At 37.0% G+C, this 53,562-nt stretch carries 34 protein-coding genes and 1 pseudogene; 13 read left to right on the top strand and 22 right to left on the bottom strand.

Going from position 1 to position 53,562, the window contains the following annotated elements; all coding sequences use genetic code 11:
- The 3 genes from C0512_RS02305 to C0512_RS02295 all read right to left on the bottom strand — a co-directional run.
- A partial coding sequence (locus tag C0512_RS02305) for a lamin tail domain-containing protein (protein ID WP_290858570.1) occupies window positions 1-2,765 on the bottom strand: 2,765 nt, incomplete at its 3' end.
- 179 nt (window positions 2,766-2,944) lie between these two features.
- A complete protein-coding gene (locus C0512_RS02300) occupies window positions 2,945-7,591 on the bottom strand; it encodes a reprolysin-like metallopeptidase (RefSeq protein WP_290858569.1) in 4,647 nt (1,548 codons plus the stop codon).
- Between the two features lie 164 nt (window positions 7,592-7,755).
- The gene (locus C0512_RS02295) at window positions 7,756-12,669 is read right to left on the bottom strand and encodes a choice-of-anchor D domain-containing protein (protein WP_290858568.1); all 4,914 of its coding nucleotides are present in this window, start codon (window positions 12,667-12,669) and stop codon (window positions 7,756-7,758) included.
- A 138-nt stretch (window positions 12,670-12,807) separates the two neighbouring features.
- On the opposite strand from C0512_RS02295, the gene C0512_RS02290 reads away from it, so the two are divergent.
- Window positions 12,808-13,287 carry a regulatory protein RecX gene (locus C0512_RS02290; RefSeq protein ID WP_290858567.1) on the top strand — a complete coding sequence of 160 codons (480 nt, stop codon included), beginning with the start codon at window positions 12,808-12,810 and terminating at the stop codon, window positions 13,285-13,287.
- A gap of 186 nt (window positions 13,288-13,473) precedes the next feature.
- The gene (locus C0512_RS02285; protein WP_290858566.1) at window positions 13,474-15,912 is read left to right on the top strand and encodes a T9SS sorting signal type C domain-containing protein; all 2,439 of its coding nucleotides are present in this window, start codon (window positions 13,474-13,476) and stop codon (window positions 15,910-15,912) included.
- Window positions 15,913-16,379: 467 nt separating this feature from the next.
- Here C0512_RS02285 and C0512_RS02280 read toward each other — a convergent pair whose 3' ends face one another.
- Window positions 16,380-18,200 carry a TonB-dependent siderophore receptor gene (locus C0512_RS02280; RefSeq protein WP_290858564.1) on the bottom strand — a complete coding sequence of 607 codons (1,821 nt, stop codon included), beginning with the start codon at window positions 18,198-18,200 and terminating at the stop codon, window positions 16,380-16,382.
- 77 nt (window positions 18,201-18,277) lie between these two features.
- Here C0512_RS02280 and C0512_RS02275 point away from each other — a divergent pair, with 77 nt between their 5' ends.
- The gene (locus C0512_RS02275) at window positions 18,278-19,801 is read left to right on the top strand and encodes a PLP-dependent aminotransferase family protein (protein ID WP_290858563.1); all 1,524 of its coding nucleotides are present in this window, start codon (window positions 18,278-18,280) and stop codon (window positions 19,799-19,801) included.
- A 27-nt stretch (window positions 19,802-19,828) separates the two neighbouring features.
- On the opposite strand, the gene C0512_RS02270 is transcribed toward C0512_RS02275, so the two are convergent.
- From C0512_RS02270 to C0512_RS02240, 7 genes are all read right to left on the bottom strand, one after another.
- On the bottom strand, window positions 19,829-20,110 hold the full coding sequence (locus tag C0512_RS02270) for a F0F1 ATP synthase subunit epsilon (RefSeq protein ID WP_290858561.1): 282 nt from the start codon (window positions 20,108-20,110) through the stop codon (window positions 19,829-19,831).
- 61 nt (window positions 20,111-20,171) lie between these two features.
- The gene (atpD, locus tag C0512_RS02265) at window positions 20,172-21,683 is read right to left on the bottom strand and encodes a F0F1 ATP synthase subunit beta (protein WP_290858559.1); all 1,512 of its coding nucleotides are present in this window, start codon (window positions 21,681-21,683) and stop codon (window positions 20,172-20,174) included.
- Window positions 21,684-21,906: 223 nt separating this feature from the next.
- Window positions 21,907-23,394 (bottom strand): G-D-S-L family lipolytic protein, encoded by a 1,488-nt coding sequence (locus C0512_RS02260; RefSeq protein ID WP_290858558.1) that lies wholly within the window; start codon window positions 23,392-23,394, stop codon window positions 21,907-21,909.
- A 24-nt stretch (window positions 23,395-23,418) separates the two neighbouring features.
- Window positions 23,419-26,298, bottom strand: coding sequence for a TonB-dependent receptor (locus C0512_RS02255; protein ID WP_290858556.1), 2,880 nt, complete (start codon window positions 26,296-26,298; stop codon window positions 23,419-23,421).
- A gap of 109 nt (window positions 26,299-26,407) precedes the next feature.
- Window positions 26,408-28,258: a glutamine--fructose-6-phosphate transaminase (isomerizing) gene (glmS, locus tag C0512_RS02250; protein WP_290858554.1), complete on the bottom strand. Its 1,851-nt coding sequence runs from the start codon at window positions 28,256-28,258 to the stop codon at window positions 26,408-26,410.
- An 11-nt stretch (window positions 28,259-28,269) separates the two neighbouring features.
- On the bottom strand, window positions 28,270-29,907 hold the full coding sequence (locus C0512_RS02245; RefSeq protein WP_290858552.1) for a DUF4270 domain-containing protein: 1,638 nt from the start codon (window positions 29,905-29,907) through the stop codon (window positions 28,270-28,272).
- A gap of 14 nt (window positions 29,908-29,921) precedes the next feature.
- Window positions 29,922-30,728 (bottom strand): glycogen/starch synthase, encoded by an 807-nt coding sequence (locus C0512_RS02240; RefSeq protein WP_290858550.1) that lies wholly within the window; start codon window positions 30,726-30,728, stop codon window positions 29,922-29,924.
- Window positions 30,729-30,836: 108 nt separating this feature from the next.
- Here C0512_RS02240 and panC point away from each other — a divergent pair, with 108 nt between their 5' ends.
- From panC to C0512_RS02210, 6 genes are read left to right on the top strand one after another with little or no spacing between them, the layout of a single operon-like run.
- Complete coding sequence (gene panC, locus C0512_RS02235; protein ID WP_290858548.1) at window positions 30,837-31,685, top strand: pantoate--beta-alanine ligase; 849 nt, start codon at window positions 30,837-30,839, stop codon at window positions 31,683-31,685.
- A 13-nt stretch (window positions 31,686-31,698) separates the two neighbouring features.
- Window positions 31,699-32,049 carry an aspartate 1-decarboxylase gene (panD, locus tag C0512_RS02230; RefSeq protein WP_290858546.1) on the top strand — a complete coding sequence of 117 codons (351 nt, stop codon included), beginning with the start codon at window positions 31,699-31,701 and terminating at the stop codon, window positions 32,047-32,049.
- A 4-nt stretch (window positions 32,050-32,053) separates the two neighbouring features.
- Complete coding sequence (locus tag C0512_RS02225) at window positions 32,054-33,016, top strand: lysylphosphatidylglycerol synthase transmembrane domain-containing protein (protein WP_290858544.1); 963 nt, start codon at window positions 32,054-32,056, stop codon at window positions 33,014-33,016.
- A gap of 59 nt (window positions 33,017-33,075) precedes the next feature.
- The gene (locus C0512_RS02220; protein WP_290858542.1) at window positions 33,076-34,224 is read left to right on the top strand and encodes an alpha/beta hydrolase-fold protein; all 1,149 of its coding nucleotides are present in this window, start codon (window positions 33,076-33,078) and stop codon (window positions 34,222-34,224) included.
- Between the two features lie 2 nt (window positions 34,225-34,226).
- The gene (radA, locus tag C0512_RS02215; protein ID WP_290858540.1) at window positions 34,227-35,588 is read left to right on the top strand and encodes a DNA repair protein RadA; all 1,362 of its coding nucleotides are present in this window, start codon (window positions 34,227-34,229) and stop codon (window positions 35,586-35,588) included.
- A 35-nt stretch (window positions 35,589-35,623) separates the two neighbouring features.
- Window positions 35,624-37,585 (top strand): transglycosylase domain-containing protein, encoded by a 1,962-nt coding sequence (locus C0512_RS02210; RefSeq protein ID WP_290858538.1) that lies wholly within the window; start codon window positions 35,624-35,626, stop codon window positions 37,583-37,585.
- Between the two features lie 10 nt (window positions 37,586-37,595).
- On the opposite strand, the gene C0512_RS02205 is transcribed toward C0512_RS02210, so the two are convergent.
- Entirely contained in the window at window positions 37,596-38,351 is a 756-nt protein-coding gene (locus C0512_RS02205; RefSeq protein WP_290858536.1) for a LytTR family DNA-binding domain-containing protein, read from the bottom strand.
- Window positions 38,348-40,147, bottom strand: coding sequence for a histidine kinase (locus C0512_RS02200; protein WP_290858534.1), 1,800 nt, complete (start codon window positions 40,145-40,147; stop codon window positions 38,348-38,350). The genes C0512_RS02205 and C0512_RS02200 overlap by 4 nt, the downstream gene beginning before the upstream one ends.
- Before the next feature lie 147 nt (window positions 40,148-40,294).
- Between C0512_RS02200 and C0512_RS02195 the strand changes: the two genes are divergently transcribed.
- The 3 genes from C0512_RS02195 to C0512_RS02185 all read left to right on the top strand — a co-directional run bounded on the left by C0512_RS02195 (window position 40,295) and on the right by C0512_RS02185 (window position 44,326).
- The gene (locus C0512_RS02195; RefSeq protein WP_290858533.1) at window positions 40,295-41,626 is read left to right on the top strand and encodes a hypothetical protein; all 1,332 of its coding nucleotides are present in this window, start codon (window positions 40,295-40,297) and stop codon (window positions 41,624-41,626) included.
- A gap of 17 nt (window positions 41,627-41,643) precedes the next feature.
- Window positions 41,644-42,819, top strand: a complete 1,176-nt coding sequence (locus tag C0512_RS02190) for a VWA domain-containing protein (RefSeq protein ID WP_290858531.1) — start codon at window positions 41,644-41,646, stop codon at window positions 42,817-42,819.
- Window positions 42,820-42,943: 124 nt separating this feature from the next.
- A complete protein-coding gene (locus C0512_RS02185) occupies window positions 42,944-44,326 on the top strand; it encodes a PQQ-dependent sugar dehydrogenase (protein WP_290858529.1) in 1,383 nt (460 codons plus the stop codon).
- Between the two features lie 38 nt (window positions 44,327-44,364).
- Here C0512_RS02185 and C0512_RS02180 read toward each other — a convergent pair whose 3' ends face one another.
- The 3 genes from C0512_RS02180 to C0512_RS02170 all read right to left on the bottom strand — a co-directional run bounded on the left by C0512_RS02180 (window position 44,365) and on the right by C0512_RS02170 (window position 47,252).
- The gene (locus tag C0512_RS02180; protein ID WP_290858527.1) at window positions 44,365-45,399 is read right to left on the bottom strand and encodes an NADP(H)-dependent aldo-keto reductase; all 1,035 of its coding nucleotides are present in this window, start codon (window positions 45,397-45,399) and stop codon (window positions 44,365-44,367) included.
- Between the two features lie 91 nt (window positions 45,400-45,490).
- A complete protein-coding gene (locus C0512_RS02175; RefSeq protein WP_290858525.1) occupies window positions 45,491-46,456 on the bottom strand; it encodes an OmpA family protein in 966 nt (321 codons plus the stop codon).
- Window positions 46,457-46,490: 34 nt separating this feature from the next.
- A complete protein-coding gene (locus C0512_RS02170; protein WP_290858524.1) occupies window positions 46,491-47,252 on the bottom strand; it encodes an exodeoxyribonuclease III in 762 nt (253 codons plus the stop codon).
- A 176-nt stretch (window positions 47,253-47,428) separates the two neighbouring features.
- On the opposite strand from C0512_RS02170, the gene C0512_RS02165 reads away from it, so the two are divergent.
- Window positions 47,429-49,222: a lysophospholipid acyltransferase family protein gene (locus tag C0512_RS02165; RefSeq protein WP_290858522.1), complete on the top strand. Its 1,794-nt coding sequence runs from the start codon at window positions 47,429-47,431 to the stop codon at window positions 49,220-49,222.
- A 36-nt stretch (window positions 49,223-49,258) separates the two neighbouring features.
- Here the strand turns inward: C0512_RS02165 and C0512_RS02160 are convergent, their stop codons facing one another.
- The 6 genes and pseudogenes from C0512_RS02160 to C0512_RS02140 form a co-directional block, all read right to left on the bottom strand.
- Window positions 49,259-49,582, bottom strand: a complete 324-nt coding sequence (locus tag C0512_RS02160; protein ID WP_290858520.1) for a TM2 domain-containing protein — start codon at window positions 49,580-49,582, stop codon at window positions 49,259-49,261.
- Between the two features lie 44 nt (window positions 49,583-49,626).
- Entirely contained in the window at window positions 49,627-49,992 is a 366-nt protein-coding gene (locus C0512_RS15990) for a VOC family protein (RefSeq protein WP_367160357.1), read from the bottom strand.
- Window positions 49,993-50,034: 42 nt separating this feature from the next.
- Window positions 50,035-50,979, bottom strand: a pseudogene (locus tag C0512_RS02155) (2-hydroxyacid dehydrogenase); the annotation flags it as partial.
- Between the two features lie 31 nt (window positions 50,980-51,010).
- Complete coding sequence (mgtE, locus tag C0512_RS02150; protein ID WP_290858519.1) at window positions 51,011-52,363, bottom strand: magnesium transporter; 1,353 nt, start codon at window positions 52,361-52,363, stop codon at window positions 51,011-51,013.
- Window positions 52,353-53,132 (bottom strand): 16S rRNA (adenine(1518)-N(6)/adenine(1519)-N(6))-dimethyltransferase RsmA, encoded by a 780-nt coding sequence (rsmA, locus tag C0512_RS02145; RefSeq protein ID WP_290858517.1) that lies wholly within the window; start codon window positions 53,130-53,132, stop codon window positions 52,353-52,355. The genes mgtE and rsmA overlap by 11 nt, the downstream gene beginning before the upstream one ends.
- Window positions 53,133-53,172: 40 nt before the next feature.
- Window positions 53,173-53,502 carry a DUF4286 family protein gene (locus C0512_RS02140; RefSeq protein ID WP_290858515.1) on the bottom strand — a complete coding sequence of 110 codons (330 nt, stop codon included), beginning with the start codon at window positions 53,500-53,502 and terminating at the stop codon, window positions 53,173-53,175.
- Between the last annotated feature and the right edge of the window lie 60 nt (window positions 53,503-53,562).

Raw genomic sequence — 53,562 nt, 5'->3', positions numbered from 1 at the left:
CCTGATGGTAATGATTGTGAAAGTAAACTTCCTCTGACCACTTGGTTAAGAGTAGTCAAGGTTGAACCGCAATTCTCAGCTCGCAATTGAGCTGTAATAACAGCACAACTGTTCATCAAGTTGCCATCACAGTTTTGATCGATACCGTCGTAGCAAATTTCTGTCGCTCCCGGGTTGATGGCAATATTATTGTCATCACAGTCGCCGCTTAGTGCAACATAACCAAAAGGAGCCTCACAACTTAAAACAGAATCATCAACTATTCCATAACCATCACCGTCAAAATCAAAATAATATAAAGTAGCAACTAATACATCTAAAATAATTGTGTTTCCTGAAATAGGATTTAATATCGTAGTAGATAAATCCGTACGCTCAACAGCAGTAACAACTAATTCTTGACCATCATTAACAGCATTTAATGTTAAAGCAACCGTAGCATTTCCTGAACCATCAGCAACTACTCCCGTAAACGTTTGTGTAGCTCCGCCACCAATGGTATAACTGATAGTAGAAGTAGAACCCGCTACTAATCCGGAAATAGTAAACATAACTTCTGAACCTTGACACAATACCTCATTTTGTGTAATCGACCCAAATGTAGGTGGTGAAATCAACGTGGTTACGCTAATTACATTAGAGTTAATAGAAGTCGTACCATCAAAAGCTCTTACGCGATAATAATAAGTAGTCCCTTCTGCTAATCCGGTAACAGATTGAGATAATCCGGCAACGGTTAAATCTTGATAACCTGCCACATAAGAAGGCAAAAATGCATCAAAAGCATGAGAACCTAAATTTGAAGCAGTATCTTGATCAAACATTGTCCATTCTGTTCCTAATGTCGGAAATCCAGGAGAAGAAAGTGCTCCTTGATTAACGGAAGAATTACGAACTAAAGTCTTATTAACGGTTGTGTTTCCACTAACTGTCCAAGCTGCCCCCGGATCATTTCCAATTTCTCCAAAGACATCGATTAAAGAGGCTGTACTGATTTTATAAAGAGCGATTGCATCATCACCATTATAATTAACCACAGTATTTGCTGCAATAACAGTCCCTGCATAAATAGTTTGAGCGGTATTTTCATAAACTAATGAAGCACCATTGGCAAGCGTTCCGCTTAAAGTAAGCGAAGTCGGGGTAATACCTCCATTTGAAAATAATTGTAATTGATAATCCGAAAGATCTACAGTAGAACCTGTGCCGTTATAAATTTCAATTAACTTATTGGTTGCACTTCCTTCAATATACTCAGAAATAATCAAATCGGTTGCCAAATTACTCACCTCAAAATCTGGAGTAGTACTCACATCCAAACGATAATTCGTTGCTCCTAAAACGGTTTCCCAATTAGCAGTAAAAGAATTTGTTGTAACATCTCCCGCCGCAATAGCGTTAGGTGCGGCAATAACCGGCGAAGTTCCCGTTCCGCTAACTGAAACTGTTTTAGTAACTGCTCCGGTAGAAGTTAATGAAATATCCCCTGATTTAGCTCCCACAGAACCCGGTGTAAAACGTACATAAACCGTAACCGGTTCGCCGTCTAAGTTACCTCCCGTTTGGCCTAAATTAAAACCACTATTAAATGTAACATCATCTTGACTTACTTCAAAATCAGCTGGGGCCGATATGGCCACAACATCGGTCAACAAGTCTCCCGACACAGTAAAACTTGAACTGGCGGAATTATTTCCAACCAATACATCGCCAAAACTGGCAAGAGAAGTCGTGGAAACAAAAATTTCCGGAGTAGGAACCACTCCCGTACCGGAAACCGTTACCGTTTTAGTAGCTGCACCGGTAGAGGTAAACGTAATCGTACCATTATTCAATCCCCCTGAAGTGGGAGAATAACGCACATAAATAGTCACCGGTTCTCCATCTAAATTTCCTCCGGTTTGACCTAAATTAAATCCACTGGTAAAAGTAACATCATCTGTACTTACTTCAAAATCTGATGAAGCTGCAACCGCAACAACATCGGTTAAATTATCGGCAGAAACAGTAAAACTTTGACTTGTCGAATTTGATCCGGTAGTAACCGAACCAAATGTTGGTAAAGTTGTTAAACTTGTAGAGATAGTAGGGTCAGAAGTGACCACAGCTTGATAAGTTCCACTTATTGTAATAGCCCCTTGTAATCCTCCTGTTCCACCTGTGGATTCACTATTAAATCCATATAATCTAAATACAGCTTCTGAGGATGCGTCAGTATATAAAGAAGTTAATCCTAAAACATTCCCATTCCAAGAAGAGTTTGTGTCAAGATTCGTTAAAACACCGCTAGCATTTGTTAAACCTGATGCCAAGGTAGTGTAGTTATCGATTATCGTTCCAAATGAATCATGAGAACCTCTCCATTGCCATTGTCTTACACCTGTTGCACTTCTTCCAACTCCAAATGTAATGGAATTAACTGTAAAAGTGTAGCCGGCAACATTCTGAACAGATACCTGAATATATTTTGCCAAATCTACTGAACCGGCAAAAACATCTAAACCTGAAGTTGCACCTGTTGGCCAGCCAGAAGCTCTAAAATTTCCTGTTGATGAAGAAGTGGTAATACCCACTTTTAACGCATCCCCTAAGTTAATTCCTGCATAAGTTGTCCCATTATAGACAAAATTAGCCACATTGCCAGTTGTACCGGTAAAGGTATAAGTAGCCGTAAAGGGTGTTTGAGCATGTAGATTAATTGCACAGAAAAAAAATGCAAAAAGCCACAATGTCCGAACAAAATGATTTTGTAAAATTGTTTTCATAAAGTTTTATTATATTAATTTTTGACAGTTACAAATTTACATAGAATGTCAATACAATTCTAAAAATCACATTACGAATATGTTAACATTGCGTAAAACAGTTACAAACAATTGCCTTTAAGCAAAATAAAAAAACCGGACCATAAATGCCCGGTTTCTTAATGTTTATAGTGGTTATATTAAAAAATAACTTTCCGCACCACAGTCTGTCCGTTGTTCATAACTATTTTAACAAAAAGGGCTTGGTTTAAAGGCGTTAAACCCGGAACAATAAATTCCTGATTTTGAAGAGTAGCACTGTGGAATAAGGTTCTTCCCAACACATCATACACCATAATTTTGGACAGCGATTCAACACTCGATTTAATCTTTAACTGACTTCCTCCGGTTGCTACTTGAACGGAATTAGAATAAGTATCCTCACCAACACCAAGGGTTACGTTCTCATAAAGCAAATCGAAACGGTTGTTATAAACACCCGCCTCTGCCGTAAAAGCATACCCGGCTTCTCGTAGATCATGCACAATTCCCAACAAGTTATCACGCAAATAAATCGCTTGATCGCCTTCAAATAAACCATCAAAAGCACCTAAACTAATCATAAAGCTTCCCACATTGCTCGTTTTAAAAACCAACGGAACCACATCAGTCACTTCAAAAGGAAGTACTCTTCCCTGAATCACATATTCTTCTCCGGCTAACAACGAAGATAAGGCCGTGTCTGAATCACCAATATATTTTCCGTCTATAAAAGCATCTACCTCATTGGTGGCACTGCCCATATAACCCACCAGCATTTGACTGAATAAACCCGCATCATTGGTTAGGTTCAACCAAATACGGTGACGTTCCATCGTCGTTTGCGTTAGATACGGTAAGCCGAAATTAGAACGGAAAAACTGGTTATTATTATTATCCACCCGCAAGGCATTCGTAAAGGAAGCGGTTGGATTGGCAACGTTTTTAGCCCCTACGATAAAGCCTTGCCCTACCTGTATCGTTCCATTCGGAATCGGACTCGTGGGCGATGTCGTCGTAGCTCCACCTAACGTATAGGAAGCGTAAGCTGTTCCCGCTGCATTATTGGTTTTTCGCCAGAAATAGATAATTCCTTCTAAATCCGTTTGGTTTGCGTTTAAAAAAGATTCCGCACTAATGGTCGAAGGATACGGATTCCCAATAGCATTATATTTTTGTGTCCCACTCAAATAGGTCAAAGGCACCTCAATCGTACCGTTTTTCGGAACGCCCGTAAATTGTCCACTCCACACAGTGGGTGTAGCAGGATGATTGTCCGGCATACGAATCAAATAACCCGTGCCTTCCGCAAAAGGAGTATTCACCGGATCAGCAACAACAGTATAAACATTTCCGGAAGTACCATAAGTATAAAAACGATTAGTCATCGTTAAATTCGAAAACTGTTTCAACGTTTGACTGCCGGTAACCGGGGTAGACCACATCGCATAATCCAATCGCATCAAAGGACTCGTGTTTCTATGCACCGTGATATTTCCGGTATTGGCCACATCGTCTAACTGTATTAAATTAGCATTATTCTCAACCGTAAAAGCCGCTGTTCCGGCTACAGCAACCGCTCCCGAAACAATTAAATTGTGTCCCGATTGTAACGTAACTTGTGCCGTATTGGTAACCGCCAAAGAACAACATTCTAAATCCCCGTCGGAGGTATAATTACCGGCGATGGTAGCCGCAACATTATTCACCGGACGTCCATTACTCCATGAACTTCCATTCCAAGTGGTCGTAATGGCTCCACAAGGTAAAGGGGCGGTATTGGTTACACAGAAATTCAAACTCCAGCTGTTAATCGATCCACCATCTCCACTAGCAGCATCTTGAACACTTAAAGTCCAAGTGCCTTGTGTATTTTGACCAGTGAAAGCAGAAAATGCCTGGTTTGGAATTATCGTCCCTGAAATTGCGGTGGCTGGTTGTGCAGCACAAACTAATGTTACTCCTGCTGCACTAAAAACAGCATTAGCATTTTGAAAAGTACTGGAATTGCTACAGGGTCTATTCACTAACCTCACTTGGGTCCCGGTAGGGCTGATTAACGTTACAACTAAATCATTTATCCAAGTATGAGTCAAATTCACATTAACGGTTAAATCTTGAATTACTTGATTCTGTCCTGTCGGTATGATCAACGTAGAATTAACGGTTGTAACCGTTGTAGGAATTGCAATGGGCACATTGGTAGACGTAAAACTTGAACAGTTTGTCTGAGCTGTAGTAAATCGATTTACGGCACTCATACTTCCCTGACAACCGGAATTTTTAGGCAATACCCGCCAAAAATAATTAGTGGCATCGGATAAACCGGAAAGAGCATAACTGTTTGTAAGCACATTTGTAGTAACAACTAGGTTAGTAAATGCGGCATCAGTAGCTACTTCTAAATCATAATTTGTGGCAGCAGCATCGGCATCCCAAGTTAACGTTACCGTGGTTAAAACGCCATTAGCTAAATCCAAAGGATTAGTTAAATTCATAGTCGCAAAACTTGAATTGAAAACTTCTACATACAAATTAACCGTTTTTGTGATAGCTCCCGAAGTGCCTGTGACCACCATTTGATAAACCCCCGGAACAGCAGTTCCAGTGTTGCTCAACTGCAACTGCACCACACCATCAGCACTTAGCGTAGTAGGTGTAAGGGTTGCGGTTGTTCCTGCCGGATTTCCCGTTACAGAAAAAGTGGTTGTTCCACTAAACCCACCAAAGGTGGAATATAAAACAGTATACGTAGCTTCTTGTCCTTGACAAACCGACTTGTTTTGTCCATCAGGCTGTCCGTCAAAAGTCAAAGCAAATGTTGGCGTAGTAGTCGTAACCGTAAAATTCGTATTCGATACATCTAAAAAGATAGTATTGTTCCCTTTCACCATAATGCGGTTTTGGGTACCCGTGGTAGCTGGTATGCTAACCGTTTCACTACCGTCATTAGGCACTTTCGAAGCCAATAAAATCGGGAAACTGGTGCCGCCATTTTGCGAAAGATAAATATCTACATTAGCACAATTCACACCATTGGCAGTTGTGCCGGCTACATCCCAAGTAACCGTTTGATTACTTCCGGCTATCCAAGACACGTTTGTATTAGGTATATTTACTAAAAACGGTCCTGCGGTTCCGTTTACAGTAACTTTCATTAAATCTGATTTTGTTTGACCACCTCCGGCAATATTATCACGGGCTACTACCGAAAAATTAAGGTCTCTGGCAACCGAAGGCACTACTTCCCAAGTATTCGAAGTTGCTCCGGTTAAAATAGTAGCCATTGCTGGAAAGTACCGTGAAGGTGATGTCGTTCCGGTTATTGAACGAAACATCGGACCTACCGCTCTATCAGAAGTAGGAGCCGCATTAGAACTCGGATTGCCCGGATCATTTTGTTCCCAGGTATAAGTTAACACATCATTATCCGGGTCAGAACCTACCGCTGTTAATACAAAAGCTGTGCTTTTAGGGATGATATAATTAGGCCCTGCTTCTACAGCCGGAGTCTGATTAGAAATTGGCGTGTTCACCGAACAACTTCCCGTGCCTGATTTTGCATAAGCCATGATATCACGAACATTCACATAGGCAAAATAAGCATCACTGTTACTTTGTACGTTGGCAGCACAAATTCCGGCATAGCCCATAATGGTCGAAGCACTTCCCGGTTCCACTTCGGTTAAACCACTTCCTGAACGGCAAGAGGAATTACTTTGCGTGTGATAGCCTCCAAATTGATGCCCCATTTCATGAGCAACATAATCAATATCAAAGGCATCACCAGTTGGATTAGATCGCCCCGTATACCCTCTCCCTTTATGCGTGCCCGCTTGCGAAACGGATTGACACACACAGGCAATACACCCTGCATTTCCTCCGCCGGTCGTATTAAAGTTATGACCTATGTCATAATTAGCAACACCAATAACACTGTCTAATGTTTGAGCGGTCTTAGTATTCCACTCATTACTCCACGGGTCTGAATTAGTGGCTCCTAAATAAATAATAGCATCATTATTCGCCACAAAAATCATCGTAATCCCCAAATCTATTTCATAAACGCCATTCACACGGGTCATCGTAATGGTCATTTGAGCCTGAATATTCGCTTTTTGTTGAGCTAATGTTCCGGCACCGGCAAAAATATTTCCATATTCTGCCGTACACGATTGGGCTAATCGATAAGTGCGTAAGGTGTTATCATCTGTATTAAAAATATTGTAATCAAAGGCATTACGGTCCAAAGCTGACGAAGGCAAACTCAACGCCTCCTCCGTTAAACATTCAAAATTGGTTACTCCTCCCACCAAATCCGATTTCTGATAGACAATATAATGCAAACGGTCTTCCGTATAAGGATCAATAAATACCGTGCTTTTTCCGGAAGAAAAAGTCATACTGTGCAAACCAAATTGCGTTACCGTAAACCGAGCCACGGCAGTTGGGTCATCCACACCCTGAGCGGCATACGATTTAATCATCGGATAACGGTCAGCCAACTCTTTTTCCATACAAGGGGTTTCCATCACTCGATAACGTTCAATGGTACCACTGGCATTGGGCAACAAAATTTCGTGTTGCGAACGACCATTGAAACTTCCTCGCATCGGAGCACCCACAAGCTGACTTCTGAAAGTGGCTAAATCCAACGTGAACAATTGATAGGCACTGGGCGAACTGCTTCGATTAACTTTGGTTAAAGACTGTACTTGACTTGCTGTTGTAGATTGCCAAGGATTTATTTTTTGTGCGGTGGCTGTTAACGAAAAAACAACCAACACTAAGAGTAGTATTCGTTTCATTTGGGTAATTTGGAATTAATTTGAAAATTTAGTTATACCAAATATGAGAAAAAAAAGTGAGATTGATGATAAAGTTGTTAAATTTTCGATGAAATACCCATAAAAGAAAAAAATCCCGTCCGAATAAACGGAACGGGACTCTTTTTATAACTGATTTAATAAGGTTAGAAGACCATTTTTCGGGTCACTACCTGTCCGTTTTGAAGCGTAATTTTCAACAACAACGCCTCGGTTGATTTCGACGGATTAACAAATGAAACCTCATTCACTGACAAACCGTTTTTAGTCAAAAGCGTTCTGCCTAAGATATCATATACCGTAACGGAAGCAATGCTTTCCTCACTTGATTTTATCGAAATAAGTCCATTTGAACCAAAGGCAACCACTTGACTCGAAATCGCCTCAAAATCAGGGGCTCCTAAGGTAGTGTTCGTATATCGCAACACAAAGCGGTCATTAAATGTTCCAACAGCGGTTTCAAATGTATAAGGACTCATTTTTAAATCATGAAGAATACCCGTTACTTTATCTTCTAAATAAACCGGAATTTCTGCTAACACCCCTTCTTGTTGCGGACTGCTAATAGTGAAAGCTCCTGCTACAGCAGTTGTATAACCCAACGGAACCTCATCCGTTTCAACAAACGCAGTTCGTCCTTGAATGCGGTACATGTCCGAGCCAATCAAAGAATAGAAATTCACATAATTCAACGCGTTGTGGTGTCGTCCGTCATACCCTTTGTCATAGTCATTGGTCGCTGTATTAAAATAACCAATTAACTGCTGACTGAACATCCCGACGGTATTGGAAAAGTTCAACCAAATTCGGTTATAGGTTTCCCCAACAGTTGGCCCTGTCGTAGAAGGAGTACTACTACGGTAAAAATCACTATTAATATACGTATTGCTTCGCATGCTGTTGTTAAACACCACCGAAGTCACATCGTTTTCCGCTTCCACTAAAAAGCCTTGTCCCGAAGGAATATAGCCCGTTGGTGCTGCTCCACAAGTTGAACAAGCGGTAGAAGTTGCAATACTTCCTGTCAAATTATACATCGCATAATCATTCGTGGTGTGATTCAAGCCGCTGTTACCCGGATTTCCACTACTGATGGCTGAATTGTGTGTCCAAAAATAAATGGTTCCCGAAATATTTGGCAAATTCGCATTGATAAAATCATTCGCAAATATCGCCGAAGGATACGGATTCCCTACCAAGTTATAATCATCAGTAGTCACCGTGGCATTAGCACTCAACGCAAGTGGCACCGTAATAATACCGTTATTGAATTTATTCAAATTCCCAACACCTGTAAAGGTTCTGGTTTCCATTCTCGGGAAAGTACCCGTAGTAGGTGCCATAATAGCATACCCTTTTCCGGGAGTCATAACCCCCGTATACGCTTGCCAAGCCCAAGGTGCATAATCATCAAACGTATCCGAAGTGGCAGCAGTCACTACACCTAAATTATTAATTGTCAATAAATCTTCAAAGTTAGGCGTCACAAATTGGAACGCATAATCCAATCGCCATCCGGCAAACGTCGTGGCTAAACTGGCATTGTTCAAAGGAGATGACCAATACACATAATCAAACTTTTTAAACGGCGAGGTTTGACGAATCATTCTCATAGTTCCGTTATTCGTCAACACCCCATAATCATTTTTCATCACTAGCGAAGCATCATCCCGAACCTCTAAAGTACTTCCCGTACCTAACGTTAAATCGGTTTGAACCTCAATGTAATCGCCCGGATTGGCAACTATAACAGTGAATCCGTTTTTAATTTCACAATTACAGGCATTAAAATTACCATGGGTAGCCGTATTAAAATTACCGTTGATAATAGCTGTGGTACTGCTGGTAGGAGCTGCCGGTGTCCAAGCACTCGGTGTCCAAGTGGAAGTAACCGGTTGTTGCCCTTCTAATTTTACATTATCAATAGCCCAAATCTCATTGTCTCTATCCACATAAATCGTTACCCGAATTAACAATCCGGCATAAGCAGGTAAATTTTTAACATAATAAGTAGCATAACCGTTGGCCAATTCCGCATTTCCGGCTCTGGTGTCAACTGTTGCTCCCGTGTTGATTCCGGTATAATATGCATTGAAAACGCCCGATGCGGCAAAATCCCAACGGGAATTACTAAACCCTCGCAATACCGCTTCTGTCGACCAGTTCACACCGCCATCAATACTGGTTTGCACCTGAATAAAATCATTCACATCCAGTCCTTGCGTTCCGGTTCGGAAAGCTCCTACATTCATCGAGAAATTAATATTTTTATAAGCAGCTGTATTCACTGCAGTAAACGTTAACGTGGACGACTGATAGAAACTGTTCGAAGAACTTTCCCCAACATCGGCAAAACCTCTAAACTGATACGAACGGGCTCCGATAAAAGCATTCTTTGCCCCTGAACCGTTGTCATACGTTCCTCCGCCAATGAACTCAATACCATTATTAGCCGTGTCGGAAGTATACGTTTTGGTATACGTCCAAGTAGGAGTCGCCGGTGCTGCTTCAAAATCTTGAATTCTAATCGTTTCAACAGGCCCATTGGCACAGTTCACATAATTGGTTCCCAATCCTGAAACGGCAAACGTAAACACTGGGTCAATGGGTTCCGGAATAGATAAACCGGTATTCGTATAGGTATTAAAAGTAATCGTAGCATTCTTTACCCCAATGGAGGTAGGCGTAAAATTCAATGTAAACGACGTACTGTTTCCATCTCCCAATCCATTAATCGTAGGGTTTGAAACCACACTAAACATCGCAGCATCAGGTCCGCTGATACTCACACTGGATAAATAGCGAGTGCCTCCCGATAAATTAGTTATAATAAACGTGTTTTGTTTCACACCCGTAGTAATTGCAACCGGACCGAAATCGGTTAAGTTCGTCGTACTCGTAGTCACTGCTCCTTTTATCACATCGTTCCCGTTTCCGTAAACATACATATTGTTTGCTCCTTTGGCGTTTCCGCTGATGTTGAAGTTATAGGGGTTTTCATCAGAATCATTGCTGAAAATCGAAATCGTGGCATTTTTGGCTCCCAACGAAGTAGGATTAAACGTCACCTGAAACGTAGTGCTTGCTGAACCCGCAATTGAGGAAGATGGCAAAGCCGTTACTGTAAACATCGAAGCATGTGGCCCTGAAATGTTAACTAACGGAGTTCCTAATATTGTTAACAAACTACTCCCTAAATTTTCAATAGTAAACGTCCGAACCACGGTGGTAACCCCCACGGTTGCCACACCAAAAGCGGTGTGATTTGTTCCGTTAGGATAAATACTGTTGTCAGGTATTGTACTTCCGTTTCCGGTTACATTCATGTCAACTACCGGCGTTACCGTTCCCGTTCCTTGTACAACGAAACTATAGATTTGTTCAGATACAGTGGCATCATCATTAGCTATGTATAACGTAGAAGCTTTCACTCCCCCTGATTGCGGATTAAAAGTAATCGTAAAATCATAATAAGTCCCTCCCGGAATAACCAAAGGAAAAGTAATTGGCGAAATAGTAAAATGAACTGTTGCTACAGCAAACGAAACATTCGAAACGGTCAAATCAACATTCCCCGTGTTTTCAATTCGAAATACTTTGGCTTGTGAAGAACCTACGGCCACTGTGGCAAACAACGTATTGTCTGTTCCTTGCGGAGTTGTATCGCCATCAAAAATCGTGGGGTTTGAACCTATGACGCCACGAACATTTATTTCCTGATTAGCAACAGTAGCACAACTCATCCCTAGAGGGGTACCGTCAACTTTATAATTTAAATTCTCTTTAATAGCGGTTGAACCACCATAAGGAATGAACAGAAAATAATAAGTACTTCCGGCATTTAATCCGCTAATAACTCGTGAGTTTGTTGTATTATTAACATAAGCAACCACCGTAGCATTTCCAACTACACTATTGTTAGCATAAAATTCTCCATCAACTAATCCTGCTGCAGTAGGTGCGGCACCTTCCCGCATTAAAATTAAATAGCCACTACAATTTAAAATCGGCACTGAATTGGCTGAAGGAAAATTAATGGTCACACTACTCACCGAATTTAAACCACACGAAGTTGTTCCTGTAGCTTGAATATTCGGCTCTGCTACCAACGTATACCGCGTCAACGATTCCGGTGGGGTAGAGCTGTAACAATTGGGTGAATTATAAGAATAAATCGTAATCACATAGGGTGTTCCCGGGGCCAGGCCGGTTACGTTTACGGATGTTCCCGTGCCTTTATAAACCACAAAATTATTAGAACCTAAATTAGCTCCGGTGCCATACACCGCATTCGCCGCATAGGTTGTTCCTGAAATGGGAGCCACCAAAGGGTTTGCGGTTTGTCGCACCACCACCATTGTTCCGTAAGAAGGCGAACCTGCCGTCCACGAAATCGTATAACCGCTGGTGGTAGGGTTACTGATAACGATATCCGTTGCTTGGGCAACCGGGTCAGTACATCCTGCAAAACATGAGGTAGGGGCATTCCCAAAACCGGTCATGTCTGTATTACCTACACCTACATAAGTAAATCTTTCACTTGGGTCTGTCCAACCATTTGTATCTCCTACACAAGTTCCATCTATAATTTGAATATTTTGATTGGCTGTTGAAACAGAACCAGCGGTCCATGCCGCTCCAGGGTCAGAACCACAGGTTCCGAACATATCTTGTAAAACACCCCCTAAATAAACGCTCAATGCGTCGTCTCCGTTAAAGGTAAAGTTAAAAGCTGTTGTACCACTCAAATTCGTTCCATTGGCGGTGGCATAAGCTAATAAATCGGGAGCTGTCGTTGTACCTATTACCCAAACTTGGTCAGTCGCCAATGTTCCGCTGGTTATATTAACAACCGAAGCACACGCTGCCCCATTCACACCAACATAAATTTGTAAATTATTCGTCGCAGAAAAAACAATATTCGCCCCGGAAACATTAAAGATTTCAATTCCTTTTGGATATGAACCGGAACTGGTTTCAATATATTGGCTAATAATTACAGATTGCCCCCACGAGAAAGCACTCATCAACAGTGTCAATAAAAGTAATTTTGTCTTCATTTTTTGGAAATGATATTTTTGTGTTTTTAATCGTCGTTTTTAGATGTTCAAAACGGCTACAAATTTACAGCTAATTTGCAGAATTTCAATACCTTTGCGTTACTAAATTATTAACAATAAAACACTTTTTTAACACACTTGTCCTCACAATCAAGCACTTCCCTGCCTCAAATCGTTCAAAAGATGGAATACTACTGTTCCTATCAAGAGCGTTGTCATCTCGAAGTGATGCAAAAACTCTATGGTTTTGCCCTCACACAACACGAACGGGACGAAGTCGTGGTGCATTTAATTCAGCATAATTTTCTGAACGAAGAACGGTTCGCAAAAACCTTTGCTTTGAGCAAATTTCACCAAAAAAAATGGGGAAAAATCCGAATCACCAACGAACTCAAACAACGGCAAATGTCAACCTTTCTCATCACCAAAGGACTTCAGGAAATTCCCAACCACGAATACGAAGAAACCTTTGAAACCCTAACTGAAAAAACCTGGCAGACAATCACAGAGAAAAACGCCCTCAAAAAACGCAAGAAATTCTGCGACACCCTACTTCGCAAAGGTTGGGAAAGTGAACTGGTGTATGAAGCCGTCAAAAAACTGGAAAAAAACAGCTAAAAACGACTCACTTTTTCAATTATAAAAGAACTTCAAAAAAGGAAAAAGAAATCTCCTACGAAGCAGACTAAAAAACGAAAAAAAACACTTTTTCTCAACCGTTTTTTTTCAATATTTCGTAACTTTAAGTGTCCAAAAACATCCCTGGGATTTTTAATAGATAGACAATTAAAAATTTTAGAAATCATGCGTGTTAAATTACTTATTTCAGCACTCTTGATGACGTTTATCATCAGTGTGCAAGCACAAAACAGCGGTGATTATAGATCGAGAATTTCCGGAGCTTGGACAACAGCCGCTACTTGGCAAACCTTCAACGGATTAATTTGGGTCACTGCAACCACCTATCCCGGTCAAAACACCAGCACAGCATCCGTACTAATTCGAAACGGACACACCCTCACCATGGGAACGAATAATGTATACCTCAATCAAACAGGAATCATTACCGTAAGCGGACAACTTAACTTAAATGGCGTTAACGTAAGCCCCGGAAGTACTTTTTCATTCAACACCCCTTCCATTATTGTCACAGCAGTACCGGCAGGTCGAATAAAATTTGACAACAAAGTAAAAGTATTGCTTCCGGAATCCTCTTCTATTTTAGTTTCCGTCGGCGGTTTAGTAGGCGATTGCAATCACCTACAACAAATCTACATCGGAACATTCGTCATTGCCTATTGTCGTGGTGGAGGAAGTTCTGCGTTAACTTTTCAAGAACTGATGGAAATCGGCGGTTCTATTCACTCCGTCATTACAACTTCCCCTATTACTTGTAGCAGCACTTCTGCCACAATAACCGGAAGTTACCTCGGCTCTCGATACGATTTTGAAGTAACCACTTCTTGGAAGGTAACCGATCCGTTGAACAATACTTTTTATCCAACGGGTGACAGTTTTGAATTGCCTTTGGATTTAAACGGAGTATATAACATTACTTACACTTGTACTATCAATTATTTCAATAATTATGTCAGCAACAGTAACGAGTTGAAAATACCAAATGCTGTTTCAACCTGGACAGGTAGTTGGAATCCGGTGCCACCAAACGCATCGTCTAAAGTAAGAATTGCAGCAAATTATGATACCGCACTAAACGGCAGTTTTTCCGCTTGCAGTTTGAATATTGAGGCCGGAAAAACAATGCAAATCGCACCAAACACCTACCTTGAAGTAGAAAACAACATTGTCAATAATGGGGCAATGGTAGTGGAAAGTAGCGGTAGTTTAATTCAAAAAGAAAACACAGCTACCTTTACGGGAAATCCAATCACCATAAAAAGAATCTCACGACCAATGCGAGGATTAGACTATGTTTATTGGGGCTCACCGATTGCCGAAAGCTATGCAATTCCAACCGTTTTTGACAAAAAATACCGTTGGAACCTCACCGGAGCTCAAGACGGAGCTTGGGTAAGCATCACCACTCCACCACCGGTTGGAAATGGATTCATTGCCAGAGTTTCTCAAGCCTATGTTCCGGTTAATACCTCACCCAAAACAATCGAATTTCCTTTCGTTGGGTTACCAAATTCAGGTCCGATAAGCGTTTATGCAAATGTATTTGATGGCGGTGATGTAAATACCGACAGCGGAAACTCCATATTATTGGCGAATCCCTACCCTAGTGCCATCGAAGCCAATGCCTTATTGTTACAACATCCGCAAATAGTGAAATTATTGTTTTGGACATCCGTAACTGTCTACACCGGAACAGGCCAATATCAAGTAGCAGATTATGCCACTTGGAATCTTAGTGGTGGAACAAAACCACTAAGCTCAACCGACGAAAGCTTAACTCCAAAAGGGTACATTGCTTCCGGTCAAGGATTTTTTGCTCAAGTAACAGCTGATGCAAACATCACCTTCAACAACAGCATGCGAATAAAAGACAACAACACCCAATTCTATAGAATGGCACAACCGGTCAACGAAAATAGTGAAACAGAAAAACACCGTCTTTGGATGAACCTCTCTAACAACAAAGACGCCTATCGTCAAATGATGGTGGGCTACATTGAAGGAGCAACCAATGCGATGGATACGCAATATGACGGATCAAGTTTTACCCAAAATGAGATAGACCTCTATACCATCCTAGGAAAAGAACAATTGGCCATACAAGGAAGAGCATTGCCTTTTAACCCACAAGACATTCTTGTGCTAGGCTACAAAGTCACCAACGAAGGAAAATATACCCTTGCCTTAGGTCACAGCGACGGACTCTTTTCAGACTACAAAACAATAATAGTAAAAGACAAACGTACCAATAGTTACCATAACTTGAATGAAGGCTCCTATACCTTTGACACCAAAGCCGGCACCTTCAATAACCGATTTGAATTGTATTTCACTGAACAAAATTCAACCGAAACAATAACACAACTCCCTAAAAACGATTGTGTAATTTGGTCTGCTGAAAAACAAATTCACATCAATAGTGATGGTTTCCCAATAGAATCTGTTGAAATATATGATGTATTTGGCACCTTAATTTGGAGCCAAACAAGCATTAAAGATAGTGCGGTAGTAACAAATCAGTTAAACACGGCAAATCCGTTCTTAATTGTAAAAGTAACCGATGCAAATAGACAGGTTATTACCAAAAAAATAATTTTCAAATAACAGTTTGTTATGCCCTAATTTGTGTTTGTATCCCACCTTTAACCGGGTGGGATATTTTTATTCAAATAAATAACCCGATTCAAGAACTGCCTTCCTTCAAAAAAACATAGAAAAGCAAAAATCGCTTCACATCAGGAGTTAATTAATTATTTCATATCCCTCCTCAACTCAATCTACAGAAGAACCTCCTTCACAAGAAACACCAAAACACAAAGAAATCATTAATTAAAACAACTTTTTTGAATTCACTATATAGTAACTTTATAGTAAGTATATAGTAACTTTATAATAACTATATAGTAACTTTATAACGACTTTTTAATTAATTCATAACATACAATCAATTGGTCATCTCTATAAATGCATCATAGCAAAGGCAGATAAAAGCCGTAGTTGTGGTACCCGTAAAAGCAATAAAGAGAGCATTTTATCGATGCTCTCTTTATTCAAACTAAAACAAATCGTGGTTATTCAAAGTCATACTTCACCCCAAAAAGCAGATTTCCTTTGGGCATAGGCACCAAATTAGTTTCGGAATAAGCAACATTAAAGATATTATTGGCCACTAACGAAAATTCAAAAGCTTTCATTCGCACCACCACATTCGCATCAACGATTCCATAACTATCACCGGACGTACGCTCCACATAGCGATAGGAAATGGTTTGTGAAATGTTTTGAAAGAACTGACTGTTCCATTGCCCCGTAAATTGATGGTTCGCAGAATTGATAGAATAGCGGGAAAAAGCAGCATCAATTTCCTGAATATCGTCTTCAATAAAAGTGTAGCCCAAATTGATTCGTTGAGCAAAAGAAAACCAGGTGTATTTATAATTAGACCCCAATTCAAACCCTTTGGTATTCAAACTACGGATATTATTAGCTTGGTATTTGTCAGATTCCAGCTCTTTCGTATAATCAATTAAATTCTTGGAATCCCTGTTGAAAAAAGCAACGGTAAAGTCAAATTTGTTTTGCGTAAACACTACGCCTATCTCTTCTGAAAGGGCTTCTTCCTGTTTTAAATCTTCGTTCCCCAAGGTGTTTGGGTCGCTGTAATACAAATCCGTATAGGTTGGTATTCTATAGGTTTTACCAACATTGGCATACATTCTAAAGTGTTTGGAAACCTGGTAGCCAATATCAATACCGGGGAAAAAGTTGCCATCAAAATCAGTATAATAATTCGCAGCAAATCCGGGTGTAATATCTAATTTAGCATCCAACAATAAAAAGCGGTGCTCCAAGAAAAAAGTCCCCATAAAACGATCTCTGTCGCCCAAATTGTTACTGGACAAATACACTTTTGCTAAATCTACTCCCACACCGGTAGTACCCCATTTCGATTTAATAGCGGTATTCAATTCCATCCCCACTTTGTTCGTGATATGTAAATTTCGGTAGATTTCCGGATTATCCCGAACAAACACATATTCGTCTTGGTTTCTTCGCCAATACATTCTCGGTTTAAAAGTCACATTCCCTTTTGTAAACACCGATTGAACACCTACTAAACTGGCTTGTGTTTCCTCATATTGATTAATGGCAGACGGAGTGGCATAAAACCCATTTGCTCCAAATTTTCTTTCAGAGAAAGTGGCCAAAATATCAATAGGCATTTCACTTGATTTGAGGGTACTCTTGATAAAGTAATTCTGGTTATCATAATCCGTATTATAGCGGTAACCCTCTGAAATGTTTCTTGAAAACTGTACCACATGGGAAGTTTTCTCATAATCCTGCATAATGGTCGCTGATAAATTCAGTTGTTCATACGAACCCGCTTGACCTTGCAGGGTAAACTTATTGGATAATGCCTTTTTAGTCACAATATTCACCGCTCCGGTAAAAGCATTTTGACCAAATACCCTGGCTGCCGGCCCTTTGATAATTTCAATTCGCTCAATCACTTCAATTGGTAGAGCCAAATTCATCGTGTGATGGCCGGTTTGAGCATCTTCCACTTTTATGCCGTCTATCAACAACAACGTTTGGTCAAAACTTCCACCTCTAAAATACAAATCAGCTTGCATACCGCTGGTTCCTCTTCTTCGCACATCAACACCGGATATAAGCAATAATAAATCGGCTACATTGGTCACGCCACTTTGCTTGATTTGGTCCGAGGTAATCAATTGAATCGTTCTGGAATTCTGAGAAAATGGAATATCAATTCGGGTAGAAGACACGATAACTTCACTTAATGTATCGATTCGTTGGCTATTCTCTTGAGCAGTTACTATAAAAGTAAACAACAAAAAGGGAACAAGGAAATTTCTTCTTTTCATTTTTTGAAATGTTAAATGAGTTAAAAACGAGTCAAAAGTAGTAACTTTCCGGACGATTAAACTAGTCCACTATTAAAATGAAAGATAGTCCGGTTAATTCCCTCCTAACAGCCTTGATTCAATTTGACAAATCGAGCAACACAGCAGTATATATTCAAATAGCCCAACAAATTATCAATGCCATTCAAAGAGGCTATTTAAGTGCCGGAACAGCATTACCGGGAACCAGAACGTTTAAAGAATTATTCCAAATTCACAGAAATACGGCTGTTGCTGTGTATGACGAATTAGCTTCCCAAGGCTGGGTTGAAATCATTGCTAACAAAGGAACATTTATATTAGACCCTAAGCCCAAAAAGACAGCTCTTAAAGCACAATCCAATAAAATTGGAGATGTGCATCGGTATCCAAAAAACACGGGGTTTCCCTTTGAAACTTCTTTCCTTTTGTCTTCCACCAATGAATATTCAGAAGCAAAATATAGTTTAAATGACGGACAACCCGATTTGAGGTTACATCCTGTTTACGAATTTTCAAAATGGTATAGTGCTTCCATGAAAAGAAAATCATTAATTTCAAAATGGAACCCCAATTCAAAATCAAAGAATTCTGCATTTGAAAATCAATTGTGCAATTATTTAAATGCTTCTCGCGGTTTTCATGTGCAGCCTCAAAACGTCATCAGCACCAGAAGTACAGAATTAAGTTTGTATATTATTTCGCAATTGGTGATTCGAAAAAAAGAAATTGTTTTAGTTGGCCAGTTAAGCAATCATAATGCGAATATGATTTTTCAAGAGGCCGGAGCGACAATTATTACCATTCCGATGGATGAAAACGGCTTAGATATTGATTATATCGAAAAACACTTTACTAAAGGAAAAATCCGTTGTGTTTATATTTGTTCGAATAGAGATTATCCGACTACCTATTCCCTGTCAGCTGAGCGACGCATTAAATTAATGGAACTGGCAAAAGCCTATCAATTTGCCATTATTGAAGATGACTATGATTATGATTTCCAATTGGAAGGAACTGCAATGTTACCTATGGCGAGTGCAGATGCCAATGGAATGATAATCTATTTGGGGAAACTGGGACAATCATTTTTACCAAGTTTTCAAACCGGATTTGTTGTGGCTCCTGAGAATTTAATTGCTGAAGCCAAAAACTATTTACAAATGGTAGACCGACAAGGTGATTTGATTCAGGAACAAATGCTTTCAGAATTAATTCATGAAGGGGAAATTCATCGTTTGCTTAAAAAAAACATCATTACCTATAAGCGAAGACGTGATTATCTTTGTGAATGCCTGAAAAAGTACTTTAATGACACTGTATATTTTAAAAAACCGTCTGGAGGTTTAGCCATTTGGATTACATTTCAACCTTCGATTTCGCTTCTTCAACTGGCTGAAGAAGCCTCAAAATTAGATTTATTTTTACCTAAAACCATTCTTTATCAAGACAAAAACACCTGTGCCATTCGGTTAGGATTCGGTCATTTGAATGAAGAGGAAATAGAAATAGTGATAAGTAAATTACAACTGGCTTACACTGTAATAACAACTCCTAAAATTAAGAAAGCCCCACGTTGGTGAGGCTTTCTATCAGTATTTTTAAAAGTATTAGTCAGCTAATACAATTACTTTATTGTTTTTCATTTCAATGGTCCCGGACGTAACTTCAATCGTGTAGTTTTGATCATTTACTTTGGTAAATTTATCTGCAACTTCTTTATTGATTTTAAAACTAGGAGCTGTTATTTTAACGGTGCCTTGTTTTAAAATAGAAACGATAGGGGCGTGATTATTCAATATCTGAAACGAACCATCAACTCCGGGTAAGGTAATTGAAGTGATTTCGCCTTTGAATAAGGTAGCTTCCGGTGATACTATTTCTAAAATCATAATTTAATTGATAATTGATGATTAACAATTGACAATTATTCATTGTCAATTATCCATTGTTTTACGCTTCCGCTAACATTTTCTCTCCGGCTTCAATAGCTTCTTCAATGGTACCTTTCAAGTTGAATGCGGCTTCCGGTAAGTGATCTAATTCACCATCCATAATCATATTAAATCCTTTGATGGTTTCTTTAATATCAACTAAAACTCCCGGGATACCGGTAAATTGCTCCGCTACGTGGAAGGGTTGTGACAAGAAACGTTGTACACGACGTGCTCTTGAAACAGCTAGTTTATCATCTTCTGATAATTCTTCCATACCAAGGATGGCGATAATATCTTGAAGTTGTTTGTATTTTTGAAGTATTTCTTTCACGCGTTGAGCACAATTATAATGCTCATCCCCTAAGATTTGAGCTGTCAAAATTCTTGACGTAGAATCCAATGGGTCTACCGCAGGATAAATACCTAACTCAGCAATTTTACGAGACAATACAGTTGTAGCATCTAAGTGAGCAAAGGTTGTTGCCGGTGCCGGGTCAGTTAAGTCATCCGCAGGAACGTAAACCGCTTGTACCGATGTAATAGAACCTTTGTTAGTTGAGGTAATACGCTCTTGCATCGCTCCCATCTCCGTTGCCAATGTTGGTTGGTAACCTACCGCAGATGGCATACGACCTAAAAGAGCCGATACCTCAGAACCTGCTTGGGTGAAACGGAAGATATTATCCACGAAGAACAAGACATCTTTCCCTTGGTCAGAACCCGCTCCATCACGGAAATACTCCGCAATAGAAAGTCCGGATAAGGCTACACGAGCACGAGCTCCCGGTGGTTCGTTCATTTGTCCGAATACAAAAGTAGCTTTAGACTCTCTCATTCCCGGTTTATCTACTTTAGATAAATCCCATCCTCCATTTTCCATAGAGTGCATGAAATCGTCACCATATTTTATAATTCCTGACTCTAACATCTCACGAAGTAAATCGTTTCCTTCACGGGTTCTTTCTCCAACTCCTGCGAATACGGAAAGACCACCGTGACCTTTAGCGATATTATTAATCAATTCTTGAATCAATACTGTTTTACCAACACCGGCACCACCAAATAATCCAATTTTACCTCCTTTTGCATAAGGCTCAATAAGATCGATTACTTTAATCCCGGTAAATAAAACTTCTGTTGAAGTTGATAATTGGTCAAATCTTGGAGCCGGTCTGTGAATAGACATTCCGTTTGCTCCTGCTTTTGGCAAGTTTCCTAAACCATCAATGGCATCTCCAATTACATTAAAAAGTCTTCCATAAACATCCGGCCCGATAGGCATTTGGATTGGAGCACCGGTAGCTTCTACTTCAGTACCACGGCTTAATCCGTCGGTAGAGTCCATAGAGATTGTTCTCACAGTGTCTTCACCAATGTGTGATTGAACTTCCAACACTAAGAGAGCACCATCTTTTCTTTTGATTTCTAATGAATCATAGATTTTAGGTAATTCGGCAATTTTGGAGTCAAACACTACGTCTACAACCGGTCCGATAATTTGGGCAACTTTTCCTATTACTTTTGACATTGCTTATGTATTTATTTAATAGCTATTTAAGATTATAAAAAACATATCTTTTTTCAGAGTGCAAAGATAATTTTTAAAAATACAAAATCAATAGCAAAAGGATGTTTTTTTTATCATTTTTTGAAGTATTCGAAGCAAGCTGATGAAATGCTTGTAAATAGTGTAGCAAAATAAAAAAACCACCTTGTTGCGAAGGTGGTTTTGATATAGTTTGTATGATAAATTAAAAATTATCCGGGTTTTGAGGATATAATATTCTGTAACTTCCTAAACTAACTCCTTTAAAGTTAGAACCGTACGTTGCATTAATTGCTTTAATGAATTCATTTGAAATCAAAGCATATCCTCTAGGACTAGGATGTACACCATCCAAAGAGAAACCTCCTCCGGTTACATAGTTTGACGTTACAGTAAAATTATCAGCTGTAATACCGCCATTCGCTACTCGAGTCATTAAGGCATTTGCATCCACAAAAGCCAACCCTTTAGCACTTGCAATAGATTGAATAGTTGCATTGTAAGCATCTGTAGCCGTTTTAACTTCAAGAATTTCATCTTTAGACAAAATCCAATTATCTGCTAATGGCACAGAAACGCCATTGATTTGTGCAGGATTACCTCCAACAGCAGTTCCAATAAAATTTCTTGCCGGTAAAACGACTAAATCTTCCGAAGTCGCTTGTCTGTATGATGGAATTCCATAAGCAGCCAAATTAGTTAAATAACTATCAACCATAACTACTTTGTTTGTATTGGAAGCCGTGAATGAAATAGTTCTTCTTGTTACTTCGTCAGCAGTTAATAATCCAACAGATTGAGCAAATAATAAGCCATTATTATAAGCCGCAAAACCGGCATTTAATTGAGCTGCCTTTGCAGTATCAAGTGGAACAGGATTATGAGGAACCGTAGTAAAGTAAGGTATTGTTGTTACATAAGGTAAATTAGCAACCACCCCTTTTGCACCATTGGCAGTCATTCCGTCAACTAAAGCAGTATAAACATTAGCAAATACATTTGGGTCTGTGATGTCATTAGGACCATACGTAGCAGGATCAAAATTTCCTGTTTGGTTTGTTCCGGAACCTCCTGAAGTGGCATAACCAAGCACATCATTATTTCCAATCCATAAAGAGAAGAAAGTTGGGTCTTGAGCAGAAGCATCCGCTAAAATAGTTGTAGAAGGAGACGAAGCAAAACGAACAAAGTAAGGATTCGCTTGACCGGTTGCTACACCGGCAACATTACCATAACCAGGGGCCAATAAATGAAAACTTTTCGCTCCCGGAACACCCATATTATTAAAAGGTCCTGCTAAAACAGTAGAAACTTCTGTTGTTGGAATACCCGTTACCGGAACCGGTCCCGCACCATTAAAATAAAGTCTAGGACCGGCAATTACATTTCCACCTAACAACAAACCTCCTGTGTTATCATTCGTGTAAGGAATTTTAAATTCTCCACCACCCACTAAAGCAAATTGATTTGCTAAGATGGCAGGATACGAATTGGCTTGGCCTTCAATAAAAAGAGCATTGTCACAATAGCCAGCTGTCAATGAATTTCCTAAAGAAACATAGTTAGAAAAATCAGCAGAACCGGCAGTTAAGGGCAACCCATCCGAAGTATTATTTACAACGACAGTTTCATCATCGCTACAAGCTACAATGGTTAAAGAAACCAGGAATAGCCATTTTATATTTTTTATCATAGTATTAAAAATTATGTTATTATATTATTGATTGATGGTTATACCAACAAAAAACTGTTGTCCGATTGCTCCTGCTCCTAATACTTGTTGGTATTCTTTTCCTCCAATATTAGTGGCACCAACTTTTAAAACTGATTTTAATTTAGGAATGCCGTAATTAATTTGAGCATCAATTACTGTAGCTTCACTAATCATACCGTCAACCATAGTAGATTGCCATAAATATTCAGAATTCCATCTGGCACTTACATTAAATCCGAAATTAGGGAATAATTTATCGTTGCTCAACGATCCTTTAACTCTGTGCTTTGGAGTATTAAATCCGGCTTCAAAACTTGGGTCTTTTTCTTGATCAAAGTCAAATTCAGCATAATTATAATTGGCTCCTATTTCAAAATCTTTGTAAATTTTATAAGAAACACCCGCACCAAATCCTAATGATATAATTTCAATATCCGTATTGGTGTATAGTTGATAAGCTCTAATGTTTCCTGTTTGTAAGGCATGAAGCGATTGTGTTCCTGCGTTTGTTGGTCCTGCAGTAGGATCCGGAGCATCTTGAGCAGTTCCATATAAAGGAGCAACAACATTTAAATTACCAATGAAGTCATTGTAAATATTATAGTACCCATTCAAATCATAAGATAATTTTTCAAATTGACCTCTATAACCCAATTCAAAGGCTTGTACAGTTTCAGGTTTTACTAAATCTACATTTGTTCTTTTTAACAAAGCAGAAGCCGCAATAGGGTCTGACCCTGCCAACGCAGCGAATTGTTGAACTGATGTTGCAGTGTAAGAATTAAAATAAGCATTTTGTCCTGTCATCACAACAGATTCACCTCCTGCAAATGCTTGTCCTGTAGCAGTAGAAACTGGTCTAACCTCAGAATATCTGTCTAAGTTATCAGCGGCAGAACCAATAAGTACTGCATTTCCAACATTAAATCCAATATATTGATCTTGTGTAGAAGGATTTCTAAAACCGGTTTGAAAAGATCCTCTGAAATTGTGTCTTTTTTGTTCATCCGGAGAGAAAACTAAAGATACTCTTGGAGAATAATTCCCGTCAAAATTTTGACTTTTATCGTAACGAACAGAACCTGTAAATTTGAATTTATCCTGTAAAAATTTCTTTTGAAGTTGAACGTAAGCACCATACTCATCATAATCAATAGGACCATTTTCAGGTGTATCCGTATAAATTCTACCAAATGAATTCAAATCATATTTTCTGTATGAACCACCTATTTGAATTTCAGCAATTTTAATAATATCTCTAAAATTATAGTTTGCATCAGAATGGTATATTTTTGAATTATCCACCAATTTAGAACCGGTTAATACATCCGGGTCAGCTGTGACTTGATTAAAAGCATTTTTATATTCTGCTGAACCAGGTAAAAATCTTCCGGTATCAGCCACATTTCTTGCTGCAGCATGTGCTTGATCCGGAGTAGCTCCACCTAACGTTGATTGTACATAAGTGGCGGCATATTGTCCGAACCAAGTATTATCCGGCTTCCAAACTCTGTTAATATTCACCGCAGTAAATTCCATATCATAAGAATTTCCTCCATCTTCAGAAGTAACATAACCTCTCAAGAAGAAGTTTTTACTTGTTACTTCAAATTTATGTTGTGACATTTGAAATCCATTCAAATAATACCTGTTTGCTCCTTGATAAACCGTGTTACCAAAACCAAATTTACTTTGCCAAATAAACTCGATATCTTTTGCCCATTCTGCACTGGACGTAGCCCATGGTCTAACGTGGAAAGAGAAATCAATTTTAGCATTTTGTACTTTATTATCCGTAATATCAACTTCGTTATACCCTGTTCTTGATACATTTTGATTTGGCAAAATAGCATTAAAAACAGTAAATTGAGCAGGAGTTATTGCTCCAGCATTTAATAATCCAGAAGCGACACTTTTGATATTAGTTGAAACCACATCACCATAAACGTTTATACCATTATAGTTCGGGTCAGTTCTATCAATTCCAACATTATTTACTAAGTCTCTGTCTCTATAATCAGTGGCATACCAATCCGTTCCATTCATGAACGTAAAATTAGCTTTGGCAGCAAAATGAGGTGTAAAGGCTTTGGCTACACGTATTCCATAATCATAATAAAGATTATTTCCGGCAGCTTCTTGACTAGTTTGCCCAACTTTTGCATAAGCAGAAACGCCTTCATCTGTAAAAGGGCTTTTGCTTGTCATAAATAAAATACCGTTAAAGGCATTCGCACCATATAAAGCAGAAGAGGCACCCGGTAACAATTCAACACTTTGAACGTCAATTTCTGAAACCCCAATTAAATTTCCTAAAACAAAATTCAATAAAGGAGAAGAATTGTCCATTCCATCTACCAACTGCATAAAACGAGTATTCGCAACGGTAGCAAAACCTCTAGTATTGATCGATTTAAAAGACATACTACTCGTGTTCATTTGAACCTCTTTTAAATTCTCCAAACCATCATAAAAAGTTACTGAAGCTGATTTTTTAATTTCTTTAACGCTCATTCTTTCAATGGTAACAGGTGATTCCCTAATCCTTTCAGGTGCTCGGGAAGCCGATACTACAATTTCATCCAAACGCGTTTCTTCATCAGACAAAACAACACTTATTTTTTGGTTGTTTGCGTTGATTTCCAAAGTTTTAGTTGAAAATCCAATGGAAGAGACTTCTACCGAAAAAGGAGGTTTTTTTTGCGTAGTTAAGCTAAAGTTTCCGTTAAAATCGGTCACCGCACCTATCGCTTCGCCAACAATTTTAATGCTGGCACCTGGGATGGGTTGATTTTTTTCATCAACCACGTTCCCTGAAATTGAAGTTTGAGCAAAAGTGATGCTACAAAAAAACAATGTCAGAATAAATAAATACACTTTCATAAAGTTAGAGTTTTGTTAGTTTTCGTGAGCAAAGTACAAATAATTTTGATATTAATAAAAAAAGCGAGAAAAATTCTCGCTTTTAATAAAATAATGGTTGTTTTATTGTCTACTCTACAGTTACAGATTTTGCTAAGTTTCTGGGTTGGTCAACATTACATCCTCTTAAAACAGCAATGTGATAAGAAAGTAATTGTAGAGGAATTGTGGTTAAAAGCGGTGATAAAGCATCCGAAGTCTCCGGAATTTCAATAACATGGTCAGCTAATTCGCGAACTTGTGTGTCTCCTTTAGTTACCACAGCGATTATTTTACCACTTCTTGATTTAATTTCTTGAATATTACTGACTACTTTATCATAATGTCCCATTTTAGGAGCAATCACGATAACCGGCATGGATTCGTCAATTAATGCGATTGGACCATGCTTCATTTCAGCCGCAGGATAACCTTCTGCATGAATATAAGATATCTCTTTTAATTTTAAAGCCCCTTCTAATGCCACAGGAAAATTATATCCTCTACCTAAATACAAACAGTTAGGAGAGTCCTTGTAAATTTCAGCGATTTTTTTGGCCATTTCATTTGTTCCTACTAGTGCCTCGGTTACTTTTTCCGGAATCATTTCTAATTCCATAAGGTAGCGATGATAGTCAGAATTATTCATGGTTCCTTTTGCTTTAGCTAAACGCAAAGCAATTAAGGTTAAAACTGTAATTTGTGTTGTAAAAGCTTTTGTAGAAGCTACACCGATTTCAGGGCCTGCATGAGTATAAGCTCCGGCATTGGTTTCTCTTGAAATAGAAGAACCAACAACATTACAAACACCAAATACAAAAGCACCATTTTCTTTGGCTAATTTAATTGCGGCTAACGTATCCGCTGTTTCTCCTGATTGAGAAATAGCAATTACGATATCTTTTTTATTTATGATTGGATTTCTATAACGGAATTCAGAGGCATATTCAACTTCTACGGGAATTCTAGCAAATTCTTCTATTACATATTCTGCGACTAATCCGGCATGCCATGAAGTTCCACAGGCTACAATTATTATTCGCTCTGCGTTTAAGAATTTTTCCAAATTATCTTCTACACCAGCCATTTGGATTATTCCTTTATTAGAAAGTAATCTTCCACGGTAAGTATCTTTAATAACACTGGGTTGCTCATATATTTCTTTGAGCATAAAATGGTCATAACCTCCTTTTTCAATTTGTTCCAGGTTCATTTTTAATTCCTGAACATAAGGATCAACTAAGGTATCATCTTTTATTTTTCTAACTTTGATAGGTTTGTGAAGTCGCACAATGGCCATTTCTTCATCTTCTAAATAAATCGCATTGGAAGTATATTCGATAAAAGGCGAAGCATCTGAAGCTACAAAAAATTCACCATCACCAACACCAATGGCTAACGGACTTCCTAATCGGGCAACAACAATTTCGTCCGGTTTGTTCTTATCAAAAACTGCAATTGCATAGGCTCCGACAACTTGATTTAAAGCAACTTGCACCGCTTTTCCTAATTTCAAACCTTCTTTTTTCTGAACGTCTTCAATTAAATTAACTAATACCTCCGTATCAGTATCGGAATGAAAAACATAACCTCTTTTTATTAATTCCTTTTTTAAGGGTTCATAATTTTCTATGATACCATTGTGAATTATGGCGATGTTTCCGGAATTAGAAAGGTGAGGATGCGAATTTACATCATTTGGAACTCCGTGAGTAGCCCAACGGGTATGACCCATACCTATAGAACCAAAGAAATTATTATCCTTAGTTGAAACTGCTTCTAAATCAGTTACTTTACCTTTTGTTTTTGATATTTTCAAGTCTTTGCCATCATAAAGCATAACTCCGGCACTGTCGTAACCTCTATATTCTAATCGTTTTAATCCTTTTATTACAATAGAGTAAGCGTCTCTATTGCCAATATATCCAACAATTCCACACATATTTTTAGTATTTAATCAGGTTTTGTATAATAAATTTCTAATTTTAATCTTTTATCCAAAGGTACAGAAGATTTGCTACCATACAACACTGTGCCTAAAGGATTTAAAACAGAAGCTAAGGGAACTTTTTTCAAACCTGAGGTGGTTTGGTTTTTTGTTGCATAATTGTCGGTAATCGCGATGGACTCCGTCACAACAAGTCCTAGCCTAACATTGGTAGAATCCGGGTTTTTAAATAAATTTGAAATATAATTAGTTAATCTTATTTTATAATAAGTCCCTTTACCGTCTTCTTTTACAATCATACCACTATAAACTCTTTTTCCTAGTTTTGGTTTTGAAGTATTTGTAGTTTGGTCTGTAAAGTAATCTAAAATCAGTCTGTCATTAGTTACATCGTATAAATAAACTCTATAGGGCTCCTGATTATTGCCCATCGCATCTCGGTCAATTCGAAAAGTAAGACTAGCTTCATTGATCAACCAATCTTTAGCTCTATATTGTTCTAATTCCGCTGATTCTCCACTGGCATCACGACCAAATAAATCAATAATTGTCATTGAACCGGCACCTCCGTTTACATATAGTTTTTCATCGCCTAACGTATTAGAAGCATTTGCCAAGGCAGCCTGATAGTTTGGTGTCCGTTCTTGATTTAAAAGACTTACTGTATTCCCTGACAAAGATAATACCATTGATTTTTCTACTCTTTCCGGAGTTTCTTCTCCTTCAACCGCTTTATCCTCTTTGTACTTTATAGTAATTTTACCGGCTTTAAAATTAATCATCGCCAAACTATTACTACCGGTAGGTTCAGCCGGTGAGTCTTCCATTTTGAAATATAACCCCCTGAAATAATCTCTGAAAATATTGTTATTGTTCAATTTTCCTTGATTATAGCCGTCTACTATTTTTTTCTGAAAAAACGCTTTATTCAATTTTAAATACATCCCGGGTGCTGACCTGGTAATAGTTTCCTCTCCTTCAGCATTGGTGGTAGTATCAGCAATTTGAGCCGCATCAAAAAAGAATTCATCATTATCTTCAAGATCTTCTCCATTATTTAATCGCTCTCCGTTGGCTACAGATGTCCCATCGGCAGCAGCCCCTCTTTTATTTACTTCAAAATCATTTGTTTGATCAGAAAAATATTTTTGAGCAGCCGTAAAATTGGATGCCGGATCAAAATCCCGCATTAAATAACCGTTTTCATAAATACTTAACTTAATTTTCGAAGTACCGTAAACAGAATCTAAGGTATAAGTAGTGACATCATCCGTAGTGGTTCCTCTTGTGCTAAAATAAGGAACATAAAGCGTTACGTCCAAAATTTCAGGATCCTCATCAATAATAGTAAAGGTAGGAACTGGCTCTGAAAGCAATACTTGTGTGGCAAAATGAGCCGTTTGTTTTCCAAAAGCAGTGTTTTTATAAATCCCAAGTGGATTAACCACTAAATTGTTAGATTGAACAACACCCAAGTCTTCATTATAGGCAACCACTGTAGCCTCTGTATCCGGTGTTCCAAATGTATAATGATTGTCTCCTATGATATCAGCCCCTAAGGTATTATAATCTTTATCACAGGAAAACAAGAAGAAACTCAAGACAACTAGGGAAGAAAATTGAATTATTTTTTTTGTACGCATTTTAAAATGTAAATTTATAGAACTTTGTTTTTATAGAAATTAAGGTAATGCTCAGCATAATCCTCTTTCGGGAAGAAAGATAAAAAAGGTTTTTCTGAAGATTCTATAAATTTTGTTAAACTTGAAGAAAGGTGCTCTGAAGCAATGATAACAGCGTCTGAATGCTGAATAGCTACTTTAATTAAATTATCATAATTGGGTTCTTTTAATACAGAAATGGAATCTTCAGGAACACCGTCAAATTTTATTTTGTTTAAAAGTTCGCTGTTTAAAGCTCCATCAAATGACTGAGCATAAACAGAAGTTACAATTTTTGTATTAGAAAAAAGTGCTTCATCTTTATAATAATGCTTCATGTAAACCGGCAATAAGGAAGCCAACCAACCATGAACATGAATAATATCCGGCACCCAATTTAATTTTTTTACTGTTTCTACAACCCCTTTTGCAAAGAAAATTGCCCGTTCATCATTATCGTCATATAATTTTCCTTCCTCATCCGTAAAAGTTGCCTTACGCTTAAAATATTCATCATTATCTATAAAATAGACTTGAATTCTTTCCTTAGGGATGGAAGCTACCTTTATTATTAAAGGCATATCCAAATCATTCACGACTAAATTCATCCCTGACAACCGTATTACTTCATGTAATTGATGTCTTCTTTCATTAATATTACCGTATCGTGGCATAAAAATTCTTATTTGCCCTCCTTGATCATTAACCATTTTGGGAACGTCATAAGACATAATGGAAACTTCATTTTCAGCCAAATAAGGTACTACTTCAGATGATACATACAATATCCTCTTATCCTCCATATTATTTTGAACTTTATCGTTTAGATTTTAAAATCACGCAAAATTACAAAAATTTACGCAGATATTTAAGTAAAATAGTAAGTTTGCAACTCATTTAATTAAAAATACATGCTCATTTTCAACAAACAAAGCCTACTTATCGAGCATTTAACCCCATTTTGGGCAACAAAAACGACCATAGGATTTGTTCCTACGATGGGTGCTTTACACGAAGGCCACTTGTCTTTGCTTTCACAATCACTGAAAGAAAATGAAATTTCTGTAGTGAGTATCTTTGTTAATCCAACCCAATTTAACAATCCGGAAGATTTGGCAAAATACCCCAGAACACTGGAAAGAGATGTGGAAAAAATAGCTTCTTTGAATACCAAGGTCCTTATTTATGCCCCAACTGTTGAAGACATTTATCACGGAAATACTGTTTCACAATCATTTCAGTATGATGGCTTAGAAAACCAAATGGAGGGCAAACATCGACCGGGCCATTTTGATGGCGTGGGGACCATCGTTAAAAGATTGTTTGAAATTATTAAACCCACCCATGCTTATTTTGGCGAAAAAGACTTTCAGCAATTACAAATAGTCAAAAAATTAGTACATAAAAACAATATCCCCGTAAAAGTAATTGGTTGTCCAATTCACAGAGAAGCAAATGGACTAGCGATGAGTTCCAGAAATGAGCGATTATCTCCGATTGAAAGAAAAGAATCAGCCCTAATTTTCAAAACATTATCAAAGGCAAAAAAATTATTTGGCATGAAAAGTGCTAAAGAAATTTCAAAATTTGTTACAAAAACTTTTGAAAATCATCCTATTATCAAATTAGAATATTTTGAAATTGCTGATGAAATTACATTAAGGTCTTGTTTACGTAAGTCTAAAAATAAAAAATACCGGGCATTTATCGCAGTTTTTGTGAACAACATTCGATTGATTGATACCATTTCATTAAATTAATTACCTTTGCACCATGCAAATTCAAGTTGTAAAATCCAAAATTCACCGCGTAAAGGTGACTGGAGCAGATTTAAATTATATCGGTAGTATTACTATCGACGAGGCCCTTATGGATGCTTCTAACCTTGTGGAAGGCGAAAAAGTTTCTATTGTAAACATTAATAATGGTGAACGATTAGAAACCTATGTCATCAAAGGAAACCGTAATAGTGGCGAAATTACACTTAATGGCCCTGCCGCTCGTAAAGTTCAAAAAGGAGATATTATTATTATTATCGCTTATGGAATTTTAGATTTTGAAGAAGCTAAAACCTTCAAGCCTTCTTTGGTTTTTCCAAACGAGAAAGATAATTCGTTGACCTAATCCCTTGAAACAGAAAATCGGCAAATGGCTTTCCATTCTTCTTCCAATTTTGTTGGGATTGGCTTTGGTAATTTATACTTACAACAAATTCACTCCCAAACAGGTAGAAGAAATTAAACTGCAATTTAAAAATGCTGATTATTTTTACATTTATATTTCTTTACTAATCAGTGCTTTGGCATTATGGTCAAGAGGATATCGATGGAAATACACGTTGGAACATTTGGGGTATAAACCAAAAATTTCAACAAACGTCATGGCGGTTTGCATTGGCTATTTCATCAATATGTCTATTCCGCGTTCGGGCGAAGTTTCCCGTGCTTTGATTCTCAAGAAATATGAAGATGTCCCGTTTGACAAAGCCTTCGGAACCATCATTGCCGAACGAGTGGTAGATAGTTTTTTCTTATTATCTTTTATCGGATTGGCTTTTTTCTTAGAATTCGATGTATTAAAAGCGTTTGTATTGGATAAAATTCCTTTTCAAAAATTAATGTTGATTTTAGGAACTGGAACTTTTATAATGATAGGTATTATTTTGATGTTTCGCTATTCTAATTTTAGGTTTATCCAAACAATCAAACAAAAAATTTCCGGTTTAATGGATGGTGTTTTCAGCATCTGGAAAATGGAAAAAAAATGGGCTTTTCTATTTCATTCGTTATTGATTTGGGCAAGTTATTTTTTTATGTTTTACATTACTATTTTTGCTTTGCCGGAAACCGGTAACTTGAGTTTAAGCACAGTGGTTATTTCATTTATCGTAGGCGGACTTGCCATTACTTTAACCAATTCGGGATTTGGAGCCTATCCCTTTTTAATAGCAGAAATTCTTTTACTTTATAACGTTCCCGAAACTTCCGGAACTGCTTTTGGTTGGTTGGTATGGACTTCACAAACACTAATGGTGGTGATTTTAGGAACACTTTCATTTTTATTGCTTCCCATTTTAAACAAAAGCAAATAATTTACTATCTTGCTTTCGAAAAATTAAGCTTTTTCAAGAAATTTCCAAAAAGATACCACATGAAATTAATTCAAACACTTGTTATTGTATTGTGTTCTATCCCTTTGTTTTCTCAAAAAACAATAGAAACATTTACGTCAAAAAAATTAGGTGCAGACCGTGAAATCTACATCAGTTTACCTCCATCGTATGAAAAGGACACTAATCGTAATTACCCTATATTGTTAGTTTTAGATGCAGAATATCTTTTTGACCCATTTCAAGGAGCCCTTAAATTTGGGAATTATTGGGATGATTTACCGGAAGTAATTTTAGTGGGAATTTGTCAAAATAAAACCGAAGAACGTTATGCCGATAGTGAATTCGATGAAGAAACCGGATTACCTGATTCTACCGGAGCCAATTTTTTTGATTTTATAGGTACTGAACTAATGCCTTATCTTGAAAAAACATACCTAATTGCTCCTTTTAAAATTATTGCCGGGCACGATACTACGGCCGGATTTACAAATTTTTATTTATACAAAGATAATCCGCTTTTTGACGCCTACATTACATTAAGTCCTGACTTAGCAACGGATATGGAAAATCGAATTCCGGAACGTATGGGCCTTATAACTAAACCAATTTACTACTATATTTCAACGGCTGATGGCGATGTGAAAAAAATGCAGAAACGAATTAAAGAATTAGATGAAAAAGCGAAAGTCATCAAAAACACAACCTTAAATTATAAATTTGATGAATTCATAGGAGCGTCCCATTATTCCTTAGTGTTACACTCGATTCCAAATGCTTTGTACCAGTTTTTTGCCGTCTATCAACCCATTACTACTTTTGAGTTTAATGAAAAAATTGTCAAATTAGAATACGGCTATGTAGAGTATTTAAAAACAAAATATGATGTGTTAGAAAAGTCGTTAAACATCAAAATGCCTATTCGATTAAATGATTTCAAGGCCATCGAAGCGGCAATTATAAAAAACAAAGTCTACAACGAATTTGATGAGCTTTCCATATTAGCTGATAAATATTATGGAAAAAGTATGTTAGCCGATTATTATATGGCTTTGATGTATGAGAAAAAAGAAGACTATAAAAGGGCTCAAAAAAAATATTTAAGTGCCTTTCAAAAAGAACCGATTGGTGATTTAAATAAAGACATGATGTATGACAAATCAGAAGAAATGAAACAAATGCAACAATAATTATGTCGAAGGTCAAAACTTCATTTTTTTGTCAAAATTGCGGTTCTCAATATGCCAAATGGCAAGGCCAATGCCATGCCTGCCAACAATGGAATACTATTGTTGAAGAAGTTATTCAAAAAGAAGAAAAAACAAGTTGGAAACCCTCTTCTTCCGAAGTTAAAAAAGCTCCAAAACCTTTACGAATAAAAGACATTGATTCCAGTCAGGAAATCAGATTAGACACGACCGATGGCGAACTAAATCGTGTATTAGGGGGCGGATTAGTGCCCGGCTCATTAACCCTTTTAGGGGGTGAACCTGGTATTGGAAAAAGCACACTTTTATTGCAGATTTCTTTAAAATTACCCTTTAAAACGCTTTATGTTTCCGGAGAAGAAAGTCAAAAACAAATCAAAATGCGTGCGGAACGAATCACGCCTAACGGAGACAATTGCTTCATTCTAACCGAAACAAAAACGCAAAATATATTCAAACAAATTCAGGAAATCGAACCTGAAATTGTAATTATCGATTCCATTCAAACCCTTCACACGGATTATATCGACTCTACAGCAGGGAGTATTTCTCAAATTCGGGAATGCACCGCTGAATTAATCAAATTTGCTAAAGAAACAAATGTGCCGGTTTTGCTTATCGGACACATTACAAAAGACGGAACCATTGCAGGACCAAAAATTTTGGAACACATGGTCGATACCGTTTTGCAATTTGAAGGCGACAGAAATCATGTCTATCGAATTCTTCGTTCACTCAAAAACCGTTTTGGTTCTACGGCAGAAATTGGGATATATGAAATGCAAGGTTCTGGTTTAAGGGAAGTTGCCAATCCATCGGAAATATTAATATCACACAAAGACGAAGAACTTTCAGGAACAGCCATTGCTTCTACTTTAGAAGGCATGCGACCCTTAATGATAGAAATCCAAGCGTTAGTAAGCACTGCCGTTTATGGAACGCCACAACGCAGTACAACCGGTTATAATGCCAAACGCCTGAACATGATTTTAGCTGTTTTAGAAAAACGTGCCGGATTCCGTTTGGGGGCAAAAGATGTTTTTTTAAACGTTACCGGCGGAATTTCTGTGGATGATCCCGCTATAGATTTGGCGGTAGTAGCTGCCATTTTATCGTCAAATGAAGATATTCCGGTGGGGAAAAACTTTTGCTTTGCCGGAGAGGTTGGTTTGGCCGGAGAAATACGTCCGGTAAATCGAGTGGAACAACGCATTTTAGAAGCAGAAAAATTAGGTTTTTCAACCATTTTTATTTCTAAATACAATAAAATTTCCTTGAAGAACACCCTGATAGAAGTAAAATTAGTCGCAAAAATAGAAGATGTCGTCGAACATTTGTTCGGATAATTTTTTTTAAACTACAATATCATACGAATCCATAAATGAGAACGAAAAAACAAAAAATTATCTTAAGCTTAAAGCTATTTTTGGTTTTTTTGGTTTTGATTTTTATTACGCTTTACTTTTTTCGTGATGTCTTATTACAAAAAGCAATCACACGAATTCAAACTAAATTTGAAACTGATTTTAACTGCCGATTTTCAGTAAAAAAAGCGGCTTTTAGTGGACTGACAGAAGTAGAATTAGTGGATATTCTTTTAATTCCAAAAAATGCCGACACCTTATTATCCGTAGAAAAAATAAAAACTAATTATAGTTTTTTCCAATTATTAACCGGCAATATCCGGTTGAATAACATGGAAATGAGTAATGGTTATGTTCAATTAATAAAAAATAAAAACGGAAGGAATTTTGATGCTTTTTTGAAAAAAAATCCTGAAGAAGAAAAAACTACAGAGAAAAGAAATTATGCAGCTTTAGCCAATCGACTATTGACTAAAGTGTTTAATTTGATTCCGGCAGAAATGACTCTTTCAAACTTATCCCTGAAAATAGATGATATGGGTAGAAAAGTCAATTTACACCTAAACAAATTGACCTTAGAAGATCACCAACTTCAATCCTCTATTAAGGTCAAAACCAATTCGTTTAGTCAAAACTGGCAAATGAAAGGCTATGCTGATCCCCGACTTAAAAAAGCTGATTTGAAATTTTCAACCTATGATTCAACTAAAATCAGAATGCCTTACATCGAGGAACGATTTGGATTATTTTCTTCATTTTCTGCTATTCACATCGTTTTAAATAATTTAACGATGGAAGAGGGTAAATTGTATATTGATGGAGTCACAGAAATAGAAGATTTAACGGTAAATCATCCTAAAATTGCCTCTAAAGATGTTGTTTTTGAAAAAACACAAATTGATTACCATTTTATCTTAGGCAGTAATTTTATTGCTATTGATAGTTCTTCTTCTGCAAAACTAAATAAAATTAAACTTCGTCCATTTGTAAAGTATAGCACTGAAAAAGATACCATTTATACGCTAAAAATAGGAGTGCCAAAAATGAAAGCCCAAGATTTTGTCAATTCACTTCCAACAGGTTTGTTTGCTCATTTTGAAGGAATGCAAGTTCAGGGTGCTTTTGATTATCAATTGGACTTTGAATTTAATAAAAACAATCCGGAGGCTTTGGTTTTTGAAAGTAAACTTAATAAAGAAAACTTGAAAATTCTCAAATACGGAGAAGCTGATTTGTCAAAATTGAATGGCGAATTTGTATATAATGCGATTGAAAACGGACGTAAACAACGTTCTGTTTTGGTAGGAGCCGGAAATCCCTATTTTACTCCGCTTGAGGAAATTTCTCCTTACTTACAAAAAGCAGTTTTAACTTTTGAAGATCCTCAATTTTACAATCATTCGGGATTTAGTACGGAGGCTTTCAAACAATCTATTGCTAAAAATATTAAAACTAAAAAGTTTACCCGAGGTGCCAGTACAATTAGCATGCAATTGGTTAAAAATGTATTTCTGACACGTGAAAAAACACTTTCCCGAAAACTGGAAGAAATTCTTTTAGTTTATCTTTTAGAAAACAATAGATTAGTGCCTAAAGCCAGAATGTTAGAAGTCTATCTCAATGTAATAGAATGGGGTCCAAATGTGTATGGCATTGGTGAATCGGCTCAATTTTATTTTGAGAAAACTCCGAGAGAATTAACCCTCAATGAATCATTATTTTTAGCATCCATTGTGCCTAGTCCTAAAAAATTCATGTGGCTGTTTGACAAGGAAGGCAACCAAAAACCTTATGCCGTAAGCAAACAAAAAATGTATAAAAACATTATGTTGAGCCGTGGTTTAATTGAAGCTCAAGATAGTATTTCAGCAGCGATTCCGGTTAAAATTAAAGGAATTTCAAAAACTTATTTACGATTAAAAACAGAAAAAGATTCCACGACCATTGATTCAATTGAAATAGAGGAAGCTGACTTTTAATGGAATAAAACTAGTTGAATTTTCTCAAAAACTCCTCTTTATAATTGGGTGAAATTTCAACCTCCGTGGCATCAAAAAGCATTACATAACCACCTAACGATTTGTGATACGATTTCACAAAATTCAAATTGATGATATGCGATTTGTGCACCCGCATAAATGGAAAGTCCAGCAGTTCATCAAAATGTTTTAAAAAACGACAAACCATTTTTTTAGAGCCATCGGCCAAATGAATATCCGTAAAGTTACCATTGCCACGTAAACGGACGATTTCTTCCATTTTTACGACTTCAAAACCTTCTAACGTAGGCAAAATCACTTGTTGTTTCTCGATTCTGGGCTCACGGAAATTTTGAACAATGATTTGATTTCGGTTAAACAATTCCTGCTTCATCAATTGTTGTTGCACTTTGTTGACAGCCAAAATCAATTCTTCAATACTAATCGGTTTCAGTAAATAATACGCCGCACTTTGATTCAACGCCTTCAACGAATATTCGGAAAAAGCGGTGACAAAAATGGTTTCAAAAGACAAGTCTTTACAACCTTCCAACACATCAAACGCATTGCCAAAAGGCATTTCTACATCCAAAAAAACCAATTGCGGTTGCAATTCGTGCAACAACGGAATCGCTTCCCGACTGTTTTGTGCCTCGCCAATGATTTCGATTTGCGGACAATATTTGGCCAAGTAATTTTTCAACGCTTCACGAGCCGCTGATTCATCCTCAACAATCACACTTTTTATTTTTTGAAAATCGTTCATGCTACTTTGGTGGTTTTAGAAAAATAAAGCGTGACTATCGTTCCCTTTCCATCTGAACCGGATGAAATTGTATAGGAAATCTGTTGATGATATAAATCGTTCAACAAATTAATCCGTTCTTCCACATTGTTCAAGCCTCTTGATTCATGCACCTTTTGGTTTTGTGTTTTCAGTTCGCGACTTTTTTCTACACCAATGCCATCATCTTCAATAGATACTTTTATCAATTGTTTCTCTTCCGCAAAAGTGACTTTCAACTTCCCTTTGGTTTCTCGGTAACGTAATCCGTGCCAAATGGCGTTTTCCAAATGCGGTTGAATCAACATATTAGGAACTAAAATCGCATCTGCATCCAATTGTTCATCCAACTCCAATTCATATTCAAATTTGTCCTGAAAACGTAAATGTTCCAAATCCAAATACTTTTTAATTTGCTCTAGTTCATTGGATAACGAAATAAAATCTTTGTTGGATGTTTCCATCATATTTCGCATCAAATTGGAATAGGATGTCAAATACTTATTGGCTTCCAACTCATTATTTTGAGCAATAAATTGGTTCACACTATTCAAACTATTAAAAATAAAATGGGGGTTCATTTCCCGTCGAAGCGATTGTAACGCAATTTTCTTGTTCTTGGTTTTAATGGAAAACAACGCTTTCGCTATCAATCCCAATAAAATCAACATCAAAATCACCGAACCTATCAACACATAATTGAATTTATTTTTCTTCGTAATTAACTCATCTTTTAACGCACGTTCTTTTTCCAATTGCCTGATTTTTTCCTCCGTTACCTGAAAGATTTTCGAATCCACTAAAGTACTGTCAGCTTGCACCATCCGATCAAAATCATTCAGAAATTGGTCATATAATTCAATCGCTTTGGTTTGATTGCCTTGTTGTCTGTAATAATCCGAAAGAGCCAACATTGCTTTTTTAGCGTCAAAAGTGCGACCGTTTTTTAAAGCTAAAGCATAGGTTTCTTCCAGTAAAACAATTGCATCATCTTGATTTTCATTCTTAAAATACAGGTCTGCCAACGTTTGTTGTTGTTCAATTTGTTGCGAAATACTGCCTAATTTCTCCGCTTCCGAAATGGTGTTTTTCGTAATTTCAATCGCTTTGTCTAAATTGTTTTCTGAGGCATATACTTTGGAAATTTCGCTTTTCAATTTCAACACTTCTTCCGGTTTGTCTTTGGATACGGCAATGGCTTTTTCATAATTTTCAATCGCCATGCCTTTGTTTTCTGACTTAATATCGACTTCCGCTTTTTGTTTATAAACTTCGGCGGCATCTTCCATTTTTCCCTCTTTCTCTAAAATTTTGATGTTCGAATCTAAATATTCTGCTTGTGCTTTTGGACTCGTGTTTTGAAGTCGGCTTGCATCATTCGAATTCACTTTCGAATACCCAACATCAACCGCTTCTTCACTCGCCGATTGATAACTTTTGATGGCGTCTTTCACTTTATTCTGCTTCTCCTGAATTTGAGCAATCGCCCTCGTTGTACTCGCTATTTTGTCTTTGATTTTTTGCTTTTGATAAATAGGCAAAGCTCGTTTCAAATAATCCTCTGCTTTGGCGTAATCACCCTTTTTATCCAACTCATTCGCCAATTCCACATATTTATCTGCGGTACTTTCCGGATTACTTTTAGATAACGTTTGCTCTACTTCTTTCGCCTTTTTACTCACAGACGTTTTACTCACTTTGGTTTTAGTGCTGTCCTGAGCGACCATCACCAAAGGGAAAAATAAAACTACCAATAGTATTTTCAGTTGATTATACATGCCTTTTATATTATAGTGTAAAGTACGAAAATTAATTTGGGTTTAAAAAACGTTTTCACCAAGTCAAAAACCAGTTTCACCAAGTCTCAAAAAAACGAATGGTTCAACCTTCTAATTTTATCAAAAAATCAATAAAAACGATAAATTATGAAAGCAAAAATCATTTGGGGATTGTCAGCACTAACAAGTTGCATCCCGTTAATTTATGTTTGGAATACAAATCCAAAAACCGAACCAAAAAATGCTTCTCCATCAAAAGAGTTAGCCATTTTAGAAACTGATATCACTGAAGAAGAAGAAAAACCCTGTGTATTTATGACCTTAATGGGCGAACAAACCTCCGAAGGTTATGCGGTAGTTAAAACCGCTGAGAAATTTCAAGAAACCATTTCTAAAGGTGAATTATGGCTTTTAGATGCTCAAAATACAGATGGCGGTTGGGGTGCCGGTTTACAAAGTAATCAAGGGGAAAGAAATCCTCATGCCGTTTCTTCCGATCCTGCCACTACAGCTATGTCAGCAATGGCCTTGTATCGCTGTGGTTATTCTATGGAATCAGGGAAACACAAAGAAACCCTGGAAAAAGCAGTACACTTTCTTTTAAATGAAATTGATAAAAACCAAAATTCACCCTATATCACAGCTATCCGAGGAACTCAAATTCAAGGAAAATTGGGACAACATATCGATGCAATTCTAACCCTGCAATTTTTCAACCAACTGCTTCCGACACTTAAAAATGAAGCGATGAAAACGAGGGTCAAAGCTGCTATTCAAATTTGTGTGAATAAAATCGAAAAATCAATGGATAATTCCGGTAAGGTAGGCGGTTCCGGATGGGCAGGTGTCTTGCAATCTTCTTTTGCCAATTCAAGTTTGGAAATGGCAGCCAAAAATGAAGGAATCAAAGTAGACCAAGAAAAAAGGCAAAAAGCAAGAGACTACCAAAAAAGCAATTACAATCCGACGAATGCTTCGGCAAAAACAGAGGATGGTGCCGGAATCATGCTTTATGCTGTGAGCAGTTCGGTTCGTGGAAGTGCAGAAGAAGCTAAAGATGCGGATAAGCTTTTCAAAAAAGCAAAAGAGGAAGGTCGTATCGAAAAAGATGCCCAACTTAACGAAGCAAATTTAAAACGAATTGGCGTGTCTGATGAAAAAGCTAAATCGTATGATGTGGCAGACAAAGTATATAAATCAGCCAAAGTAAAAGCAATGAATGAAGATGTTTTAACCGGATTTGGCAACAACGGCGGAGAAGAATTCCTAAGCTTTTTACAAACCGGCGAATCCATGATTGTAAACCAAGATGATGAGTGGAAAAAATGGTACGACAATATTGGTGGCCGAATGATGCAAATTCAAAACGCAGACGGTAGCTGGAGCGGTCATCATTGTATTACCAGTCCTTCCTTTTGTACTGCCACTTGTTTGATGATTCTTTCGGTTGAAAATGACATTCAAAAACTTCAACATTAATTTTAAAAAACAGTATCATGAAAAATATAATTGTAACCTTCGCTTTGTTTACCTCAACACTATTATTTAGCTGTGAAAAGAAAAACAACTTGGCTGAAACACCTATTCGTTTAACAGAAACCCTTCAACCTGTTATTACCACAGATGAAACCAATGGAAAAATTCAAGTTGTTATTTTACTGGATACTTCCAACAGTATGGACGGACTAATCGAACAGGCAAAATCTCGATTATGGAACATTGTCAATACGTTAACTACTCTAAAATTTGAAGGTAAAACTCCGGAAATTGAAATTGCTTTATATGAATATGGAAATGACGGGTTGAACAAAAACACGGATTATATCAGACAAGTTGCCCCTTTAACGACCGATTTAGACTTAATTTCTGAAAAATTGTTTTCATTACGAACAAATGGTGGGAGTGAATATTGTGGAGCGGTAATTCAAGATGCTTCTCAAAAACTAACTTGGAATGACGGATTGCAAAACATGAAACTACTTTACATTGCCGGAAATGAACCCTTTAATCAAGGAAGTATTAATTACAAAGAAGCGATTGCTGACGCGTTGAAAAAAGGAATTTATGTCAACACTATTCATTGCGGTAGTTATGAAGAAGGCATTCGAGGATTGTGGAAAGACGGGGCCGATGTTGGACAAGGCAAATATTTCAACATCGATTCCAATGCAAAAGTTCGGTACATCGTCACTCCTTATGATGATCAAATTTCACAATGCAATGTGCGATTGAATACTACTTACATTGGGTATGGTTCGGAAGGTGTGGAGAAAAAAATAGCTCAAGAAGTGCAAGATGCCAATGCTCAGTCAATTTCCGGTGCCAATTATGCCGAGCGAGCAGTAAGTAAATCAAAAACCGTGTATAAAAATGAAAGCTGGGATTTGGTAGACAAAGCCAAAACGGATGCCAAAGCGTTGGACAACCTTAAAAAAGAAGAACTTCCGGCGGAATTAAAAAACAAATCGAAAGAAGAAATTAAAGTTATTGTAACTCAAAAAACTAAAGAGAGAGAAACCATTCAAAAAGAAATGGAAGAACTTTCTAAAAAACGCCAAGCATTTATTGATGAAGAATCGAAAAAGACCAAAACACAAGACGATTTAGGTCAAGCCATCACCACTTCTATTCACAGTGTTGCTAAAACTAAAGGCTATGTAATAGTAAATTAATTTTGGTTGGATTGTAGTTAAACCGCCTTGAAGAAATTTGGGGCGGTTTTTTTGTAACCTGTTAATAATGAAAACTATTTAAAAAAAATTACTAAATTTACCTCCATCCAAAAACAAAAAGGCTATGAAAAAACTATTACAATTTTGTGTTTTACTATTCTCCATGTCATCCTTTTCGCAAACCATCGGGTTGCAAACCTTTGCTACCGGTTTTTCGAGTCCGGTGGCTATTGTCAATGCCGGTGACTCTCGATTATTTGTGGTACAGCGAGGTGGATTAATCAGAATATTAAATTCCAACGGAACAATTAACGCTACCCCTTTTTTAACCCTAACTTCTTCCACTATTATTTCCGGTGGAGAACGAGGTTTATTGGGACTTGCTTTTCATCCGAATTATGCTTCAAACGGCTTTTTCTACATAAACTATACACGAGCGGGAGATGGAGCAACTGTTATTGCAAGGTATTCCGTGAGTACAACAGATGCTAATAGTGCTAATGCATCGAGTGGTCAAATTTTATTAACCATTTCGCAACCTTTTTCAAATCACAATGGCGGTTCATTAGTTTTTGGTCCTGATGGTTATTTATATATAGGAATGGGTGATGGTGGTAGTGGTGGTGATCCGGATAACAATGGTCAAAATATCAATTCGTTATTAGGTAAAATGCTTCGTATTGATGTAGATAGTGGCTCACCTTATTCGATTCCATCAACCAATCCATTTGCCGGAGCAACTCCGGGAGCAGATGAAATTTGGGCAACCGGAATGCGAAATCCATGGAAATTTTCATTCGACAGAGTAACAGGTGATTTATGGATAGCCGATGTAGGTCAAAATGCCATTGAAGAAATCAATAAAGCAGCTTCTACAGAGGCAGGTTTAAATTATGGATGGCGTTGTTATGAAGGAACTGCTGCTTACAATACTACTGGTTGCGGAGCGGCTTCCAATTATACATTTCCGATTACACAATATACACATGCTTCAACAGGGGGCTGTTCACTAACAGGTGGATATGTTTATACCGGCACCACTTATCCAAACTTACAAAACAAATATCTTTTTGCTGATTATTGTTCTAATAAAATAGGATATATTTCCACTACGGGCGGAGCAATCACTTGGTCTACTACTACTTTTACCGGAAATTTTGTTTCTTTTGGTGAAGATATTAATGGCGAACTTTATATTGCCGGAATCACGAATGGAACCATTTCCAGAATCATAGATACCAGTTTGAGTACGAACGATTTTCAGCGAAACGGATTGAGTTTATATCCTAATCCCGCCCATAATTCATTTACAATTAAAAATTCCAATTTTTTGAATTTAACCACATTGACAATTTATGATTCGATGGGAAAAAGAGTTGCTAATCAAAAAATGGATGATTTAGAATTAACAATTGTTTCGATTGATCAACTTACTTCCGGATTATATTTTGTGTCGGTGGAAGATATGAATGGAGGGAGTTTTACAAGTAAGTTGGTGGTGAAATAATAATTAAATCATTAAAATTTATTGCTTAATTTAAAAAATCAAGGTGCCGGATTCGGAATCAGTTCCTGTATCACGTTAATTTCTTTCAAAATCGCTTCAGAAAGAACAATGTTATGGGAATCGATATTTTCTTTTAATTGTTCCAACGAAGTTGCTCCAACAATTGTGCTGGTAACAAATGATTGATGTTGCACAAAAGCCAATGCCATTTCGGCTAACGTCAAGTCATTGTCAAAAGCTAATTCCTGATACATTCGGGTTGCCCTTGTTGAATTTTCCGAAGTATATCGTGTAAATTGAGGAAACAATCCTATTCTGGAATTAGGTTGGATTTCCGCCAAATGTTTTCCGGATAAAATACCAAATCCTAGCGGAGAATAGGCCAATAATCCCACTCGTTCTCGCAAACAAACTTCTGCTAAACCTACTTCAAACAAACGATTTAATAGTGAATACGGATTTTGAATCGTTGCAATACGAGGTAAATGATGCTTTTCGCTTTCACTGATAAATTTCATAACTGCCCATGGTGCTTCATTGGAAACTCCAATATATCTAATTTTACCTACTTTAATTAATTCATCGTAGACGGATAAAACTTCAAAAAAGTTTTCTTCCCAATTTGCATCAATTTTCACCAAACCACGTTGTCCAAACATATTCATCACTCTTTCGGGCCAATGCATTTGGTATAAATCAATGTAATCCGTTTGCAGGTTTTTCAAACTTAAATCAACGGCTTCTAAAATACTTTTCTTTGAAAAATCTAATGGTTTTCGAATATAATCCATTCCGCGATTGGGTCCGGCTATTTTAGTAGCAATAACTAAATCATCTCTTTTGCCCCTAGTTTTTAACCAAGAACCTATGTATCGTTCAGTACTTCCCAATGTTGCTTCACGAGCTGCAATAGGATACATTTCTGCCGTATCTATAAAATTTATTCCGCTGGAAACAGCATAATCTAATTGTTGATGGGCCTCAATTTCGGAATTTTGTTCTCCGAAAGTCATGGTTCCTAAACAAATTTTACTGATTTTTAAGTCCGTGTTTGGGATAGTGGTAGTTTTCATTTTTATTTTTTGAGGTACTAAGGCACTAAGGTTCTAAGGGACTGAGGTAATAACCTTTGTGACTTAGAACCTTAGTGCCTCAGAACCTATTCTACAAATCATTCAACATTTTAGAAATCTCGTCTAATTTTGGTGTCAAAATAATTTCAATTCGTCGGTTTTTGGCTTTTCCTTCCGGAGAGTCATTTGACATTAGTGGAGCAAATTCTCCTCTTCCGGCTGCCGTTAAATTTTGTTTATTTATGCCTTTATTTTCAGCTAAAATATTCACAATAGCAGTAGCTCTTTTTGTTGAGAGATCCCAGTTATTTTCTATTCCTCCTCCAATTGAACCCAATATTTTATCATTGTCGGTATGCCCTTCAATTAAAACAGAAATATCAGGGTTTTGAGCTAATACTTTTCCAACTTCTACAACGGCTCTTTTCCCTTCAGTTCCTACGGCCCAACTTCCGGTTTGGAATAGTAATTTATTTTCCATGGAAACATAAACTTTTCCATTTTTTTGTTCCACAGTAAGCCCTTTTCCTTCAAAACTATTCAAAGCTTTAGAAAGTGTTTCTTTCAATTTTCGCATGCTTTCTTCTTTCGATGAAATTAGGTTTTCTAAATCCGTTACCCGTTGCGAACGTTCCTTTAAATCAGCTTGTAACTTGTTTAATCGTTCTTGCTCTGCTAACAATGCTTTTTCTTTTGCGTCTAATTGTGCCAATAATTCTCTGTTTTTCTGCATGTTAGCTTGCAAAGCTTCATCAGAATTTTTCTCCAAGGCGGTATAAGAAGCAGTCAATGTTTTTAAATTAGTAGATGCTGTCGCTAATTCATTTTGCAATTTGTCTCTTTCCGCTTTTATTCGAGCCAATTCATCCTGATTGGCTTTTAAATCAACTTCTAATTTATTTTTAGTCTTTTCTAAATCATGGTTTTCATCAGAAAGTTGACGTTGCTCTTTTTTTAAAGCCGCAAATTTGCTCTCTAATTCATTATACACTTTTTTGGACACGCAAGAAGTAGCCAAGGCGGCAACTAAAACTAGTAATGAAACTTTTTTAATCATTATTTAAAGTATTTGAGGTTTTATATTGATTAACTTACTCTATTTCCACTAAAATCGGACAATGGTCAGAATGTTTTGCTTCAGGTAAAATTAATGCCCGTTTCAATCTATTCTTTAAGGGTTCGCTCACTAAATGATAATCTATTCGCCAACCTTTATTATTGTTTCTGGCATTGGCTCGGTAACTCCACCAGGAATATTGATGCGGTTCTTTATTAAAATGACGAAAACTGTCTATAAAACCACTTTTCATAAAACCGTCTAACCAACGTCGTTCTTCAGGCAAAAAACCGGAAACTGTTGCATTCCGTATCGGGTCGTGGATGTCAATTGCTTGATGACAAATGTTATAATCACCACCAATAATCAAATTGGGAACTTCAACTTTCAGTGCGTTAATATACTGTTGAAATTCATCCATATAATTAAATTTATGATCTAACCGTTCAATATTGGTTCCGGAGGGTAAATATAAACTCATTACAGAAAAATCATCAAAATCAGCTCTCACATTTCGACCTTCAAAGTCCATTGAGGCAATTCCTGTTCCGAAAACTACATTTTTTGGTTGAATTTTAGAAAGGATGGCAACCCCACTATATCCTTTTTTTTGAGCCGGAAAATAATATTGATAAGGATAACCCGCTTTGGTAATTTCAGCTGTAGGAATCTGTTCCTCAGTAGCTTTAATTTCCTGTAAACAAATTACATCAGGATTTGCCTGCTGAAGCCAATCTAAAAAACCTTTGGTGATGGCCGCCCGTAAACCATTTACATTATAAGAAATAATACGCATTTGGAATTTTTAGTAAAGTTTTTCAAAAATAGATAAAAACCTTGAGTATCAAAACAGACTGATGGAATTATAATAAATGTTTAACAAGATGCTTGTAATTCACTGTTTTTTAAATTTTACTTTCTCTATAATTACTATATTTGTTACTTCCATAAAAATAAACAACAAAAATAAGAATGGGTTTAGTAACCGCTAAAGAAGTTGCAAAAGCAATAAATGTTGACAAATACGGTTTCATTGGAACTTTCATTGGCTGGATTATTATGAAAGTGCTTAAAATATCTACGCTTAATGATATTTATAACCGGAACAAACATTTAGCTGATGTGCCTTTTTTGAATGCTATTTTAGATGAATTTGAAATAAAATTTGATATTCCTGAAGAAGATTTAAAACGTCTTCCGAAAGAAGGTCCTTATATCACCGTTTCCAATCATCCACTGGGAGGAATTGACGGTATTTTGTTATTAAAATTAATGTTAGAACGGGAACCAAATTTTAAAATCATTGCGAATTTTCTATTGCACCGCATTGAACCCATGAAGCCTTATATAATGCCGGTCAATCCATTTGAAAATCACAAAGATGCTAAATCAAGTGTTTTGGGAATCAAAGAAACGTTGCGTCATTTGAGCGATGGAAAACCGTTGGGAATGTTTCCGGCCGGTGAAGTCTCCACCTATAAAGACGGTATATTAGTGGTTGACAAACCCTGGGAAGAAGGAGCTATCAAAGTAATTCGAAAAGCTCAAGTTCCGGTTGTACCAATCTATTTTCATGCAAAAAACAGCCGTTTATTTTATTTCTTATCGAGTATTAATGAAACTTTTCGAACGGCAAAATTACCCTCAGAATTGCTGACACAAAAAAACCGTGTCATTAAAGTTAGAATTGGAAAACCTATTTCTGTTGCTGAACAAAATGAATATGAAACACTGGAAAGCTATTCAGAATTTCTTCGCAAAAAAACATACATGCTGGCCAATGCTTTTGAAAAAGGAAATAAATTGTTGGCCGCTCCTAGTTTAAAATTTCCAAAAAATCCAAAAGAAATTGCAAAACCGGCAAATCATGACAAGATTTTGGAGGAAATGGCAATGCTCAAAGAAAGTGATTGCCGTTTATTACAAAGTAAAAACTACCATGTTTATATGATTACGGCCGATAAAATCCCAAACATTTTGCATGAAATAGGGAGATTACGTGAAATTACGTTTAGGGCTATTGGCGAAGGCACAAATGAATCATTGGATTTAGATCAATATGACAAATACTATCACCACATGTTTTTGTGGGATGATAATGCTCAAATGATTGCCGGAGCTTACCGCATGGGGTTAGGTTCAGAAATTTATGCAAAATATGGAATTGATGGTTTTTATTTACATGAACTTTTTCGTTTCGAACCGGAATTATATGACATGATGAGTAAGTCTATTGAAATGGGCAGGGCATTTATCATAGAAGAATACCAACAAAAACCAATGCCTTTATTCTTGCTTTGGAAAGGTATTGTTCACACCACACTTCGTTATCCTGAACATAAATTTTTAATTGGCGGAGTGAGTATCAGTAATCAATTTTCGGATTTTTCAAAATCGTTGATGATTGAATTTATGAAATCACATTATTATGATCCTTATGTGGCTCAATATATTCATCCCAAAAAAGAATATAAAGTTAAATTGAAAGATGCCGATAAAGATTTCGTATTTAACGAAACGGAAGCTGATTTAAATAAATTTGATAAAATCATTGACGAAGTAGAACCGGGCAATTTACGGTTACCGGTTTTAATTAAAAAATACATCAAGCAAAATGCTCGGGTAGTAGCTTTTAATGTTGATCCCTTGTTTAATAATGCCGTGGATGGATTAATGTACATTCGAATTTCTGACTTACCCGAAAGTACGGTAAAACCCGTGATGGAAGAATTTCAAACGGAATTAGAGAAAAAAGAGAAAAATTAAAATAAAAAAGTCCCAATGAAGGGACTTTTTTTATAATTAAAACCAGCCTTTTTTATTGGCTTGATAGGTATTGTAAAATTCTTCATCTGTTTTTGTAAGATAAATAATTCCTTCAATTAATCCGATAATACCCGGAATCCAAACAATAAAAGCACCAACTATTAAGCAAAGGGTAGCATAGCCAACAATTGTTATCCCCAATAAAATTATTCCTTCCTGATTATAGCCAAGAATAAATTTATGTACGCCAAGCGAACCCAATAAAATAGCTAAAACTCCGGCTAGAATTTTTTTGTTTTCTTGTTTAGGGGCTTCTGTATTTGGTGTATTCCAATCTTCTTTTGGTTTTGATGTTTCCATTTGGTTAGTGATTTGATTAAAACTATTTTATAAAAATATAAAAATTATTGAAATGCTTTGTCATTTGGTTCCCAAAGTTCAATTTTATTTCCTTCCGGGTCTAAAATCCAAGCAAATTTTCCATAGTCATAAGTCTCCATATCGCCTACAATTGTTACGCCTTCATTCTTTAATTCAGCTAATAGATGCAATAAATTTTCTACTCTGAAATTTTGCATAAACTGTTTTTCAGAAGGCAAAAAATAAGTAGTATCTTCTGCAAAAGGGGACCATTGGGTTGAACAATCAATTCCCTCTTTATCTTTCCACCAAAAAGTAGAGCCGTATTGATCTGTTTTTAGTCCTAACTTTTTGCTATACCAATCCAGTAATTTTTTGGAATCTTTAGCTTTAAAAAAGAATCCTCCTATTCCGGTAACTTTCGTGAATTCTTGCTTTTCTTCATTCGGAAGATAAATTGCTTTTATTTTATCAACAATAACCTGAGCTAATTTTTCATGACTTTCAAAAGTCCAACCGGCAATATGAGGCGTGAGTAAAACATTCTCTGCTTTCAATAAATAGTCAAAGGCAGCCGGTTTAGCACTTTCAAAAAGCGTTTCAAAGGATAGTTTTTCATATTCCAGCACATCTAATCCGGCTCCTAAAATCTTTCCTATTTGTAAAGCTTCAACTAAATCAGCTGTTACAACAGATTTTCCTCTGGCAGTATTCAAAAACCAAAACGGTTTTGCAAAGGCATTTATAAATTCTCGATTAACCATTTTATTCGTCTCGGATGTCCAAGGGGTGTGTAATGAAAGTATATCAGCTTTTTGTTGTAATTCTTTCAAAGAAACTTGTTTTGCATTTTGATTGCCAATGTTTGGAAGAATATCGTAACAAATCACCTCAACATCAAATCCTTGCAATTTTTTAGCAAACGATTTTCCCATGTTGCCATATCCAATAATGCCAACGGTTTTTCCTTCTAACTCATACCCGCGATGTCCTTCTCGAATCCAATGTCCGTCACGAACGGATTGATTCGCCTGATTTAATTTGTTCATCAAGGAAAGCAACATGCCTAACGCATGTTCACCCACGGCATTTCTATTGCCTTCCGGTGCAGCAATTAAATGAATCCCTTTTTCTTTGGCGTAATCACAATCTATACTTTCTAAACCCGCTCCTACCCGAGCGATAAATTGAAGATTTGTCGCTTTATCTAAAAAAGTTTTATCTATTTTAAAGCGACTACGAATCACAATTCCTTCGTAATGTTGGATTTTATTTTCTATTTCTTCTTTCGATGATTGATAATCTTGGTGATTGTTAAAACCGGCTTGTTCTAACTGATTCCACAACAAAGGATGGTTTGAATCAATATGAAGGATATTTACAGAAGCAGTTTTCAATTTGGTTTGAATTAATAACTATTAATACCTTTTAGAATCCTAAAATCATTTTAGCAATGGAAAAATAAATTAAAATGCCAAAAATATCATTGCTTGTAGTGATAAATGGTCCTGTTGCTAAAGCGGGGTCAATGCCATATTTATTTAAAGTGATGGGCACAAATGTCCCAATGAGAGAAGCGATAACAATAACGGTGATTAATGCAATAGAAACAGTTATGCCAATAATATATTCAACACCTAGTAAAAAATGACTGCCCAATAACAATATAACGGATAGAATTAATCCGTTGAAAATACTCAACTTCATCTCTTTAAACAAGCGTTGCCATAGTGTGCCTCCCAATGTGTTGTTTGCCAAACCTTGTACAACAATTGCAGAAGATTGTACACCCACATTTCCTGCCATGGCGGCAATTAGTGGCGTGAAAAAAAACAATACTCTGTATTTATCCATGGCTTCTTCAAATTGTCCGGTGACTTTTACAGCTATGAATCCACCCAAAAGTGCTAAAACTAGCCAGGGTAATCGTGCCTTGGTTAATTCCAGAATACTGTCATCCGCTTCAACATCTTGGGAGATACCGGCAGCTAACTGATAATCTTTATCAGCTTCTTCTTTGATTACGTCAATAATATCATCAATGGTAATGCGTCCCACTAAACGCCCTAATTCATCCACAACCGGAATGGCTTCCAAATCGTATTTTTGCATGATACGGGCAACTTCAACATCCTTTGTATCTACTTTTACATAATCTACTTTTGGAATATAAATATCGCTGATGGGGGTTTTGGTCGATGTAGTTAATAAATCTTTCAAAGACAATCGTCCTTTTAACCTGTTTTCATCATCAACAACATAAATAGAATGAACACGGGAAACATTTTCAGCCTGAATCCGCATTTCTTTCACACAGGTAAGCACATTCCAATTTTCATTTACTTTAACCAACTCTTTTCCCATCAAACCACCGGCAGAATCTTCATCATATCGCAATAAATCGACAATGTCTTTGGCGTGTTCAACGTCTTCTAATTCAGAAATTACTTGTTCTTTTCTTGCTCGTGGAAGTTCCGCAATAATGTCTGCCGCATCATCCGTGGAAAGTTCATCTAATTCTTCGGCAATTTCTTTTGGTGATAAATCCCTTAATATTTTCTCACGAACTTCTTCATCAAGTTCTAATAAAACTTCTGAGGTTGTCTCGCTGTCAAGAATTTTAAAAATATAACTTGCTTCTACATGGTCAAGTTCCTCCATGATTTCAGCAATATCAGCATAATGGATTTCATGGAGCAAATCGTGTAATTCCTGCTCCTTGTTTCCTTCAATTAATTGCTCAATTTGCGTGAGAAATTCTCTGCTGATTTTAAACTCCATCGGCGGCTATTTTTTGCGTGAGTTCAATAAATTGTTCGACTGAAAGTTGTTCCGGTCTGAGGTCAAAGATACTATCTTCTTTTAAATTATCACTCAATTGGTATGTTTTTAAACTGTTACGAAGTGTTTTTCTTCGTTGGTTAAAGGCAGTTTTCACGACGGAAAAAAACATTTTTTCGTCACACGGTAATTGATAATTTTCTTTTCTACGCAATCGCAACACCCCTGATTTTACTTTTGGGGGTGGAATAAAAACATGTTCAGAAACCGTAAAAAGGTACTCGGCTTCATAAAACGCTTGGGTTAAAACAGATAGAATTCCGTAAGCCTTTGTTCCTTTTTTTTCGCAAATTCGTTCAGCCACTTCTTTTTGAAACATCCCTGAAAATTCAGGAATTTGATGCCGAAGTTCTAATGTTTTAAAAACAATCTGGGTAGAAATGTTGTAAGGAAAATTTCCGATAATGGCAAAAGGTTCCGTTCCAAATACTTCTGAAAGGTTATATTTTAAAAAATCTTTAGCTATAATTTTTCCATCAAGTTTAGGAAAATGATTCTGCAAATAGGTTACTGATTCTGTATCGATTTCGATGACAAAGGTTGTAATTGGTTTTTCCAGTAAATATTTGGTCAGCACGCCCATTCCCGGTCCAATTTCCAAGACAGTTTGATACCCAACCAAAGTCAATGAATCGGCTATTTTTTGAGCAATATTTTCATCATTCAAAAAATGTTGCCCAAGGTGTTTTTTTGCTTTTACTTTTTCCATTTTTATTGGCGGAATTGCTGAATTATCTTTGAATGTTATTTTACTGCAAGGCAGATTTTGGAAAATGTTCACTCATCACTTGCAATTCCGTTCGGAAAGCTAACATTTTATCCGCAAATAGAGCAAGGCCTTCTTGTCTTAAACGAGGAGCGTCTTCTTGATAATAGCGTTCCAATTTTTCTTTGCTCTCGGTTGTATATTGAATAGAATAGGTAACACTTCCTTCTTCTTCAACCAATACTTTAACCATTCGGGCCGAAGTGAATTTTCCGGTTGCTAAAACATCATTAATGTGTTTTGTTTGCATCCAATTCATCCATTGGTCATGAACGCTTAAATCGATGTTGATGGTGACGTTGTATAGAATCATAATTATTTTTTATCAGCACCAATCTAAGCAGAATGGAGCAAAATTGGACTAAAAATTTTA

The organism is Flavobacterium sp., from assembly GCF_013822155.1.
Classification (GTDB): domain Bacteria; phylum Bacteroidota; class Bacteroidia; order Flavobacteriales; family Flavobacteriaceae; genus Flavobacterium.
The sequence above is the reverse complement of the archived record's forward strand: the minus strand, read 5'-3'. Positions and strand labels throughout refer to the sequence as shown.

Coding starts and splice junctions, on each gene's coding strand:
- C0512_RS02140 (WP_290858515.1), bottom strand. CDS start 53,502: ATGATTCTATACAACGTCACCATCAACATCGATTTAAGCGTTCATGAC.
- panD (WP_290858546.1), top strand. CDS start 31,699: ATGCAAATTCAAGTTGTAAAATCCAAAATTCACCGCGTAAAGGTGACT.
- C0512_RS02285 (WP_290858566.1), top strand. CDS start 13,474: ATGCGTGTTAAATTACTTATTTCAGCACTCTTGATGACGTTTATCATC.
- C0512_RS02280 (WP_290858564.1), bottom strand. CDS start 18,200: ATGAAAAGAAGAAATTTCCTTGTTCCCTTTTTGTTGTTTACTTTTATA.
- C0512_RS02275 (WP_290858563.1), top strand. CDS start 18,278: ATGAAAGATAGTCCGGTTAATTCCCTCCTAACAGCCTTGATTCAATTT.
- atpD (WP_290858559.1), bottom strand. CDS start 21,683: ATGTCAAAAGTAATAGGAAAAGTTGCCCAAATTATCGGACCGGTTGTA.
- C0512_RS02270 (WP_290858561.1), bottom strand. CDS start 20,110: ATGATTTTAGAAATAGTATCACCGGAAGCTACCTTATTCAAAGGCGAA.
- C0512_RS02205 (WP_290858536.1), bottom strand. CDS start 38,351: ATGAACGATTTTCAAAAAATAAAAAGTGTGATTGTTGAGGATGAATCA.
- C0512_RS02210 (WP_290858538.1), top strand. CDS start 35,624: ATGAGAACGAAAAAACAAAAAATTATCTTAAGCTTAAAGCTATTTTTG.
- rsmA (WP_290858517.1), bottom strand. CDS start 53,132: ATGGAAAAAGTAAAAGCAAAAAAACACCTTGGGCAACATTTTTTGAAT.
- C0512_RS02200 (WP_290858534.1), bottom strand. CDS start 40,147: ATGTATAATCAACTGAAAATACTATTGGTAGTTTTATTTTTCCCTTTG.
- C0512_RS02260 (WP_290858558.1), bottom strand. CDS start 23,394: ATGATAAAAAATATAAAATGGCTATTCCTGGTTTCTTTAACCATTGTA.
- C0512_RS02180 (WP_290858527.1), bottom strand. CDS start 45,399: ATGAAAACTACCACTATCCCAAACACGGACTTAAAAATCAGTAAAATT.
- C0512_RS02255 (WP_290858556.1), bottom strand. CDS start 26,298: ATGAAAGTGTATTTATTTATTCTGACATTGTTTTTTTGTAGCATCACT.
- panC (WP_290858548.1), top strand. CDS start 30,837: ATGCTCATTTTCAACAAACAAAGCCTACTTATCGAGCATTTAACCCCA.
- C0512_RS02220 (WP_290858542.1), top strand. CDS start 33,076: ATGAAATTAATTCAAACACTTGTTATTGTATTGTGTTCTATCCCTTTG.
- C0512_RS02195 (WP_290858533.1), top strand. CDS start 40,295: ATGAAAGCAAAAATCATTTGGGGATTGTCAGCACTAACAAGTTGCATC.
- C0512_RS02240 (WP_290858550.1), bottom strand. CDS start 30,728: ATGGAGGATAAGAGGATATTGTATGTATCATCTGAAGTAGTACCTTAT.
- C0512_RS02295 (WP_290858568.1), bottom strand. CDS start 12,669: ATGAAGACAAAATTACTTTTATTGACACTGTTGATGAGTGCTTTCTCG.
- C0512_RS02170 (WP_290858524.1), bottom strand. CDS start 47,252: ATGCGTATTATTTCTTATAATGTAAATGGTTTACGGGCGGCCATCACC.
- radA (WP_290858540.1), top strand. CDS start 34,227: ATGTCGAAGGTCAAAACTTCATTTTTTTGTCAAAATTGCGGTTCTCAA.
- mgtE (WP_290858519.1), bottom strand. CDS start 52,363: ATGGAGTTTAAAATCAGCAGAGAATTTCTCACGCAAATTGAGCAATTA.
- glmS (WP_290858554.1), bottom strand. CDS start 28,258: ATGTGTGGAATTGTTGGATATATTGGCAATAGAGACGCTTACTCTATT.
- C0512_RS02165 (WP_290858522.1), top strand. CDS start 47,429: ATGGGTTTAGTAACCGCTAAAGAAGTTGCAAAAGCAATAAATGTTGAC.
- C0512_RS02245 (WP_290858552.1), bottom strand. CDS start 29,907: ATGCGTACAAAAAAAATAATTCAATTTTCTTCCCTAGTTGTCTTGAGT.
- C0512_RS02160 (WP_290858520.1), bottom strand. CDS start 49,582: ATGGAAACATCAAAACCAAAAGAAGATTGGAATACACCAAATACAGAA.
- C0512_RS02300 (WP_290858569.1), bottom strand. CDS start 7,591: ATGAAACGAATACTACTCTTAGTGTTGGTTGTTTTTTCGTTAACAGCC.
- C0512_RS02185 (WP_290858529.1), top strand. CDS start 42,944: ATGAAAAAACTATTACAATTTTGTGTTTTACTATTCTCCATGTCATCC.
- C0512_RS02190 (WP_290858531.1), top strand. CDS start 41,644: ATGAAAAATATAATTGTAACCTTCGCTTTGTTTACCTCAACACTATTA.
- C0512_RS02175 (WP_290858525.1), bottom strand. CDS start 46,456: ATGATTAAAAAAGTTTCATTACTAGTTTTAGTTGCCGCCTTGGCTACT.